The sequence below is a fragment of the Nocardia aurea genome (assembly GCF_003123685.1).
Lineage (GTDB): Bacteria > Actinomycetota > Actinomycetes > Mycobacteriales > Mycobacteriaceae > Nocardia > Nocardia aurea.
The window spans coordinates 1-57,366 of sequence record NZ_QCYJ01000033.1 but is presented as its reverse complement, the minus strand read 5'-3'; the positions used below and the strand labels follow the sequence as shown (position 1 = coordinate 57,366).

Genomic DNA, 57,366 nt, shown 5'->3' with positions numbered 1-57,366 from the left:
GCACACGACTGTCGCCGTTCACCTCGGCGCTGTTGGCCAGCGCCGCCGCGCGCCCGGGTTCCGCGCTGCTTGCGGCGCGGGCTGCGGCATCGGCGGGACGCGCAAGTCCGACCTGCACGAGGTATGCCTCGACAGCCGTTCGTAATTCGGCTGCGTCTTGTGGGCCTTCGGTACTCCCTAGCGAGAGTCGCTGCAGCGTCTGATAGGTCACCTGCTGATCCGGCACACCGGCGGCGGCAGCGGTCTTTCCGGGAAGGCTCACGCTGTGCAGGGCAGCGGTGATGGCCTCGGCGCCGGCGGCGGCCAAACGGTCACCTCGCGCCGCTGAGCGCTGCAGGTCGGTGGCTCGCATCGCCAGCTCGCCGACGAACAGTCCGTCGACTCGGGTGTGACCGTGGTCGAGTCCGTCCAACACGTGCAGTAGTCGAGTGTTCTCGATCTCGAGCAACGTATTGGTCTCGGTCAGGTCACCCACGACCGCATCGATCTCACGGCGACGATCCAGCAGATCCTCGAAGACCTCGGTGGCCAGCCGGAGGTCATCGACCGCGACGCTCGTCGAGGACGACAAGCGTCCGCCGATTGCGATCGCGAAATCGAGCTGATCGCGGTAGCCGCTCACCTGGCGGGTCAACTCCGCACGGTCGGTGTCGATGTACCACGGCACCGACTCGTTCGCGCCCGGAGCCAGAGCTGCGGCGCGTGCGGCCGCGGCAACGATCCGATCCTGCGGTCCCAGCATCGCCGTCATCGCGTCCCAGTTGCCACGGGCGGGAAGCGCGCGCATTTGTAGGTCGATCAGGTGTCTCGCGATGGCGGGTTTGATCTCTTCGCCGGGATCGACCGGCGCCGGCGCTTCGGTGAGGTAGTCGAGGTCGGCGGTATTGCCGCTGAGGTAGGCCAGCACGAATGTCGCTGTCCGCGCCTCGTTTTCGCCCACCCCCGACCGGCGCAGATCGTATTCGACCGCGCGGCGCTCGGACCACGATGTCGGCACCACCAGCGCGGCCTCGGCACCACCGGACAGCGGTGTCGCCGAGCGTGCCAGCAACTCCCGCGCGAGATCGCGAGCGTGCAGGTGATGGGTATGCTGCACCCACCGGTACGCGATCGCGTGCTGGTCGAGGGCGTCGAAACTCGGGTCGATATCGACGATGCCCGCCTCGACATCGACGATCAATCCTTCTTCGAAGCGGTAGTACCGCACCAGTTCGTCGGTGACTCGCGCTGCCACCGCAGAGACCTCACGCCACAGAATGGCCCGACCGAGCCGATCGGCTGTGCCTTCGCGCCCCGGATCGACATTCCCGCCCGCTGGCGCGAGACGCGCTTCCTCGCGGCGCTGGGTCACGTCCCAGGCATCGCGCCGACCCTGCGCCATCGCGGCTCGATACGTGGCGCGTGCCATAGCCGCTTTGCGTAGCGCAATCGCCACGAACAAGAACGCCAACTGCTGGCGGGCGCCACGAGCTGGCACCGCCGGTCGCCGCCATGACCGATCTGGCGTGCCCGGTCGCGTCATCCTCGCTCCCCCCGCCTCCGGAGCGAGCCTGCCCCAGGACACCGAACACGACAGGTGCCGTGCTCATCGATGGACACCACCGACAGTGTTCGCATCGCCATGTCACCCAACCCCCGGTCCCGCGTCGATATCGAGTCTCGGATCCGGTGCCGAAACATCCATTCCGGCGGAAACGTCGACCTCGGCGGCAGCGCCTGGTGTCGCGAAGGCCGCGTCGACGGTTTCGCCGATCTGCGAGCCGTCCTCAGGTCCAACAGCAGCGGTGCGGTCTTCGGCGTCGAGGTCGGCCACGGTGTTGAGCAGCGTCACTTCCTCGGCGTCGTCGGCTATCCGCGCATCCCTGTCGGGAGCGGGGGGTGCGGCCGCGGGACCTGGTTCGGTAGTGGTCGTGTGGGCCGAGTCGGTGTCGGCGGCGAATCGGTCCTCGAAATGCTGGGCCCGTTGCCGTTGCCGGGGGCCTTGGCCGGCGGAGGCCTTCGAGGCAGCAAAGGCACTCGCGGCAGCCGAATCGCCGTGGTGGGCGCTGTTGTCGCGCGCGATCGTTTCGCTCAGATCCGCTCCCCGAGCGGCGAAGTCCATCCGCTGGCGGGCCTCTGCGACCCGGAGGTCGTGGATTTCGCCTTCGCGGGTGTTGCGATCGCGCACCAGCGTCAGGTTCGCGTCGTTCATGTTCGCGGTGTGGGCTCGCTGTGTGTCTCGGTCTTGTTCGCGGGCCTCGAAGTCAGCGAGCCGGATCCCGGTCTGGGTCTGCACGTCCTGTGTGCGCGCTCGGGTGGTGTCGACTCTGGCCCGGTGCTCGGTCTCTTGGCGCTGGCTCTGTCGGACGGCCAGTAGGGCTTCGAGTTGGATCTTCAGGTCCAGTCGATTGACCTGGTGCACGCGCGCCGCGTTGAGACGTTCTTCGCGTTGGTTGGCTTGTCTGCCGGAGGCGACGTCGAAGTCATGTTTCGCGTCCTTACGTCGCGTGTCAGCCTGTTTAGCTGCCATGTCGGCGTTGTGGCGGGCTGTCCTCTCGCCGATGTTGAGCAGTTCCGATCCGATCCGGACCTGGGTCAGCGCGGCCTGTAGTGCGGCCTGATCGGCCACGTTCTTGCCTTGGAGCAGGCTTTGGACCACACCGGATATCGCCTTGGACCGGTTGATTCCGTCGAGGAACCCAGGCCCCATCGCGTGGGTGATCTGATCGATCGATTCGGTCACCGACACCTCCGACACGTCATCTGCTCGCGCACGAACACAGCACCGGGGACGGTCGTGCGACCGCATACCGGAGGCTTCTGGGCGGGATTGGCAGGAACGGAACCGACGCGACCACGAAACCTGGCGTCGGGCCCCGGAACTCCCACGAATGCCGGACGCAACACCGACTCCGGTGGGGGACTGAACGTTGATTCGAAATCGGTTGTCAGAAGCCGGTGTTGGTCCTGATTTCCATCAGACCTGATCGGTGAGGGCGCGACCAGTCCCGCAGCAGATGCAGTTTGCATCGATGCGCGCCAGCATCACCTACCAGCTGCCTTCAGGCGCCGATCCGTGTCACTCAAGTTCGTAGACGCCCAGCGGCGCCCTTGAACTCCTGGATCGGACCGAAGATCTAGTCATCAGGTCAGAGCACGTTATTGATGGTTTCGGCTCGTTTGAACGTGCCGGTCGGTTGATGCCGCTTACAGCGTGTGGTCGCGTCCCGGTAGTCAGTTCCGTAGCCCGCCCAGCTGACGCTACCGCTCGACTCGGTCGGGGTAGCAATGTCAAGGTGTATTCGAGGCTATGTCGGGTGGATATCAGTATCCGAGCACTGACAGGATTTGTAGGTCGAGTGGATGCGCGAGGTGACGATGTTCAGGTACCTGATCAGGAAATTACTCAAATCTGCCGACCCTGTGACCACCCCTGTCGTGCAGGTGAGGACCCCGCTCGACGAGCCGAGCATGCCCGAGGGCCCGAGCACACACGAGTACCCGACGGGCAATTGTCGCTGCGACACACCACCCTTCGTCATCCCCTACGTGGAGGAGAAGGATATCGGTTGCGCCTATGACACGCGCTACGGCGACGTGAGCGTCAAGCCGTGTAGCGAGTGCGGCACATTGTGGCTCGAGTACTGGTTCGATACCAACTACAGGAGATTCTCCGTCGGTTAGTACCGCGCGATCATCGCACCCGAACTGGTCGACACGATGACGCCGGACACCGCACTGGAGTTCATCGGATCCCGGCCCTGGTGGATTCACGGCGGCAGCTACTGGCTCGACAACAACCGTTTCGGACACGGGCCGATAACCCAGGGCTGGTACTGATCCCGCTCCACAGCTCACCCGTTCGGCGCGAATCCAACAGTTTCGCAGTTCGATCGCCGGAATCTTCGCAGTACACGGGGTCCTTAGCTTGCTTCCTCGTTCTGGCCACCCCTGAACTGAAGAGGCCCGTGTCAAGGGTGCGACAAGCCGAGTGAGGTCAGACAATCGGGCCATGAGGACGCAGGGGCCTCGCAACCAGCACGGTTCTCCACGCGCGGTCTTCCCGCGCAGGTCCGGTTTGTTCAGCAATTCATCCATGCAGGTCAGCCCAGCCTCAACCGCACCAATGCCCGACACGGACGATGCCAGCAGTCGGCGATGAGGGCAGGGGTACATTCCATAGCTGCGGTCTCCCACTGGGGTGCTGTACGGCAACGGTTTTCGAAAGGTGTCGCTGTGAGTCGGTTCGCCGAGGTCGTCGTGCTCGCCCGTGAGGCGATGGAAGTGATGGAGCACCTGACGGTCCCCGCCCCGGAGCGGGAGTGGCATCAATGCTTCACCCCGGTCGATGATTCGGTTTTCGAGGGAACCTGTAACGGGTCGAGTGACTGCTACCTGTGGGTCGCTCAGTTCTATCGACGCAACTGGACCGGGCTTCTCGCCCATCTGGAAGGTCTCGAGTGGCCCGACCCGCACTCTGTGCAGGTCATGATCCGTGACGAGGAAGACGACCTCTTCGGCCTCTGGATGATGATTGATGGGCACTTGACCGAAATTCATCTCGCTAGGACCGAACGCCTGCCAGACCCCGAGTCGATAACCGGAGGCGTTTTAAAGCGGGTGGATCGTTACGAGGCTGACGGCGGGTAGTGCTGCGTCCCGGCAGGTCGATGCCTCTACCTGTTCTCTTCGCGTGTTCCGGCATCCGCTTCGGCGACCTGGCAGCACCCGAACGCTTCAAAACTGGCCGCTTTCGTGCACCGAGCAGTGCTCGGTGCCTCGTGCGCCGTCCCCGACTTGCTCTCCCGCAACTCGCCGACCGAACCCACCAACCACACTCGCTTGGGCCTGGGTGGTTTCACGTTCACCGATCCAGCGGTGTCTGGGGTAGTTGTGTCACCGATGTGTCGTCGGACCTGGGTCGCGGATCTAGAGTCTGAGCCGTGGGAGATGTCGTTTCGTGGGTCGCGGTGCGTGGACGGTCGAGGACAACGGTTCTCGATGTGCTGGGTCTGGCCGAGATCGAGAGTGGGGCGTCTGGTGCAGAGTCTGTGTCGTTCGCCGATTGGCACATCGTGTTCGACCCCGATGTGAATCCGCCGGGGTTTCTGCGCTGTCCCGAGGTGTTGCGACCACTGTCGAAGGGGGCCGAGGTAGTGGCGTACTACGAGTCCTCTTTCGGACCGAGTAGTTCGGCGGCGGGGTTCAGCGACGGGCGGCAGATCTGGGGCGTGCGTCATGATCGGGATGTTGCGGTCGATCATCTCGAACACGAAGGTGATCCGCCGGGCGAGTTCGCCGATGTCTTGGCCCGCGCGCGTACGAATCAGGCGTCCGGTAGTGCGGAGGTGGACTACTTCTACGAAGTACCTACCGAGATGGCGCGGTTGGCGACGGGTTTCCGGGCGGACAATGCGCTGCGTGGGGCGCGGCCCGCAGAGTACTTCTCCTCGGTGTGGGCCTGCACTGCTACGAGAGTTCACTACGGGTATCAAGTGAGTGGTTTGAGGGATTGGGGGCACGCGCATGAGGTGTTCGGTGCTCTCGGAGATGTCCATGATCGTGAGTATCTGGGTGAGGACGTGCTCAACAGTTGGCGTGAGGAGCCTGACGGTCGGTGGAGCAGTTTCGGCTATACCGAGGACACGCCGGTCCTGATCGCGGGTTTCGATCGGTGGCGTCCCGGCTTCGAGGACGCGGTTACCCGCGCCGCCCTACATGTTGCACCGCAGGCGCGGGTCGAGATCGACTGGAACTTCCCGGACGATCCCACACGGAAGGTCGCATAATCGGCTCTGCTCACCCCGTCCAACCCGGATGGCTCGTCCGTGTGACTTCCCCTCCCCTGCTTCCTCGTCTTGGCCGTTCCTGAGCTGAGGGAGGTCGTGTCAAGGGCGTTCTTTCCCTGACTCGGCCGAGCGAGCCAGACAATCCGGCCATGAGGAGGCAGGGGTGCAGTCGCGGGCTGGTGATTCGCCCGGACCGAGATCCGGGAACGTGGCGCCGCTACACTCCGGCAGGTGGGCAGGGCTGGATTGGCGCAAGTGGTTCAGTCCCTGACCGATCCACGGTTCGGTGCCTGTTTCGACAATGCGGACTGGATGGATCTCGCCAAGCCTGTCGTGGCGCTCGGGGGCGATTGGCCTGCCGCCCTCGAACTGGCCTCGATGGCATCGATCTGGTGTCCGGACATCGATGACGCTGTCGGGCAGTTGCATGTGCAGTCAGGCCGCGACCTCGGGGAACTGCCGACGTTGGGGTTCTGGAGTGCAGTCTGCGGGTTGGTCGCACGTTCGTGGCGGTTCGGGATTCTCGACGAATACACCGCGCCAGCGCGTCTGGACGTTGTCTGGTGGCATATCCGTGACCATGAACCTCGAGACAGGGCTGAGGAACTCATCTGGGAAGGCATGGCATGTTTCGAGCTCGACCGCTTCGTGGACATGGACGTGACAGACCGGTCATCGGCTCTGCTGAGCGAGGCTGATCGGTTCATCGCTGACGAGGCAGTCGATATCGCCTTCTGTGAAACCGTTCTGGATGCCTTCCTATGAGAGCCCTGTCAATCGTCGTGTAATTGGCAGATGCGGACGTTCTGAGCCGCATTGCCTCTGGTCGGCCAGCCGCGCCGGGTTTGGCCCCTTCGCCAGCGGGGTCCGCAGGGCGCTCGGGATCGGCGTGTCGATCAGGGTGGCTTCGGTCGAGCCACCGACACAGCGGCATGATCGGGCTCATGCCAACCTTCGACCGGGCAGAAGAAATCGAGGGAGCCGTGAACGAGCAGGCCAAGTGGCGTGAGAATGGCGACGAGACCTATACGCAGTGGCGCCGGAGGTTCAACGCAAGTTGGAATAGCGCCGAGGTTCCGGGCTCGTGTCCGGTCTGCGGCTCGGCGACGCTGCACCGCTGGTATGTGCAGGAAGACTCCGATGCGACGGTGCTGCACGGGGTTTTGTACAAGGGCCGCGGGCGGCTGTGGGAATGGTGCTCGACGTGTCGTACGTTCGAGCACTTAATGGACGGGTTCGTGCCGGCTTGGTGGGTGGATCCCTACCCCGTGGCACCCGAAAGCCTGCGTTACGATCCAGGGCCCATCGAGGCGGCCCGCGGCGTAGCGTGAGGCAGCGGGGCAGCTCGGCGACGCCCGATTGCAGGTCGGCATGCGCAGTTCGAGCGTAGCGGGTGCGGTGCGCGGCGGTTTCGTGGATGTGTTCAGGTGGTGGTGAGGGCGACTGTGACGGCCTGGAAGAGTCTGGTGTGGCTGTGGACGTCGGAGATGACGCTGGTCTCGATGTCGAGTTCTCGGACCTGTCCGGCGACGTGGATCCTCAGCGGTGTGGCGCGGTCGCGGTGGTAGGCGATGTCGGTGGTGTGGGTCCACAAACGCCGGAAGTCGCTGTCGTGCTGTAGCTGTGCGAGCACGGCCCGCGCGCCGACGGCGCGGCGATGCACACCCAGGGTCGCCTTGAGAGCGCTGACCACCGCGGCGGCCTCGAGGTCCCATTCGGGGAGCCGTTCACGGGCCTCTCGGCTGAAGTACCAGAGCGCGAGGTTGCCGGTCTGTTCGAGTCCGGGGAAGGTTTGGTGCATTTCAGGATTGGCGGCCAGCAGGTTCCAGAACGGGTCGAAGTAGGCGGCGAGCACTCCCGCCCTTCCCAGCCCGCGCAGCCGTCTCCGGATCGCGGGGTTGTTTTCGACGCGGGCCCGCATGGTGTCGATGGGCGGGGCCGGGACCGGTGGTGCGCGTAGTTCGGTGATATGGCGTGTCTGGGCGGCGGTGAGCCCGTAGCCGGTGGTGAGTAGTTGCAGCGCTTGGGGTGTCGGTGTCCGCAGGTCTCGCTCGATCTGGGTGAGGTAGGCGGCGCTGAGTCCGACGCGGTAGGCCGCGGTCTCCCGGGAGATGGGTCGACCGGTGCGAGAGTCGGTACCGGATTCGCGGACCTGGCGCAGGAATCGCCCCAGACTCGGCAATTCCAGATCCCCGAGCCCTGGACCCCGGGTGGTCGACGGCGAGAACGGCACCCCGTCGGTTGTCGGCTGCCGATCGTGCTCGGTGTCGTGCATGGAGTTCCTCCCCGGGGCGATGGTCGAGTTGACCTGCGGTCTGCGCTGGCCTGGTCGTCAGGTGGTGAGTCTGTAGGAGGCCAGTCGCCATCCCTGAGGAGTGCGGGTGAGGGCGGCGGTGATCGTCGAGGCGCTGTAGGGGGTGTCGGTTCCGTCGCGGTGCAGCACGGTTTGGGTGAGGTGAGCGGTCACGACACAGTCGTCGGTTCCGCACGGGACGCTTCGGTCGGCGCGCACTGTGGCGGTGACGACGTCGCCGGATCGTTGCCAACTCGCCCACGGCGCGGGAGCCCGGACCTGCTGTGCGGGTATACTGTTCGCAGCGGCCGCGAGGTTTCCCGTCAGCCATGCTCGTGCCCGCGTCAACGCCGCACCCGGGGCGGGATCAATGACCGGTACCCAACTGAACATCAACGTCAGCCCTTGCTCAACCACGGTCGCCGGGGACGCGTCATGTGGTTGCGGACCGAGATGCGCGTGGTCAGCGTCCTCGCCAGTGGGCTGTGACGGGGGAACATCTGGTGATCGGCCGTCGTGCCAGGTCGCGACGGTTGCCGCGATCAGGACCGCGGCCACGGCGGCGAGCAGAATGCCGTTGCGTTTCATGATCGGAGTCCCGTGACCTGAGGGCCGACGACCGGGTGAGGGCAGCATGGAAATCTCCTGTCGTTGCGGTTCAGTCGAGTTGGTTGCTGTATCGGGGGGCGGTGGCGAGGATCTTGTCGACGTACGGGCGTGTCTGGACCTGGTAATCGGCTGCGCCGGTGGGGAATCCACCCGAGGACAGCACCGCGCCCTCTCCGGCGTTGTAGGCAGCCAGATACAGTTCCGTGGCCCCGTTGGGTGCCGAGACACTGCCGTCGGCGATCCAGGTGTCGACCTTGTTGGCGATGGCGCACATGTAGCGGCCTTGGCCGATGATGGCGTCACCGGGATCCCACACGCTGGCGGTGCCATTGCCGTCGGAATCGAGCACATACGGGCGTCCGTCGTCGGGGTTGGTCGCCGCGGCGGTGCCGGGCAGGAATTGCGCGATCCCCAACGCTCCGGCACCGGATCCGGCCTGCGGGTTGAACCCGGACTCGGCGTGGCCCTGCGCGGCGAGCAGTGACGGTTTGATCTGCGGACACAACGTCCCGGCTCGGCGGTACCACTGCTCGTATTCGGCGGGCACCGACCCGGGCGCCAGGTCGTCATCGACCGACCTGCCACCCTGTTCAGGCCCGCACCCCGGCACGCCACCGGTCGATGTGGGCGCTGTCGCGGCGACCAGTCCGTCGGCGGGATCGCCGGTGGCGACGGTGATGTGGACGTGGTCGAAATGGTTGGCGGTGTCACCGGCGTCGGGGTCGAAGTTCGGGGAAGGTTCACCGGTGGCGGGCCGGTAGACGCCGCGCCAGATGATGTATTCCACGCGCAGGTACGGGGCTTGGGTAATGGCGTAGTCAGCGACCGCGTCGCCCAGTGCCTTGCCCTCGCCGCTGGCGTAGTCCGGGATCATGACATCGATCGCGCGACCGTCGGGATGGTCGGGAAACGGGTCGGACGCGCGCCAGCCTCCGATCCGGGTGATCTGCGGGAATCGGGCCAGGATCGTGCGCGCCAAGCGGACCGCGTTCGGTTGCAGGTGCTGTTCGGAGCCGACCTGCGGTGGCAGCGGTGCCAGCCCGCCCTCGGCAACGGCCGTGTCGGGGACCGACTGCGGGTCAGGACTGTTGGTGGGCGGGGCGGTGGTCGCTCCGGGTTCTCCGGCGGTGGCCAGCCAGGTAGCGGGGTCCTCGGCGGTCCCGCCGCGTCTGGTCTCGAAATGCAGATGCGCGCCCTGCAGGCCGGGAGGATCGACTTGGCCGTTGTAGCCGACCAGCGCGATCTGCTGCCCGGCCCGCACGCGCTCACCGACGGTGACGGAAATGTCGTCGGGGAACATGTGCCCGTAGACGGTGACGATCTCGGCGCCGTCGATGTTGTGCGCGATCCTCACCCAGGATCCGAACCCCGACGCCGGTCCCGCGTCGATGACCTTCCCGTCGGCGGCGGCATAGATCGGGGTGCCCGCCGCGGCGGCCATGTCGACGCCTTGGTGGAACTCCCCACCCCCACGCACTCCGAACCCGGAGGTCAGGGTGTAGGTGCCCGATTTCATCGGCGATACCCGCGAACCACCCGGTAGCGGTGTCGCCGTATTGGATTCGACTACCTTGCAGGGTGTTTCGGGTTCGTCGAGCACCAACAGCAGTACCAGGGTGAGCGCGGCGAGCCAGACGGCGAGCACTGCGGCCAGCAGTTTCATCGCCGCTGTCCTCGTCTTCGCGGCACCGGTGTGTGTCCCTGGTTGTGAGTGGTCATCGTGCGAGGTAGTGGTCAGCGCCAACGGCGGGTGCGCGGGCATGCAGCGCGGCGACGAGGTCACGGTTGAGTTGGCGGGCCACTGCCAATTGGGCGTGGGTGTCGGCGAGTTCGCGGCGCAGCTGTGAGGCTGCGACGATGTTGCGTTGGGTTCCTTCGGCCGCGCGCACCCATTCACGGACCGCGCTGGCCGATACCCCCAGTTGTTCGGCGACCGCGCGCCGAGCTGCGGATTCGGACTGGCCATGAGCCTCGAGCGCGATCACCGCCGCGACCGCGGCCTCGCGTACAGCGGCATCGATGTCTCGGTAGCGGTTCGAAGTCTCGGCGCTCTGCCGATAGCGTGGGCCGTTCACCGTCCCGCGCCTTCGTCTGGTGCGTGTTCGTCCGCGCCGGGGATACCTCGATCCGTGGGCGGGTAGGTGAGATCCGAACGCGCGACAGCTCCGGTCGGCAACGCGGCCTCGATGATCGAGGCCGCTGCGCCGGGTGTGGAGCGTGTCTCGAAGCCGGTCTCGCGTGGGAGCCAGATTCCGTGCCCGGCAAGTTCCCGGGTGTGGAGCAGGTTTCGGAGTTCGATCCCCAATACCGGTGCCCGGTCTGGGTCGACGATGTCGGCTTCGAGAGATTCGAGCAGGCGATGCATGACGGCTGGGGCGCGTCGCCAATCCTCGCGTGCATCGATTGCGTGGTTCCACGCTCTCCCGAGGCCGTCGTCGCGGTCACGCCAGCGCGCGGCGATGCGTTCGGCGCGGTCGGAGAGACTGTCGATCTCGGCATCGCTGCCCGCGCGTACTGTGGCCTGGATGAGCTGGTCTGCGCGGGCGAAGTCGGCACGCATGACCTGCTCGGCCCACCAGACAGCTTTGCCGACATAGTAATTCGGGCTGCCCGCATCGGTGGGGTCGGCAGGGTCGAAGGGTTCGGCGGTCCACAACCCGACCGTGCTGGGCGGCCACGGCCGGTCCGGCCGGGCGCTGTCGGGTTCATTCACGGCTTTCTCCTTCCCTCTGTTCGACGCCGGTCTGCGTTCCCGGTGGCGCGTGCAGCACGCTCGCGTTGTTCCTCACCGGGGGTTCGCATCGGCCATCCAGACCGCTGTGATCGCTTTCGGGGTGTTGGGGGGTCGGCGTGGTCAGGGTCGTTGGCCGGCCAGCGCGCGGGCACGCGGTCGTGTCGGCGAAGCGGACCCGACTCGGAGGAATTCCTGTCTGTGCCTTCGGAACTCGCCACGGTCGGCGAAGAAGTCTTCGGCCATTTCCGTCAGCTCGGCAACTTCATAGGCGTCGATCGGCTTGGTGAGCGCCGCGAACCGAGCAGCTTTGCGACGCAGGACATCTCCACGCGATTGCGGGTCGGTGTATCGGCGCGCCAACCCGTCGAGCCAACTGTCGAATTCGCGACTGTCGGGGCCGACGTGGTCGATCAGGCCGATATCGCGGGCGGTGGCGGTGTCGAGAGCGTCACCGCTTTCCAGCAGCGCTCGAGCCGTCTGCGGACCCACACGGTGCGGGAGGGTGACGGTGTGCAATTCCGAACCGGTCAACCCCATCGGCTTGTACGCCGGTGTCAGCGTGACCCGGCGACGGGCCGCGACGATGTCGGCGGCCAACGGTAGCGCGACCCCGCCCGCGCCCGCGTTGCCGGTGATCGCGGCGATGGTGATCTGCGGGCAAGCCAGCAACGCCTTGCAGACCCGGTTGATCGCTTTGATGTTGGCCCAGCCCTCGGCGGCGGGATCGGATGCGAGTTCGATCCCTCCCAGGTGGATGCCGGTCAAGAAGAAATGCGAGGCACCGCCCCGCAACACCAGCACATCGGTGTCCTGCGCGGCCGCGGTATGCAGCGCGACCGCGAGGCGGTCGCACTGCTCGGTCGTCAGCGCGCCGTTGTAGGCGTCCACGGTGACGGTGCCGACAGCACCGTCACGGCGGTAGTCGATATCGCGGCATCCGGACTCCGCCCGCACCGGCATCGCCCCCAGATCGACGCCGATATGGGCGAGCACACTGGCCGCGGGGCCTTTGCAGGTCGGTCCGTCCTCGAGCCGCGCCCGCAGGTGCCCGATCCAGATCGTTTCGCCCGTGCCGCAAGCGATTTCGATGAGGTGGTGTCGGCGGCCGATGATCGTTGCGGGTTCGGCGTCCACTCCGGTGCGGCCGGGGTGGGCATCGTAGAGATGCACGATGTGCCCGGCGAGGGTGGTCCGGAGTCCGGGGGCGCCGTCGGCGGTGTGGACGCGGGCCAGGATCGTCGCGGCGGGGGCGGTCCAGGCCACCTGTCGATCGTATTGGCGCATCGGCGGCCGGGTGCGGGCATCGGATACCGGACGCGGTGCGCGGGCTTGGTCGATCGGCACGAAATCGGGGTCTTCGGCGTGGGCGGCGGTCTCCAGGATGCATTCGATCGCGGCGTCGGCGACGACGGTGTTGTAGAAGGTGGATTTGCGTTGCGGGTACTCGAACGTCACCGCGCGCCACGCCCACACCGGGCCCGCGTCCATCTCGGCGACCGCGCCGATCGCGGTCACACCCCACCGGGTCCGGCCCTCGGCCAGCGCCCAGTCCAGGCTGGCAGGTCCACGGTCACCGACCGGTCCGGGATGGATGATCACCACACGGTGCTGCTCGTAGATCCGGGGCGGGATCGCGGCGGTCAGGAACGGGCAGATGATCACGTCGAACTCGTGCGCGGCGACAGCGGCGTCCATCGCGGCCGCGTCGGCGACCACAGCGGTATGCACCTGGTGGCCGTGACCACGTAGCGCGAGTTCGGCGCGTTGGGTCAGCCCGTTGCGGGCACTGGACATCAACAGAACACGGTGGGACATAATGGCTTTCCTCCTGGACGGGCGGGTGGATGTGGTCGGCTCGGATGACTGCGGCTCCGAGACAGAGCTCGGTAGGTTGGCGGGTTGGCGCGGGTCGAGACCTGTATCGCGCGGCACACGTGGTCGTGTCAGGGGCGTGGAGGTCGGTAGCTGCCGAAGTGATGAGCGATCTCGCCCGTCACTCGGGCGTGTGACTCGGTGGTGTCGGCGTGCGTCTGGTCGCCGGGTTCGGCGTTGGCAGGTGCGGGTGTGTTTCCCGGCTGGTGACGGGAGGTGAATTGTTCGAATCTAGAGGTCCAGAACCGATGGGAGCGCGCCAGCATGTCGGCTTGGCCGATCGCTTCTTCGACGTAGCCCGCGATCGACGCCCTGGCCTGCTGACGCACGAGGGCGGAATGGCCCTGCCCCGCCATCCATTCGTCCCACCGGGCGAGCGCGGCACGGTGACGCTGGTGGGCGTAACCGGTGATGTCGGGGCGGTCGGCGAGCTGGTAGAACGCCTCCAACAGCGGTTCGTGCACGCTGTCGGGTGCGGAGTGCTCTCGGTACTCGTCGTCACCTTCGGCGAAGGCTTCATAGACCGCGGAGGCCAGTTCGGTGCTGTAGTCGGTCATCAACTCCGTCGCGGCCTCCTGGTGCTCACGCATTTCCTGAGCGAACAGGAACAGTTCCCCGACGAACCGCAGACGTGGTGTGCGCACGCTGATCTCGGCCCCGGCCATCGTCTGAATCAGTAGTTCGCGTTCGATGCCGATCAGGCCACGCCCGTGGCGGGCGGCGTCGAGCAGAACGTCGGCGATCTCGGCGAGTTCGCTGACATAGCCGGTGATCCGCGCGTGGTGTTCGGCGTCATCGACCACCGCGGGCAGTCGGGCGGCGTAGGACTGCACGCTCTGACTCCGGTCCCTGTATCGCACCAGCAGCTCGTCCGCGCGATTGCGGTCCAGGTGGTGAGGCCACAGCGCCGGCGGTGCGCCGTCGTCGGAGAACGCCTCGAGTGCCGCGTCGACGCGGGCACGGTCCGGCGGCGATAGGACCGAGTACGCGAGCCGGAATCCCGGTTCCAGCCTCAGTTCTTCGGGAATGGGTGCCGACACGGTTTCCTCGGAGGGCTTCTGGAGGCGGTCCAGGCTGGACTGCACCACGCTCTTGGCTTCTTCGGCGAGGTCGACCAGTGGCAGCGGCGACACCTCCAGATCGATACCGGCGGTGTAGTCGAACAGATAGGCGTCGACGTATAGCAGGACCTCGCAGACGGTTTCGCTCACCCCCGCCGCTGCCAACGCCTCGGTGAGTTGCTGGTCATGCACCCCGGATTGCGTCGCGTGCAACGCCGCCGCGCTGGTCTCGCCCGCGCCGTCCAGCAGCTGTGCGGCCGCTTGCCACATGCGGGTGGCACGTTGGTCGGCACGCCAGGTTTGGCGGGTGTGTTGCTTGGCGTCGTCGTCGAAATCGGGATCCAGGGCTATGGAGGGGGTTTCGGTGTCGATGAGCACGCCGTACTCGACCCGGTAGTGCTCGACCAGCGGCGGCAGCGCCGCGCGGGCGACGGCGGATTCGGTGTGCCAGACCAGCGCGTCGGTCAACGCCGCGCACACGGTGAACGCCGTCGCGGTCGCGTTCGGGGAAGTCAGCCGCTGCTCCGCCGCCGCGCGGGCTTGCGAGTCGATCGGGCCGGGTGTGCGGGTGGCGCGGGCATGGTGGGCGTTTTCCAGCGCGATTCCGGCGAGCAGATAACCCAGGCGGACCAAGCCACCGACCGGTGCGTGGGTCCAGGTGAACGGTTGCCAGCGCGGCACTGGGCGGTCGGCTGCTTCGTGCGCCAGCGGCAGGTGGTCGGTCATCGGTTCTACCTCGGATCTGTGTCGGTGCTCGGTCAGTGATTCATCGGGATGCTGCGGGTCACAGGTCTGGTCCGGTGTCAGATGCGTGTATCGATGGCGGTAGCGTGAATTCGGCGGTGTCACTGCCGATTTCAGCTTCTGATGGGGATCGGAGGCTTCCGGTCGCGTTCAGGGCTGGTGACGTAGCGGCTGCGATCACCTCGCCCGTGCCTTGGCCGGTTTCGACCTCGCGGTCCCTCGTAGCGATCACCGCATTGCTGGCGTGTTCGATGAGCAGGTGCGGTGTCGGCGGCGTGACGCCCGGTTCACGACCGGGACGGCTGCCTGCGGCGAGACTGTCGACGTCGCGTCGTGCTTCATGCTCGATGCCGGGCCATGCGTAGGCACGCCAGCGCTCTTGCAGTCCGGCGTCGTCATAGATGCCCACGGTCAACGCCACCAGCCGCTGCCAGCCCTCACTGTCGCGTTCCCACAGCTGCGCACGTTCTTCGCGGGACAGGCCGATCGCGTGAGCCGCCTCGTTGACCCGGGTCCACAGCGCGGCCATATTGCGCCCGAACTGATCGACCTCGCCCGGGTCAGGGTGCTGGACAATGCGGCTCGGAGGTCTGCCGAATCGCCGTTCGGCGTTGATCGCGGCCATGTGCTCGAGCTGCCACACATCAGCGGCCACCCCGTCGACCATGTAGCCACGAACCCGATCGAGGCCGCCGCTCACGCCCCGCGCGATGTGTGCACCGTCGGCCCACCCGTCGCCGGATTGGCCCGCCGCGCGGGCTCGCTCGATCGCCGTTGCGGGCAGACCGGCTGCGGCGGCGCGGGTCTCGAGTTCGGCGCGATCACTCTCGAGGGCACGCAAGTTCGTGCGCCAGGTGTGTAGCGCGAGGTCACCGCTGCGGTCGCCCGATCCGAAGCTGGGGTAGTTCTCCGTCAGGATCCGCTGGTGCTCGGCGGAGGTGTCGTGGATCCGTTCCAGCAGCCGCAACTTCCAACCGGGCAGAGCCTCCAGCTCTGGTGAGGGCTCATCCATGGCTAGTGCCCCGTTTCCGGGGTCGTTCGATGCATGAGCTCCGCAGCATCAGGTGCTTCGCCGTTGTGTCGGGCACGCTTGTATTCATGCCGAGGTCCGATCCGTGCTCACGCCGAGCTGGAGGGGGCGTTAGAGGCGGTGGCGGTTTAGGCGGGCTGGTCATCGTAGTCCTCGGATCTTGTTGAATGCTCGAAGGTTTCGGCTGTTCACCGTCCCGGTCCTTCCTCGAGGAGTCGCTCGGCGTCGACACCCTCGGGTGGGTCAGTGGTGACGATCTGGAGGTGGGAGGTTGCGCGGAGTTCGGGGACCAGTGCGGCCTCGATGATCTGTGCGGCTTGGGCGTCGACCGGTCGATCCGACTCGGTAGGGCTCTGGGTCTGGTCCCAGATGCCGTTGCCGGTCAGTTCGCGTAGTTGGTAGAGAGTGCGCAGTTCGAGATCGGTGACGGTGTGCCATCCGCGGATGCGTTCTTCCTCGAGCGCTCCCAGCTGGTGAGACATCGTGTCCGGCGCGTCGATCCAGTCGGCGCGAACCTCGACAGCGTGTTCCCAGGTCTGTGTCCAACTGTTGGCGCGGTCGAGCCACGGGGTTTCGATCGCGGCTGCGCGGGTGGTCAGCGCTTCGGTCTCGGCGGGGCTGTTCGAGCGGTCTGCGGCGTCGCGGAGTTGGTGGTAGCGCGCGAAATCCGCGCGCAGGACTTGTTCGACCCATGAGTCGGACTTTCCTTGATAGTGGTTCGGGTTGCACACATCGGCGAGATCGGCGGTGTCGAAAGGCTCGGCCGTCCACAACCCCGCGGTCCGCGACCGACCGGCTTGGGTATGCCCGGGAGAAAGGTCGGGCCGGTCGAAACTCATCGCCGCTCCTGGGCCGGGCCACCGTGCGCTGCATGCGACCGGGGCGGATCGGCTGCTCCCGCCGACCACGTACCTGCGCGGTGCGTGGCCGCGCGGTCACAGCGAGCGTGGCGCCGTCGTCGAATTCCGGACATCACCGCGGACCTAGTCATGTAGGTTCTCGTCGGAGTTGTCGTTCGGAAGTGACACGAACTGGGGATTTGCTGCGCTTTCCCACCGATTTGTCGGTCGCTTTTCTCATCTATTTGTCGCTTTCTTCGGAGCTGGCACCGTTCCGGGCTCCGACGTAGGGCCGTATGCGCTCCCCGCAAGCCGTTGAACTGGGGTTTCTCCGCTGGCAGGATCCGTCGGCGACAGATCGGCGACAAAACGATGAGAAAGGCGAAAAGAAGCATGAGAACCTACAAGTCGCTCGACTCGGCAGCGGCAGTGTCGAATCCGGCGAAACGTGTATTCGTGTCGTGAATACCTGTCAGTCGTTCGGTTTCGCTGAGTTCGACGAAGAAGGGGATGCCGGGTTGTCGGCCTTCGCCGATCTTGAGGAGGAATTTGCCGGTGCCGGGTGGGGTTGGTCGGGGTTGGTCGCGGCGGATCGCTTCGCCGGTGAGTGCTTGGGGCGCGGACCAGGTGGTGACCATGGCGCGTTCGACGTTCGTGAACGGGATGATCGATTCCAGGCGGCTGATCTCCTCCCCCGGTAGCGCGCCGAGAATTTTCGCTCGGGCGCGTTCGAGGAAGCCGAGGGCGCGGCTGATCGCGGCCGGGGAATCGAGTGCTTGGAGGTCTTTGATGGTGTGGCTGATCATGATCAACGCGACCGCGATGCCGCGTTGCAGGCGGGTGAGTTCGTCGACGCGTTCGACCATGGACTCTCCCAGGCCGAGGACCTGCCAGAGTTCGTCCATGACAACCTGGAAGTAGCGTTGCGGGGCCAGGCCGGCGTCGGTGAGCATGTTCAACGCCTCCACGGCGGAGAACCCGGCTCCCCAGCAGGCGAGCATGACCGCGGCTTTGAGTTTCTTGTCGCCTTTGGGGATGTGGGAGACGTCGATGCAGACCGCGGTGGAGTCCAGGTCGATCGCGACGCTGGTCTGTCCGTCGAAGACCTGCCCGAACGGGCCTTTCGTCAACGCCCGCAACGACTGGCGCAACGGCACGATCGCCGCTTGATAGCGTTCGTCACTGTCGGCGGCCGCGTCCAGACGCAATTCGTCACCGCCGGTAACGATCACCGCGAGCAGATCGCTCAATATCGGTGCCCGACCGGGCCCGAAACCCGGACCACCCGCATGGGTAGGGGTGTAGAGCAGTGACAGGGCGGTCGCGATGACGGTTTCCTCGTAGTCGGCCACGCGTTGGCCGCGTACGAGTTCGACCAGCGCGCAGACGAGTGCGATCTGGCGGGCGCGGAGTTCTTGGGCGAGGGTGTGGGCTTGTTCGAATTTCTCGGCGGCTTCCAGGCGGGTGAGGACTTCGCCCATGACGCCGGTGTCGAGCGGGTTGAGGTGCCCGTACCCGTAACCGAGGTCGATGACCTGGCCTCCGACCAGTTCGACCAGGCGCCGATAGTCGGGTTTGACGTCGGCCAGGATCAACGGTGTGATGCCCTGAGCGATGCCGCCGAGCACGATCCGGCGCACGAGCGAGGACTTCCCGAACCCGTTGAGCCCCAACACGAACAGGCTCGGCGCGGTGATGAACCCACCGCGCTGGAACCAGTTCATCGGGTCGAAACACACCGGAGCCCCCGTACGCAGATGCGGCCCCAACGGTGTGCCGACCAGGGGCGCTCCGGCGCCGACGGCCCATGGCCACAGTCCGACGACCTGGGCGGTGGTGCCGCGCCATTCGGCCGGACGTCCGACCGCGCTGACCCGTCCCCCGCCCGGTCCCGCGTAACCGCTGTCGGTCAAACGCAGTGCGGGCCGGTCGAAGTCGTCGTGCACTGCGGCTTCGGCGAGCATGGCACGGTTGCGGTGGCGGCGGTCGTCGCGCGACAGCATCATTCCCGCCCAGATCGCACGCAACCCCCCGGCACGGTGACGTAGTTCGAGTTTCGCGCGAGCGGTCTCGTCCAGAGTCCGCGGACCTCGCATCGGCACGGGCGAGACGGGACGTTGTCGGGTCGGTGTTGGGGTGGGCATGGTTCAGCCCTCCAGAGCTTCGGGGATCGTGGCGTGTTCGGGCAGGATGACCCCGACACCGAGGGACGCGGCGAACGCCGCGGAGTGGTAGGTGTTGCACCGGCGAATCGTCAACCGGGCCTGAGTCGACAAGTCCCGCACCAGCGCTTCGATACGGGGAATGTCGGCACCGCGTGGAGCGGTGAGGGTGATGAGGATCCCGTAGCGGGTCAATCCGTGTCCGCGGGCTTGTTCCTGGCGGGCTTGTTCGGCGTTGGCGACCCGGATGCTCGCCGACGCCGAGACGAGACCGCCTTTGGTGTTCTGCTGGGCGACGCGGGCGTTGCGCCAGTCGTCGTCGACGATGCCGGTGGCCTCGGCCGCCGAATGTGGCCGATATACCAGCGCGACGCGTTTGCGGGGCAGTTCGGGGTTGGGTTCGAGTAACCGTTGCAGTACCCGGTCGGTCACGACACCGGGCGGGGCGGCGGTCATCTCCCACGTGATCGATACCGCCCCGGCGTGCAGGAGGCGGTCGTAGCGCTGCTGCTCATCAGCCGGGCCAGCCATCGCCCACGTCAGACGGTGTCCGTCGGGGTCGGTCGCGGCGGCTTCCAGGTCGGCTTGCGACGCCGGGTCGTAGGAGCGGCGCACGAAGGCGATGATCTGTTCGGGAGTCATCGGTTCGGCCCGCACACCGGCCTCGGCGAGCGCGGCGAGGATGCCGGGCAGGCGACGGCCGATCTCGAGGGCCTGTTCGGCGGGAATCTTGCGCCGTTCGGGCGTGGTCGCTTCGAAAGTGATCGCCAGACGCGGCTCCAACTGCACTCGCTGGGACGCGAGTTGGTCTGCCAGCTCCCACATCACCCGCTCGGCGACCTCGGGCACACCCGGGCGCATCATCGCCGCCACCTCGGCGGTGAGCCGGTTCCCGGTCTCGGGGACCGTGTCGATCACCGGCACGATCGCTTTCACATCCGGCGCGCTCCCGAGGGAGGCCAGGAACGCGCCCCAGGCGGCGACCCACTGATCGACCAGGTCCTGATCGACGGCTTCGCCACCCTGAGGCCAGGCCCGCAGCACGATCGTGTACTCCCCGAACTTCGGGAGGTGGATCATCCCGAAGTTGTGCCCATCCACGGCTTGGCCCCGATACAGCCGCGACGGCGCCAGCAACCCGGGCAGAACGGTGGCGCCGCCAGGGATCGCGGAGAACGAGCCGGAGCGGTAGGAATGCTCCTTGCGCCGGACCCCGCCCCACCACTGCCACAGCAGCAGCGCACGCACATATCCGGTGCGGCCACCGATCTGGATCACCAGCGGCGCGGTCACGGTCACCCCGACACCGGCCAGGATCCCGGCGACTTTGAATCCGAACATCGCCTGGCCGAGGATGACCACGACGATGACGACACCGGCGGTGAGCATCGCTACCGCCGAGAGCCCGAACAGGCCCTCCGCGCGCGGACGGGTACCGGCACTGTAGGTGCGTTCTACGTACTCACTCACCACTCACCTCCAAGGCTTCTTTCGATATCCGTTGCGGGGCTGGCTGTTTCATCGATCGATTTGATGTGGGCCGCCGTCCGTGCCACTGGGTCCCCGCGGAAGTTGCCGTTGCCCGGGGGGTAGTGCTGGGGGGCCACCGGCCGCGTCGTCGACGGTGCGGACGGATTCGGTGCTCACGCGCTGCACCCCGCCGGCGACCGTGGCGCTGCCGACGCCACCGGCGCGGGACGCGGGCTGTCGCCCCTGAACAGGCACGACCCCGCCCGAGCCGGGACCGCCCGAACCGGGCGGAAGGCCACCGCCGCCGCCACGGCTCGGGCTACCGCCGCCCAGCGCAGGGAGTTGGCGTGCGCCCGTGGCGGGAGCGGCTCGCGCACCGGTAGCGGGGACCTGGCCCGCGGCGACCGCACCTGTCGGCGCGCCACGGGCTCCCACCAGCCCGATGCCTGCGGCGGCCGCGGTGACGCCGATCCCGGCCATGGCGGCCGCGGCACCCGCGCCGCTGCCGCCCGACCCCAAAACCGACAGGGCCGGGGCGACAAGGCGGATCAGTGCGGGCAGCACGAACGCAGCGCTGCACAGCAGTACCAGGGCGACGAAGGAGCGGTGGGCAGCATCGAGGCTGTAGACGCCTTCGGTGCCGGGATCGTTGGCGGTGGTGTCGGCGGTGACGAACGCGATCATGTACACCAGCGCCGCGACCGGTTTGAACAGCAGGAACGCGATGATCCAGGCCCCGAGACGCTCGTAGGCCTGTTTACCGCTCGAGGTGCCCGACGCGGCAGCGGTCAGCGGGTAGAACCCGACCGCGACGACCAGCAAGGCTTGGCGCAGGATCGTGAGGACGAACATCGCGAGCGCTCCGAGCATGCCGACGATCGCGACGAGGAACATGAATCCGGGCCCGTAGACGCCGAATCGGCCGGTGTCGAACAGCAGTTTCGCTGCGCCTTCGGCGTCGCCGCCGGTGGCGTCGGTGATGATCCACGCCGAGAGGTCGTCGGTCATGCGCGCCGCGGCCAGGATCGCCGCGCCCGCGACCCAGGTGGTCATGGTCGAACGCGCCATCATCTTGAACGTTTCCTCGGCGTGCTCGGCGGCGGCCTGGGCGCGGGCGATCCCGATCCGCAGCGCCGAGATCGCGATCGAGAACGCCAACACCCACGTCTGCAGCTGGCGGGTATAGTAATCGACCCGCCCCCACAAGGTCGATTCCGAGGCATCGGGCCCCGCTCCCTCGAGCAGCACGTCGTTGGGGGACTTGATCCAGAGCATGCTCAACGACAAGGCTTCGGACAGGCCGTCCATGAGCGTCTCGGTCACCTTGCCGAACGTCGAATCCCACAGCTTGGTTGTGGTGGCATCGACGGCACTGCCCGGATGGGTGGCGGCGTTGCCCAATTTGCACCCGAGCGCGTTCGTGTTCCCCGCCCAGGTCCCGATCACCGGGATTTCCGACAGAGCGTCGTGGATCTGGTTGCAGGTTTCGTCGAACCCGTAGGTCGTCGAATCCTCCTGAGCCGGAGCCGGAGCCGGAGCCGGAGCCGGAGCCGGAGCCGGTGTCGGGGTGGTGGTCGGTTGGGCCGAGGCCAGGCCCGCGCTGCCGAGAATCAGGGTGAGCGCGACGGCGGCCAGGGCGAGGGTGCGTGTCAGCAAGGTCATGACCAACTCGTCCAGCCGCTGAGGTCCGAGATCTGGCTGGTGGTCAAAGAGTTGCCGTTGCCGCGCAGCATCCAGTCGGTGCCGTTCCACACCATCGGCACCGACGCGCTGATCCAGGACCGGGCCGCAGCGGTACCGGTGGTGGTGGGTTCGTTCGAGCGTGATGCCAGCCGCACGACGGCGAGGTCGGGGGCGTAGGTCTCGACGCGGAACGCGTCGTAGGCCAGCAGTCCGCGTGTGCGGGCGGCGGGTTGTTGTCGGGGCAGTCTCCCGGCCGCGATCCCGGCGTCGAAACGTGCCTGATCGGCGGGAGTCAAGGCAAGGCGTTGGGCCAGGACCGCGCGGTCGCCGGGACGGGCGGCGACCTGATACACGCTCATCGCCGCTGCCAGCGCCGCCCCCTGCGGGGTGTGGGCGTAGCCGCCCGCGACACCGTCACGGATCCAGGTCGGGCCGTCTGAGGTGGAGAACGGCACCACCACCCCGTGCACCCACTGCCAACCACCCGGTTCGCGCAACCCCGCCGGTGGCGCGGTGAGCCAGTCCCGGTCGGTCGAGGTCTTCGAAGGGATCTGCTGCTCGCGCAGTTGCCCGTCGGGATGCAGAGGGATATCGACGCGGCGACCGAAGATATCGACCTCGGGTACCGCGAATCCTGCCACCCCGCCGGGCAGCGGGGTCGCTGTCGCCGACGGCGTGGCGGCGGTGTGTGGGTCGGCGATCGGGTCGGGGCTGGTTTGGCGTACTGCGAAAGCGATCGCGGCGGCGATCAGGATCGCGGCTACCAACACCGCGGACACGATGGTTCCTATCCGTGGCTGTCGACGTTCCGGCACCGGGTCTTTCGGTTCCGATGTCATTGGGGTGCCTCGATTTTCACGGCGGCGTCCATCGTCGATGTGGCGCGCACGACCGGGGCGGTGGAGGCCGGGTCGGGCAGTTGCAGTAGCCAGTCCCCGTGCTGCCAGACCACCACCGCAGTGTTGACCCCGATCGAGTTGTCGGGATAGCTGGTGTAGATCTCGACCTGGGCGAGGTCGGGGCGGTAGTCGGTGAGTGTGTAGCCGCGGACACGTGGTGCTTGGACGGGGTCGGCGCGGGTGGTGATCGACAACAGGGCCCGCGAGGTGACCCATTCGTCTTTGCCTGGCCCGAACGCGATTTCGCGTTCGGCGACCCGTACCCAGTACTGGTCTGGCGCCAGGGACATGCGCACGGTGTGGGTGATCGCCGCGAGCGCGGCTCCTGCCGGGGTGGCCGCGAATCCGGTCGCGCTGCCCGCCTCGAGGACGGTGGGACCGTCCCGACCGACAGGAACGGCGACACCTTGGTAGTCGCGCCAGCCCAACCCGGCAGGGACCGTGGTCAGGTCCACGACGGTCTCAGGTGAGGTGTCGTGCTGGTGCTGGTCGTCTCCGCATCCGGCGACGACGAGCGCGAACACCGCAGCCACGAGATACGTGCGGCACCGAATTCGTCTCATTGCCAACCTTTTTCTTGATCGCTGGTGGATGTAGGGGTGTCAGAAGGCGAGGTTCATCAGCAGTGATCCGGCCAGGGGCCAGGCGGCGCTGGCCAGGATCCAGGTCACCAACACCCGTGCGAGTGCGCCCGGGGCGGGCGGCGGTCCCGGCGGTGGCCGGTACAGCTCCCAGCCCGCGCGGCCCCCGATCCACAACAGGCGTGCGATCAGGCCGATCTCGACCGTCCACAGCAGCCACCGGAACAGCTGTGTCATCTGCTCGACGACTGACGCGGGTAGTTGCTTGTAGGCCAGCATCGCCTCGACCATCACTGCCGCTAGTTGATCTGGACGATCTGGTTCATGAGCGTGCCCGCGCTGGTGGCGATGATGCCGCCGATCAGCGCGCCGAGCACCATCTTGGGGCTCTCGAGCATCCCGCCCTGCCACTTCTCCCAGGCGAACTTTCCCCCGGCGAAGACGATCGCCGCGACTCCCGAGAGCATCACCAGCCACGCCAGATAGCGTGTGAGCTTGCGTAGTCCCTCCGCTCCCGGTGGGGCTTCGGGAGTCGGCGTCTCGGCTTGGGCGAGCACACTGCCGTGGTCGAGGGCGGCCTGTAACCAGCTCATAAGGGGTATTCCTCTCCTTCGTCGTCGCGTACCCGGCGTGCGTGCAGGGCGGTGATCGCCTCGACGAGGTCCACGCCGAGAGTGCGGATATCTGTTGGGGCCGTGGCGAGTTCGTCGTCTCGCCGGGATTTGGCAGGTTCGGGATCGCCGGGACGCCAGATGGGTAGGTCGCTGTGGCGGGCCAGCATCCAGGTTTCGTGCCACTCCACGCGCCACAGGTGTTCGACCAGGCCGCTGTAGAGGTCGCGGTCACGGCGGATCCCGGCGGGCATTCGGCCCGGGCGCGCGGCCACGGTCACCAATCCGACCACTTCGCTGTCTCCGGCGAGTCCGGCGTGGTGCTGGCGCAGCAGCGCGTCGGCCGCGGCCAACCCGATCGCGGTCTCGCGGGCCACGACCAGCACATACGGGGACTCCCCCGCCGCCGGTGCGGGCCAGCGGCGAGCGCAGTCCGCCGCCGGAGCCAGCAACCGTGCCAGCGTCGTGACACCCGCTCCCCCGTGTGCACCGAGCAGCCACAGCAGCGGCGGTCGCGGGTCACCAGTAGCGTTGTGCACCAGCGGGACCGGGCGATCCCAAACCGGTGCACGCTGGTCCGCCGATGGGGCGAGAACCGCGCGCGTCGCGTCGCGTTTCCGGACGCGTGGTCGTCCGGTGGCGGTGGCAGGGTCGCTCGGGTGCGCGGTGCTGGTCATGGTGCTCATCGCCCCGGCCATCTCAGGCGATCTCGACCGCGGCGATCAACGCGCGGCCCTCACGAGAAGTGGTGGTGGTGATGGTTTGGGTGTGGATCACGGTCTTGGCGTCGGGGTGTTTCTCGGTGATCACCGCGGCCCACCTGTCCGGACCGGCGGGGGTGATTTCCACGCAGTGCTCGGTGCCGACCGGGACGGCGTCGATCCCGGCTTGGATCTCGGCGTCGCTGCCGAAACGCCCTTCCGGGGACAGCAGTGCGCGCACCGCGTTCGCGCTGCGCGTGACGTAGTAGGCGTATTCCAAGGCCAGGATCACCTGCGGCGCGAATCCCGGCGACCCGGCGCCGTTGCCCCGCAACCGTTGTGGACTGTCCAGGTCGGCGCACCACGCGGGCGCTGGTGGCGCGCTCGAGGGCGTCACCGCCGTGGGAGCCAGCGCTGTCGGCACGCGCCCCGAATCCGGACCCGCCCGCTCGGGAACCAACCAGAACACGCCACCGACGAGCACGGCCACCAGCACGACAGCGGAGATACCGAGAATCCACGGCGACAGTGATGAACGTTGTGGAGGCGTTTCGCTCGGCGGCGACGGCTCTGACCGGGTCGAGGGGGCAGCGACAGACAGGGCGTCCAGCCACTGGAGGTAGCCCGCACCCCAACCATCGCCGTCGAGAGATTCGGTGGACGCCGCGCGCGTCGGCGGTGTCGCATTGATCCAGTCCTGCCACTGCTGCTCGTGGTAGTAGCCCCCGGGTGCCGAGTTGTCTCGGTCCGGTGTGGGCGCGGGGCCGCGTTCGTCGCTGGCACGCAACGGATCTGCCGCCGTGTCGGCTCGTCGTGGTCCCGGTGTCGTGGTCATCGGCTCGTCGGCGCCGGGGTGGTGGTCGCGCTCGGCGCGGTCGGCGACGGTGAGACCGACCGTTTGACGGTCGATGTCGCGGTCGTGGTGATGCCTGTGGTCAGGTCGTCGGTGAGGGCTTGGAGCCAAGCGGTGGCGTAGTGGACCGGTGACTGGCCGGTCGCGGTGACGGGGTCGGATTTGTAGGTGCCGCGCGAGGCGAGGGCGTCGCTGTAGCGGACCCAGTTCGCTGTATCGATCAGTCCGGTGTTGTCGGTGACCGTGGAGGTCACCGCCGTGAACGCTTGTCCGACAAGTCGCGACGCAGTCGAGGGCGGCACCAGTTGTGGGAGTGCGCCGAGGAGTTTGGTGCCCAGCACCGCCAAACCAGCTGCGGGATTGGATAAACCGGCTGCGGCGATTTCGGTGATGTTGGCGGGGGTGAGAACGGTTTTCGCGACTGTGACTACGGCGTTGACGGCGATGGTGCCGATCTTGAGGACCGCTTTCATCACGTTGTCGATGTCGAGTGGGGTGCGGGGGTCGCTGGCTTCGGCGACCCGCTGCGCCAGGGAGGCCTGCGACGACAGCGACACCGACGACAGCGAAGTCCCGGAGACGTCGTTGTTGACCACCGAGGTCACGGTCTTGATCGCGGTGAACGCGAGTGCTTGGGTGATCGAGGCCAACGCCCGCAACGGGTCACCGCCGGAGTCCTCGGCCGTGGACAGGATGTTATCGACGACCCGCAGGACCGGCGCGTCGGTCGGGGTATCGCATGCCAGGTCCCCCGCCGCGCAGAAACTCGCGACCCGACCACTCAACGACCCGTAACCACTACTGGTTGTTGCGCGGGCGGTGTTGATGCCCGCGCCGGTGGCTGGTTGTTGGACCAGTCCCGCCAGCGCGGTGACCGCAGCACCGGTGGTGCCAGGTGCCGGGTTCGGGACGCTGCGGCCCGACGCTCCCGGCAGCAGTGGCGTGTTCGCGTCCCGGTCGGGGTCGCCGAACAGCACCACCGCCGCGACCTTGTCGGCGGGCACGCCCGCGCCACTGCGCCCGGCTTGATGGGCGAACTGGGAGGCGACCTGCGCGCCGTGCGCGTTGCCCAGGACCGCGATCCGTCCCTGCGGGCACCGGGACACGAATTCTGCGGCGACCCTGTTCAATTCGGTCACGCCTACCGAGATGCTGCGCTGATACGGGCTCTGCCCGGCTCCGTCGGTGCCGACACCGTTCAAAGTGGCGGCGAACCGGACATACACACGCTCGACAGTGCCGTCGGGCGCGGTCGACAAGGGACGCAACACCTCACCGAGCAGCCCTGAGTCGGTGGTGCTCGAGGTGTCGGCCGACGCCTGGCCGGGGCCCTGCACCCCGATCGCCAACAGGACAGGGCACGGCGGTGCCGGGTCGCCGCGTGCCACCGACACCGACCCGCCGGTGGTGGCTGCGACGCTCACCATGAACGCCGCAGCCATCACACCGATCCCACGCACACCGAGGTTCACGTGCAGTCCTCGCTGACCGCTTCGGTGCCGTCACCGACCTGGTCGACGACGGGAGAATCCTGCTGGGCGGGCTCGACTGCGTCGCCTTCCACGCTGGATTCGGGGTCGGTCGGTTCGGGAGCGTCGAGGTTCTCTCCGGGCCCCAGTGCCGCACCGGCCGCCGCGCCCAGACCGGCTCCGACCGCGCCTCCGGCGACGATGGCGGGGACGCCGATCACGACCGCGCCCGCGATGCAGCCGCCCAGTCCGCCGACGAATGCCCCCAAGGGTGCGGCGACGCCACCGGAGACCGCGCCACCGACCACTGCACCCGCGACACCACCGAGCGCCATGCCGGCGAAGCAGCCACCGAGGCCACCGACCGCCCCGGCGGCGTCGGCGCCGGTGACGGCGCCCGCCGCCGCGCCGACCATCGTCGCGGCCGCGCGCCGGTCGGAGTCGTCGGTGGAGAACCCGGCTGCGTCGAAACCGGCAGCGGCCCACCACTCGGCCTTGTCCGCCAAGTCCTGACCCACCGCCTGGACCTCCGGCGGCACCCAGTCCGGCACCGGCACCGACTCGGTACCCACCCGCAGCACACGCGGAACCGGACCGGCCGGGGCCGTTTCGGGAGCGGGTTCGGTCATCTGCGGCTCGGGTGCCTGTTCGGTGTCCTCGGGTTCGGCCGGTGCGGGGGTCTGCGCGACCGGCGGCGGGGTGGCCTGTCGCTGCGGTTGCGGCACGGTCTGCTGTTTCGGCTGCGGGCGCGGCGGGTTCGGGATCAGGTCGACCACGGTCGGCACATCGACCGCCGCTGGAGCCTGCCCCGCTTCCGGTGCGGGAGCGGGAGCGGGTGTGGTCAGTCCTTGTTGTGGTTGGCTGCCCGGGGAATCCAGACCGGGCTGTTCGGCGTGCACCGGGGCGGCCAGCAACACTGTCAGCATCGGCAGACTCGCCAGTGCGAGCAGAGAACTACGTCGTTTCCTCATCGGTCCCTCGTCCTGTTTTCGGTTGAGCGGGAATATGTTTCGAGATATCGCCGTCATCGGGTCCGGAGATCGCGGGTAGCGCGGTCGCGGCAGTCGGCCTCGCGGATGCTCGAGAGCCCTCCGGTCCCGTGGCGCAGGCGTCGGTGTGGAGCTGTTCGCAGACGGTGTTCAACCCCGCCGCGGCGTGCTCGAGGGCTGCGGCGCGCGGGAGTTCGCCGCGACGGCGGTGGGCTTTGCCGATCTCGAACAGCGCGCCACACAGTTGGATCACCAGCAGCAACGTCCGGGTCGGGTCGTCGGCGCTGTGGTCAAGATTCGTCAGCCCGAACGCGACACGGGAAAGGTTGGGGGCCGCGCGGCGGCGCTGGCCCACGACCAGGTCCTGGGCAGGTTGCAGTGCCGACGCCGACCAGCGCAGCTGTAACGCCGCGGTCGCGAAAGGACCGTTCAGGTCGGGTTCGGCACGTATCGACCACGCCGCGAAAGCACCCGACAGGCGCGCGGACGCCCACGCCCACTGCGACGCTGCCCGCGCCGGCGGCAGCCGACGGAGCTCGTGGGTGAATTGTGCTGCGTCGCTGAACATCCGAGACCACATCACCGGGTGCGACAACGCGATCCGGTCACGGTCGAAGTCTCCCGGCATACGGGTGCCGTGCCACTGCCAGCGGGCAGCAACAGCGGCCTGAGGTCCTTGGTCCCACTGCTCGCGCAGCATCCCCAACCCGAGATCCAATCCGATCGCGACGTCGTGGCGGATATCTGCGGAACCGACCGGTGCCTGCACCACATAGCCTCCGGCCGACACACGGTGATCGAACCCGCTGGCCCATACCGCCACCCCGGCACTGCGTAGTCGCCGGACGAATTCCGCCTCGGTCAGACTCGCGACAGCCGCTGCACGTATGAGCAATTCGATGCGTTCCCACGTGCGCGTGTCGTCGGCGTCGGTGTTCTCTGTCAACCACCGCCACTGAAGGTCGGGATCGTTCGCCATCGGATTCCTCGCCTCGATGTAGACCGTTGACACTGAATCGGTTTCACAATTCCGAACAACAGCGACAGAACCAGTCCACGACAAGAGAATGTCGTTGCTGGCTACCGTCGATTCGGAATACCGCGAGTCAGTAGTTCTGCTGACTGTGCGGCGCTACATCCAGGCCCGCTACCGGCGTGACACTGGGAAACCCATCGCAATGGGCGCACCATGCACGATATTCCGCAAACAGCGCTCGCGCAATAGCATTCGGCGAGGTCACCGGCGTTCGGTGAACAGCGACACAGCACAGAAGCCCGGACAGCGCGAAACACACCCGCAGCGGGTGTGTTTCGATCGGAATTCGATCGAAATACACCCAAATTGGGGGAGTTCAGTTTATTGACAGCATCACCGGGTCGTGGAAATCTTGGTCTCAGCAGAATCCCCCCTTCTGCTACGGAGTGCGGGTCCCCTTCCCATCCCTCGTGTATGGGGTATACCCCAGGCGATTCGCACGCGGTGCTGCCTCTCACCCCCTGGAGGCAGCACCGCCCATGGGGAATCCACATAAACGATCGGCGGATGCCGAATTTGGATTGTGCATCGACATCGCCAGCATCGGCCGACCCGTTCCCGCGCGAACGGCGATATGGAGCCGACCATCTTTCCTGGAGGACCCGTGACCGCGACCACCCCTGCCCTCACGCAGCACCAGATTCGGCGCGAGTCGCCGATACGCCGCAAGTCCTCACGGTGGATCAGCGCCGCTGTTCTCGTGCTGATGCTGGGTGGCTGCACCACCCACACAGGCCAAGAGCAGGCCACACCCGCCGCGGCTTCCGCATCGTCCACGATCACCCCCACGACGGCAGTGTCATCCCCCACCGTCGTGGCCCCGACGACCACTGCGCCGACCAGCCCGAGCAGAACCGTTGTCTACGAAATCGATTCCGACGCGCCAGCGTTGAACTCGGTCACCTACTCCGACGAGGTGTCTCGCCTGATCCAGGACGTTCCCGCCGTGGCCCCGTGGCGCAAGACAATCCTCAACACCACCACCCTCACCAACGTGGGGTTGGGCGCGTCGACGACCGGAACCTGGGTCACCTGCCGCATTTTCGTCGATGGGGTCCCCCGGGACGAAAAGTCGGCGACCGGCCAGTACGCGACGACGACCTGCGCCAGCATCGGCTGACAGGGGCCTGGTGCCACGCGCCGCGTCGGCCGTGCGATCGCGATAGTTCCGTCGTGCGGCACGTAGCCTCGCGGGTGCGGATGTCGGCGGAAACCTCGACCCGTGTGTAGCGGGATGCCGTGACCTGCGGTCGTTCACATCTACGGCCGAGGTGTCGACCGCACGGCCCGTGTGCCCGGCGCGGCCATTGCGCCCCAGCCGCATGGCAGCGCGCAGGTGACGTAGACCTTGGAGTCGACCCTGTCGTTGTCGTAGCGGCACACCGACTCGGTCGCGGTCGCGGAATATCCGCACTGCGGGCATTTGCCGAAGAAGTCCAGAAGCTCCGAGACCGTGCCGGAGACCAGACGCGGTGCGGGCTTCGACTTTTCCCGGATGCCACGCTGCTCGTGGCCGGACTCATCTCGCATGGCGGACCTCCGCTCGGCTCCCGCGCGGCGCGGGCCGAAAGCCGGTATTCAGTGGGAATCTCGCGGTAGCCACGGCGTGCGGTCGAGCGATTGTCACGGTGTCCTCGGATCATGGGGTTCGCCCCGGCAGGGCTGCAAGCAGCTATTTCGTAGGGCAGGTTCAGGCATGTACTGATTCCGGCCGCCGGAGACAGAGGGCAGTCGAATCGGTCGCTACAGCGCCGGGTTCGACGTGACCGAACCCGTTGATGCGAGCGCGGCCCACTGCCCAGTAGTGGGCCGCGGGGTTCACCGGAGGTCGGCGGGTACGTGGCGCGGTGACTCGGAGGTGGCTGGGGTTTGGGTTGCGGTCGTCGGGGTGCGTCGGAGGATCGCGATGACGAGCAGTCCGAGTCCGATGAGGGCCGCGGCGAAGGGAATCCATTGCTCGATCAGGGCGAGTTTGGTGGCGCTGCTGTCGAGGGCGGCGGCGGTGTCGGCGATGCTCGTCTCGCTGGTGTGAGCGTCGAGCCTCTGCAGCGTCGTGACCAACACCGGGTCGGCGACGTCTCCGATGACGGCGTCGATCCGCACCGTTTGGGTCAGGGCCAGCACGACCCCGAAGGCGCGGTCGGCGCTGATCTGCCAGGTGGTGTGCACCCTGTAGGTGACCGGAGCGGCCGTGTCGAACCCGGCGAGGCGGTCCGTGGGGATTCCCATGGCCACAGCGACAGCGGTCGGCACCGATGTTCCGTCGGTACCGACCTTGGAGCCGAACCCGGCCCGCAACTGCGCCAGCAGGGCGGGATCGGCGACCGCGCCGCTGCTCTCGGCGCCGAAGGTATCGGCCGAACGTCCACTGATCCTGGCCGAGGACAGGTAGTTCAGCGCGACGGCTTGGCGGGTATTGGCGTCGAAGAGACGGTGGTCGCGTCGATCGAAGCTCCGGGGCAGGGCGAACACCGCGCCGCCGAGCTGATCGGTGACCTCGACACCGGAGGGCGGGTCAGCCTGCCCGAAGTCGTCGCGGTTCACCGCGTACCGGTGAACCTCACGTGAGAGCGGACCGGCGTTGGTGTCTCTCGGCACGGCGTAGGCGTCCGTACTGAGGGTGATCACCGCCGTATTGCCTTCGACGGAGTCCGCTCGTACGCGACGTTCCAGCACAATCGGCTGGTCGACGGTCTTGCCCGGCGAGGCCGGGTCCGGCATCGACATGGTCCCGTCGTACGAGGTGGTGTCGTCGAGGCTGCCCGGGATCTTCGTCAGGGACGGTGCCACCGCGAAGTGTGTGACAGTGGCGGCGCCGAGCAGCACGATGCCGGTCGCCGCGAGGAGTATGGAGGATCGTTTCACGGGCATGTTCTGGTCCTTCTCGAGTTCGACGTGTCTGGATGGGCTCGGTAGCCGCCGTTGGTCGGCGCGGCGGTGCGGCGTCCTTGTGTCGTGGCCATGCGGCACGTGAGTGCGGATCGCGCGTGGCGCCCCAGCGTCTCCGCGCATCGGGTAGCGCCGGGCAGGACGCGACGCGGGTATTCCAGCGCGGCGGTGGCTATCGCGGCGGCGATGACGAAGGCCTGCACGCTTTTTCGGTCGGGGAGCCGGAGGAAGTCGGCGTGGTCACTGCCCAGGACCAGGCGTGCGTAGGCGGACATGACCTCGGTCACGGCGATTCGTCCTGCCCGTGACAGCGGGTCTCGGCTGTTGCCCACCAGTACCGGGCCGATAGCGTGGATCAGGGCGTGGGCGAGTCGCTGTGAATCCTGATCAGGGTTTGCGAACTCGAGCTGTGCCTGGATCCACCAGAGTCTCCAGGCGTCGGCTTCGTCGACAGGTAAGATGGCTGTGTCTATGCCGAGCAGAAACCCGGTATAGCGCCACTGATGGTAGACAGCCGCCCGTTCCCGAGCCGTGAATTTCAGGCCGAGCGCACGACTGCCGTTGATCAACGACCACGCGAAAAGCATTGTCGTACCGGCCAGCTGAGACTGGTTGAGCGGGTGATGCCACGCGTTCAAGTCCCAGCCGGGTGTGGCGGCCAAACCGGCGCGGACCTTCGCGTGCACCAGCCGCACCCGCAGCGTGGCTTTATATCCGGGGGCGTCGGGTTGTAGTCCGCCGAGGTCTGTGACCTGGGCGAACCAGGCGGCGGTCTCGGCGAGTCGTCGTGGTGCCATGTGCTCGAGTTCGCCGGAAGCCACGAGGGTCTTCGCGACGCGGGAGGCGAGGTACCCGCCGAGCAATGCCATGGTCAACGCGGTGAATCCCGCGGCACCGGTCCGCGCGGTCACCCGGGAGGCGAGCTCGAGTTGGGCGGTGTCAACCCAGTAGGGCATGGCGAGCGAGTCGAAGAACGCGACCAGTTCGGGCGGCGGATCGGGCACGGCGTCGATGCCCTGCTCGATCGCGGTGTCGATCATTCGACTCCCGTGCCCGCCCGGCAGGCGGCGTGTCATCGCGATCACCGCGTCGGCGGGCGGGTCACCGCGGCGGGTGTAGCGCAGATAGGCCGCGCATTGTTCGGCGCTGGCCCGAATGTCGCCCGGTGCCAGGCGTCGTGCCGCGACACCCAGCAGTCCGGCTGTCACCATCGGTGGATGCGCGAACGCCTGCTCGGGACCGTTCATGTGGTTTCACCTGATCCCGAGCAGGACCGGAGCGAGCACCCTGGGGCGCAGCAGCGTGGTGGGTGGGTCGAGCAGCGACATCACGCGGGTAAACGCGGCCGCGACGGCGGGGTCGTGGGTGGCGTGGGACAGGACTCGGTCGAGGTAGCGGTGCTGCCAGCGGGCCATCGCGCCGGAAGGGCCACCGATGGTCTGCGGGAACCGGGCGTCCTCACCGGCCGACATCAGCCACGGGTCCCGCGACACCGCCGCCACTTGCGCGCGGGCCACACGCGCGGCGTCGTGACCGATCCCGCCGACCCCGGCGACGGCGGCATGGAGTGCGTGCGCGCCGAACGCCGCCGCGGTCATTCCTTGCCCGTAGACGGGGTTGAAGTTGGTCTCGGCATCACCGAGCACGACCAGACCGTCGGGGGCAGTGCGTTGATAGTGTCGACGAACGCTGACACCGGGACGGAACCCTCGGATATCGCCCGCCGGAGTCAGACCGGCGATCGTCTCCCGCAGGATCGGGTCCCGCATCCGCGACAGCAGCGTGTCGAAACCACGTTCTCCGGAAAGCTTTTCGGTTTCGGCCATGCTGCCGAGGCTGCACAGCCATCGCCCGTTTTCTACAGGTAACAGCGACCCGGTTCCGCGCTGCAGGGGAGCTCGGGTTTGCAGGTACAGGGCACCGAATCCCGGGTCGGTGTCGGGATCGCGGTGGAACAGGCGGCTCAGGTAGATCACGTTGGGGTCGACGCGTTCTTCCGCGACCGGCGGGCACCGTAGTTCCTTGAGCCATCGGGGCAGGGCCGAGGAACGTCCGGAGGCGTCGATGACCATTTCCGCGTCGATCACACTGCGCACTCCGGTGCCGCGCGCCACGGTCCGCACGCCGTCGATCACGTACGGGCCGCCTGTCAGGCCGACGACGTTGGTGCCCTGCTCGAAATGGATTGATGGTGCGGCGCGGACCCGCTGCACGATCACGTGGTCGAGCAGTGCGCGGGTGCAGGACAGGAACGCGATATCGGCGTCGTGGCTGGCCATCCACCCCGCCGGACCGAGCCAGCGCAGCCCGGTCGCCATCGGCACCATGGTCGCGCCCGCCGCCACGAGTTCGTCGCGGATCCCGGGGAACATCTGCTCGAGCAGGCGATGTCCGGCTTCCAGGAGCAGGTGTGCGTGGCGGGCTTGCGGGGTGCCCGCCCGGAACTGGGGTCCTTCGGGGTAGTGGTCACGTTCGATGACGATGATCCGGCTCGCGTGCCCGCGTAATGCCCACGCCGCCAACGTCCCTGCCATACCGCCACCGATGACCACCGCGGTGCCCCGACCCGCAGGTTTGCTCGTGCTCATGCCGACACCACTTCCGTGTCGCGGCGAACATCGGCCGCCGAGCAGGCAACCACCTGCCGCGCCGGAACCGGCTCGAACACGGTCGCCGGGTCTCGTCGTGCCGCGTGATCGAATTCGGTGGCGGTGCCGGGCCACGGCGCGACCACGCGCCCCTGCTCGGTGCGGTACCAGCTGGGTCCCCCGTCGGGCCAGACGGTGCGGTCCATGGCTTGCCGTAACCACTGCTGGTGCTCGGCCATCGCGGCGGCCGACGGTTCGATCGCCTTCGCACCGGATTCAGCGGACCATCGCATCGCTGCGAGGATCATGCGGATCTGTGATTCCTTGATCGCGATGTTGGAGCCCGCGGAGTTGAAGGTGTCGGGTCCGGCGATCATGAACAGGTTCGGGAACCCCGGCACCGCTGTCCCCAGATACGCCTTCGCGCCGTCTGCCCACTGTTCTTGCAGCAGCCGCCCGCCCCGACCGCAGATCCGGATCGGGGCCAGGAACTCGGTGGCACGGAAACCCGTGGCACACACCACGACATCGGCCGGTCGGGTGAGGCCGTCGACGGTCCGGATCGCGCTCTCGGAGATCGACCCGATCCCCGTGGTGACGAGTTCGACGTTGTCGCGGGTCAGCGCCGGGAAGTAGTCGTTGGACAGCAGGATCCGTTTCGCGCCGAGCGGATGCGACGGCGTCAGCGCCTGCCGTAGTGTCCGGTCGCGGACCTGACGGCGCAGGTGCGCGCGGGCCAGCAGCTCGATCGGTCGTCTCGACCAGCCGCGCACCATGACCGGCCACAACACCGTCTGCGCGGCCGCAGCGACCGCCCACCTATAGGCACGGTGCGCGCCTGGCAGATATTTCAACGCCCATCGGGTCACCGCGCCGAAGTCATAGCCCGGTTTGGGCAGCACCCAATTTGGGGTCCGCTGATACACCGTCACCCGCCGCGCCGACGCGGCTAGACGCGGGATCGCTTGCACGGCACTGGCTCCGGTGCCGATCACGGCGACATCGCGTCCGGTCACGTCGGTGGTGTGGTCCCAGCGGGCGGTGTGGAAGATCGGGCCGGTGAAGTCATCCAGGCCGTCGATGACGGGGAGTTTCGGTCGGTGCAACATGCCGACGGCGAAGACGACGTGGTCGGCGGTGTACCGCTGGCCGGTCGAGGTGGTCAACCGCCAGATGCTGCCGGGTTCGTCGTAGCGGGCGTCGATGATCGCGGTGTTCAGTTGCAGGTAGGGCGTGAGCCCGAACGTCTCGACCACGTCGCGGAGGTAGGCGAGGATCTCGGGTCGGCCCGGATACCGCACCGCCGGATCGCGGTAGGGCGCGAAGGAGAAGCTGTAGAGGTGGGCGGGGACATCGCAGTTACAGCCGGGGTAGGTGTTGTCACGCCACACCCCGCCCAGTTCGGTAGCTTTGTCGAAGAGCGCGATGTTGCGGATTCCGTGGCGTAGCAGTGCCACGCCCATGCCGATTCCGCCGAATCCCGCGCCGACGACAGCGACTCTGAGATGGGCATCCATGAGAGGTGTTTCCTTTATCTTGGGTGCTGTCGATACCCACGCCAGCGACAAATGTGATTCCCCCGGTCGATCGAATCCCGCACTGCGACAGCACCCCTCGCCACCTCTACGGTTCTGCCTGCACCGCGCCCCGAAGAGGTCGGCTGTTCGGGCGCCTGTCACTGCTCGAACGCCTTCGCCGCGCGGGGACGCCGCGACACCTCGGCGAGCTGCAGGTCGACCATGGCTTGCGGTGCACCGTCACGGGTCAGGACCACCCAGGTGGCGTTCACGGTGATCCACTGCCCGCCGACGCCGACGCCGAACCGGATCCGGATGGTCGTGCGGGCGTGGTCGGTCCCAGTGAGCAGGTCGGTGCGTGCCGCGCACAACTGTGCCCGGTCGTCGGGATGCACGACGGCCATCTCGGTCACCAGCCGATGCAATGGGGCAGGGCCGGCATGGACCCATTCATGGACGAGACCCGATTTCAGGTCGAGGACACCGATACCGTGCCCGCCGCGCACCGGCAACCGACGGAGCAGCCGGATCGAGACCCGCGGCGGCGAGGGCGGATGCGCCACGCTGACATCGGTAGCCACTGCACGCACCACCCGGGCCGCACCGACGCCGACGCTGTGCGCGGCGACGAACAATGTGCGCCGTGCACGCGTCACCAAACCTGTGGTGACGACGGTGCCCGACCACTGACGCGGTTCGGCAGTGTCATCGAACAGCCCGAGGAGGCCGTTGCGGTCCTCGATGTGGTCGAAGTGGCGCGTCAGGTCCGGCAAGGTCCGCCACCCGTCGGCGGCCCGGTCGCTGTCGATCATCCGCTCGAACACACTCGAGGTCAGACCGACCCCGTGACTATCGACGGGCCAGAGCACCGTCCCTACCGCCGGTTTGGGCGGGACCGGCGTCGTGCTGGCCCCGGCCCACACCTGGACGGCCAAGACCTCGGTGCCGACCGTGACCGGGACGGCGGTGATCCGCATCGGATACCCCGAGGCGCGCGGCGCGGTGACGGACTTTTGGTGGCCGGTGGCGATGGCAGCGGCGATTACTGCCGGCAGCCGACGAGCGACCACACTGCTCCCGGCGATCCGTGTGCGTTCGATGCGGGTACGGCGGCGCGGGTGCGGACCTTCGGCGATCACCCGGTAGGTGTCGGGACCGCCGGAGGTCTCGAGCAACACCCACGGCACCACGGGGCGGTCGTCGTCGCGGGTCTTCGGTCGTGCGAGTTCGGATTCCGTCGTCACCGTCATCGCTCCCCTGCCAGCCCCGCGTGAGCAGGACGGCGGTCGCGTAGGCGCCTGCGAGGACAAGCATCAGTGACGGGCCGAGGGCGGTGTCCGGCGACAACCAGCGCGAGGTTCGCGGCCACCACCCCCCACCCGCTACCTGCGGCGACCACCGATGCGACGGTGTGCGAGATCATCGCTGCCGCTCCTGGGTCGTCGACGCGGCGAACCGTCGCACGGACGGGTCCGTCGGTGGTCAGTCCGATCGCGGAATTGATCACGACCACTGCCAGTCCCAGCAGCCCGACGATCTGCGCGGTCATCGCCACCACCGATCCCGCGGCGGCATCCGGGAGCCGGATGATTCCGGTCCCCTGGCCGCGGGTTCGAAAGGGTCGGTGGTCGAGGGTGTGGGGTACCGGCGGCGGGTTCTCGTTCCTCGCAGAGAGCAGCCAACCGTGCGTGATCGGTCCCGACATCCGCAGCAAGGCACGGATACTGCGGTGAATTCCGCTGTGTGGCTACTACTTCGCCGCGTCGAGTCGACAGGGTTGTCTGTTGTGACCGGTACACGTTTCCCCGGTCGCCGGTGCCCTTCCCACCCTCGGGTGGTCGATTCGGATCCGATCCGGACAGGACCGCAGTCTCGAGAACGTTCGACGCTCGAGCACTGCCGATGTTCCGGCGTGGTGGTCACGGGGTCCCCTCCCCTGCTGCTGCGGTGATGCGCGCCGGGCCGGGGACCGGGATCAAGGCGATCACGACACCGGCGGTGGCGAGGGTGGCGGCCAGGATCGCCCAGAACGGAAACGTCAGATCGAGCAGATCAGCGCAGGTCAACGCGGCACCAAGGCCCGCGGCACCGGCCGCGCCACAGATCTGCCCGACGACACCTGTCCGTACGCCGGATTCCGGGTCGTCGGTGGCCGGGACGAGGTCGGCGAGCATAGCCAGGGTCGTGGCGCTGGCGCCGATGCCGACACCGATCAGGACCACCGACACCGTCCACGCCCACCACTGCGGTGCGGTGCCGACAATTTCGGGGTAGACGAGCGTGAGCCCAGCGGCTGCGGCGGCGAGGCCGGTGAAACCGGCCACGATCAGGCTGGAGGATCGCGGGTGTCGGCTCGCCGGGAACGAGGCGAGGATCGCGGTCGCGCTTACCGCTCCGCCACATCCGGCCGCGTCGAGCCAGTTGACGTGACCAGGGCCGGTCATCAGCAGTGACGCCGCCAGCAGATACCCGAACCCAGCCAGACCGGCAACGAACGTCACCGGGCTGGCCACGGCGACCGCCTGGAACAACCATCGCGGTCCGGGCCCCGACTGCGTTGTCGCGGGGATGGTTCGGAGCACGGCCACGCCGAGTGCGGACAGTCCGATCAGCAGGATCAGCCACGACAACGGGCCCGGCCACTGTCGTGCCCCCGACGCTGCCGCGACGACCGCGGTGATCGCGCCCGACAGGAGTAGCCCGCCTCGGTAGTCCGGTCTCGGCGCGGACCAGTTCTGCCGCGGATCGGGCAGTACCGCCACGGCCACGACACTCAGCACGATGCACACCGGCACGTTGACCGCGAACAGCGCCCGCCACCCGAGAGAATCGACCACCACCGCCCCTGCGGCGGGTCCGATCACCGCCGCCACCACAGCCGCACCGGCCAGGATCGTTGCTGTGTGTTTCGGCGACGGCGCGGGCCTCGTCGAGGACACCGCGGCCGTCGCGGCGGCGACCAGTAGCGCAGCGGTCATCCCTTGGGCGGCACGTGCGCCGATCAAGACCGGGTTGGTGGAAGCGAGCGCGCACACCCCGGACGCGATCGCGAACCCCATCAACCCTGTCACCAGACTCGGTTGTATGCCCTGGCGAGCCACGACCGCCACGGCCACGGCCAGCCACGCCAGGAACGCCACCGCGTACGCGGTCACCGCCCAACTCACCTGATGCACGGGCGCGGACAGATCGTGTGCCAACGCTGCGCCGGGCAGGCTCAACACGACCGCGTCGGCAGCGGCGACGAAGACCGCGACACTGGAGATCCCCACCACCACGACGCGCGTACTGAACCCGACGAAATCATCGGTGACAGCGTCATTTTCGGATGTCGACCTCATGGCGCGCCACCGGAGAGGTCCTGAGACAGGGCCGCGAACCAGTCTGCGGCGGTGCCGGTGTCGCCGGTGGCGCCGTAGCCGGTGTGGTTGGTGATCACCGTGGCGTAGTGGGTGAGGGTGGCCGGGTTGAGGATGTCGGCGTTGGCGGCCAGTTCCGCGCCGATCGCGGCACCGATCTGACCGGCCAGGCGCGGGATCTGCCCGAGCGGGTCCGCGGCGATCGCGGCCATCACCTGGGCCGACTTGTCCGCGGCCGCCGCGCTGGCGGCGAGATCGGCGACCGTGCCGGGGTCGGCGGCCTGCGCCAGTCGCTGTGACACCGTCTGTCCTGGAACATAATTGACCTGACCGGCTTCGACGGTGACGTCGTTGAGCATCACCTGGGCGCTCGCTTCGGCTGCGGTTTCCTGCACCGATGCGGTGATCGAAGTGGCGGCCCCGATCGGGTCACGCAGGTCGGACTGGGCCGCGATCCCCGCAGCAGCCTGTAGGGCTGCGGCGTTGGGCGGGGCGTCGCAGGCAAGGTCACCGGCCGCGCAGAACTCACCGACGCGGCCTTCCAGGGCATCGAAATCGGTTCCGGTATTGGCGATTCCGCCGCTGCCCGGCACCGGATTCAGGTGGATTCCCGCTGTGGCGTCTCCGTCGGTGCCCGGGGCCGGGTCCGGGCTGTGCTGACCGGGTCGACCCGGGATCGGGTCCGGGCCGGTGGGTCGGGTCGGGTCGCTCAGCAGTGCGACACCGGCGACACGCTCCGGCGGGACCGGCCCGTTACCGGATCCGACGTCCTGGGCGAAGTCCGAAACCACCCCGGCGCCTTGGGAGAAGCCCGCGACCGCCAATCGCGTGTTCGGGCACTGCGCGGCCGCGGCGGCGGCGGTGTCGTCGAGTCGGGCACGGGCGAAGGCGATGGAGTCGGCGTAGCTGGCGGTGCCGGGTCCGGTGCCGATCGCGCCGCCGAAACTGGCGGGGTAGCCGATGTAGACGCGGTCGATATCGACTCCGGCGGTCAGCATCGGACCGAACATGGTGCCCAACATGCCCGTATCCAGACTCGGGCTCGCCGATGGCGAACTCTCTCCCGTGCCCTGCACCCCGATCACCAACAGTCCGGGGCATCCCGGCAACGGCACCGCATCCGCGGCTGCTGTCCCCGTCCCGGCGGCGACGAGCGCCACCGCGGTCACTGCTGCGGCGGTCGCGCTCCACGCACCGACCTGCACACACCTGCGGGATCGATCACGACGGCTCATCGCGGGCCCACCGTCGTCGCCGAGCAGGCACCGGCGGCGAAAAACATTTCGGCGGGGCCGGACTCGTGGGCTGTTCGGGGGTTTCGTACTCGCATGAACGAACTCCTCATCGAAGGTGTCGACGCGCAGAACCAAGCCGTGCGCGCGGACGAAGAAAGGGGACAGCGTCGACGCCGCCGGTTGGCGTGATGTCGCGGGCGGCGCCGACGCTGTGAGAACGGCGCCAGGAGCGCCGAGGGGGGGGATCGATCGATCAGATGGGAACGCCGAAGCTCCGCAGGATGGTCAGGCCCCACCCGATCGAAGAGACCACGTTGGCGACGAACGTGGAACCGGCGTACAGAATGCCGAGAACATCCATTGACAGTGTTCCTTTCGAGAAACCGAGCGTGAAAACCACGCATCGGCAAATTTCGGACCCAGCCCACGAGAGGCCCCGTCGAGATGTCGTCGGGAACCGTCCACAATCCAGATAGGTGCCACAGAGTCGCGCCTACATCGGCGATGTGAATTGACCAGAAGCGCCGTCGAACCCCTCCGAAGCGCACCCTTGTCGACTGTCCCGAATTACGAGCTCCACGTCCATGATCTGCCCCGAATATCGGACTCGCGGCGAACGATTGAAGCTAGATAGCAGTCTTGGACAGGACCTCCGCGCTGTCAACGCCCACAATCCCCCCAAATTGGGTGCATTCAATACACGCGCACCCGAAAACAATTGATCCGCGCATAAACACACCCGCCGCGGGTGTGTTTCCCCCCTCCGAGTCCCCCACTATGGGGGTGTTTCCACTGAATCGCTACACACGAGGAATCGAACCATACCTACCGTGCTGTCAATCCCGCTTTGCGCAGCAACGAAATCCCATGGCCTCAACCAGCCTCCGGCTGAGATGCCCTCCAACACTGTGTCCGGCCTGGTCACTCCCGCGATACCCGGTCGGAAGTGTCCCGCTGCGGGGGCCTCGGGCCGAAAGTCCCCCAAATTGGGGGAACTCGTTTTCTCGAATCCCCACTACTGTGGGTCGGTTGTCGCCGGGCTGGGCAGATCAGCGCCATACACGCCGAAAGGAGCATCGACCGCCGGCCCGGGCCCGACATCGCGTACCGACTTGTCGCCCGCCCTGGGCGTGTTCGTCTCGGCATCTGCCGGAGGGGAGATCATGGCTAATTCCAGATTCGCGGTTCCGCCGCTCAATACCGGCAGCGAACCCTCGCACATCGGTGACTATGTGCGTTGGATCCGTACCAGCGCCAGAATGACCCGCCCGGATTTCGCGGCTGCCATCGGAGCTCATGCCGGCGCGGTCCAGAAATGGGAGCGACACGAACGAGAACTCTCACCGGAATCGGTCGAGCGGATCCTGGTGAATATCCCCGACAGCAGGATCGTCGCCGAGGCACTCATCGCGTTGGCCAGACCCGAAATCGTTCCAGCCGCTCCACGACATCGACTGGTCGCCGTCACCGATGACGACCGAGACCACCTCGAAAATCAGCGCGGTCCCGCCGCACTGCTCGAATTCCCCTACTCCGACATCGTGGCCGTCAACCGGCAGTGGGCCGCGCGACTGCCGGGTTTGGTCCCCGACCCTGGCGTCCACGACCAGCCCGGGTCGGTCAATCTGATCGAATACCTACTCGACGACACCAGCGAACGCATCGAGAACCGTCTCGACCTCGTCCATGCGCTGTTGTTCGAACTGAGGATCATGCGACCGTTCACCGATCCCGAGCGGTTCGCCGCCCTGGTCGAAACATACCGGCATGCAACCGATTTCGATCGGCTCTGGAATACCGATCCACCGCGGCACGTGATCGACGACGTCAGCATCGCTGTCTGGGATGCCGAGGACGGTCGCGCAATCAGGTACCGGGTTCGCAGCAGTCGCCGTAACCAGCATCTGCGCGGGCCCGCGCACACCGTGTACGCGCTCTACCGGCCACTCCCACGGTCCGGGCCGGGCAACGAGGTGCTGCGGCGGTTACACAACTGCGCGGTCGCGACATATCAACGCGATCTCGTACCGCTGAACACCCCCATATTGGGAGCCTCGCGACGTTGACCACCCCGTCGAAAACCTTGAACGCTTACCCGCAAGCATCGATCACCGAACGCAACGCGCACTCGGCGATTACGCGACCATGAACGAACACGGGGAATTCACACACAGCACCGAATCGCCGTGCGTCGAAGCCGCATTCCGCGCGTGACTTCCACTGTCGCCGTGTGCATCTGCGGCCTTCTAGCCACGTCGCTTCGGTTCCATCGACTTACCTTCCGCACATCATCGAGGAGTATCCCGACGATCCAACCGCCCGGGATGTAGGCCTGGGAGCGGATTCGATCCGCGCACCGCACAACTCGATACGACAGTTCGGCACTCCGGAAATGTCGGAAGCCCCTGGCAGGCAACGCCAAGGGCTTCACAGTCCAACACCGGCAAGGCCGCACGCCTTACCGCCGAACTGACACTCCCCCAACACGAGAGGACCAGTCGTGAACGACAGGTCTGACGATACCGCACGCCCCCATGCCGTGTCAGCCACCCGCAGAGCCTGTTCCGCGACGCTACTCGGCGCGCTCGACCACGTACTGTTCACCGCACCGTACGTGCTGATCAAGCCCGACAACGACAGCGTGGGAATCGCTCGCGACCCGCACGAGGCCAGCGCCGCGGTCCGAGACGGACCAGCCGTCACCATCGCGGCGATGCTGAGGCCGGGAATATTGGCCGCCGACATCGATCCCGATCCCGCCGACGAGATCCTCGCCGACGTTTGCGCGGAGATCCTCGTCCGCTGGTGCGTCGAGAACCAACTGCCCTACCTGGTACGCGAGTCCGGCCGCCCGGGAGGCCGCCACGTCCTCACCGTCGCGCCCGATCCACAACACGACCAGTCCTGGAACCGACTGTGCCGGAGCCTGGCCCGTCGATTCCGTGTCCCGATCGACAACCGCACCGGCAAAGCGCTGCGGCTGCTCACGGCGCCCCACCGAGCCGGACGAACCGCCGCCGTCATCACGACGACGATGACACCACGCCACGTGCTCGAAGCCCGAACACCGCACACCAGAGTCAGCCATCCGCAGCCGACCGTGCGCCGCTCACCCGGGCGTGCGGTGATCGGGCCGCGCGATCAGTCCCGGTCCGGACGTGAATACGGACTCGCCTGCGCCATGGCCAGACTTGGCTACACCGCGACCCAGGCATGGAACCACCGGGGATTCGCTGCCGGGAAGTCCGCTCAACGCGGACAACTGTGGTGGCGACGCTATCTCTGGATGCCCGCGGTCACCACCGTCGCCGCCGAACAAGGCGCCACCGCCGAGGAAGCCTGGCAGCGAGCACAAACCGCGGCACCGTCGGGCTGCCGCAGACTCACACGCGACGGATGGCAAGGACTGTGGGAACGCGCCGTCGCCGAAGCCCGCACCACCAGGCCCCGCCGCTACCGCGTCGACACACCCACAGGCACGCCACCTGACTCCGCGATCAACACCATGCGAGCAGGTTTGCTCGGAGCCGCAGAAGCATCCGCAGCCGTGCGAGCCCGTCGACCTCAACAACGCCACAGTGTCGCCGCCGTTCTCTACGCCCTCGCGCCAGCGATCGTTCGACACCAAGGCGCCGTCAGCATCCGAACGCTGGCACTGCGTGCCCGACTCGACCCCAAGACGGTACAGTCCGCCCTCACCATCGCGATCAACGCCGGCCTGCTCGAAGTAGCCCACACCTTCGAACGCGGTGCCACACCGAGTCGCAGCTACCGCACCGGACCGGCCGCAGCTGCCTATCTCGAGCAGACGGGTCAGGAAACTTCCACCAGTAGCTGTAGCACCCCTCCCCCGCTCGGGCACTGCAACCCCGAACGCCTCCAACGCCGCCTGAACACCGACCGCCTGCACTGGACCACCCAACCCCTGCCGCCAGCTCTACCCGAGCACTCTCCCGAAGCGAAAGTTCTACGCAGCTACCGGTTCCAACGCAGTTGGTGGAACACCTGCACCCCCGCCGAACAGACCACGCATCGCAGACGCCGTCGACGAATGCTGCGCAGCCTCGACAGCGCCGAGCTTCTCGGCTGGCGTAGGTGGCTGGCTCGACGTGAACACATCACGCGGGCCGCCGAACACGCACTCGCGCACACGGCGACACCGCGAGACTGGACGGTCCTGGCCACCGCACCAGCAACCTTGCATCGAGGTATGCAGCACTTACAGTGCGGAACACACCGATCACCACAACCGCCGACGCCGACCGGCGCGGCCACCGCCGGCGAATGCGACATCGCGCCTCAGACGATTGATGGCTCCGAGATCCCCGAAAATGCCCTCAAATTGGGGGACTTCGAGCGGTTGTCACAGCGAGGCCGGTCCAGTTATCTGGAAAGACCAGAGAAGGTCACCGCCCGGCAACCCCGATCGACACCCACCGGGTCCTTCTCCACCCCGACCAACCAAATCCGGTCGCCTCACGGCCGGTCCTGCAACGACGGGAACGCTGACACGTTCCCAGACGGAGACCCCCACATGACTGTCCTCGGCGACCGACGTCTGCTCACCCCCGCGCCTCTGCGCAGCACTCGAGTCGGTGATCTGACAGTCACCTACATCCCCGACGGGCACACGCCATTGGATGCCCGAAAGTGGTTCCCCGACAGCACCGAAGATTTCTGGACCGACAACAGCGACTACCTCACCGACGGGTCTCTCACCGCCAGCGTCGGCGGACTACTCGTCCAACACCGAGACCGGGCGACGCTGATCGACGCAGGATTCGGTCAACCGTTCGGGTTGACCGAAGTCGAAACCGAGTTCGGCACCCTTCAAGGCGGCGCGATGCTCGCCAACCTGAACGCCCTCGGTGTCGACCCGAACAACATCGACACCGTCGCGATCACCCACCTACACGCCGACCACCTCGGCCTACTCTGGCAAACCCCACCCGGATCGAGCACACCACCACTGATCGACGCGCAAGTCGCCGTCTCCACACCCGACTGGGACCGACACGACCTCGCCCACGACCAAGGCACACTGGCCGCCATGCTCGAACCCTTCACCGACCAGGTCGTCACCGTCGACCCAGGCGACGAGATCTTCCCCGGAGTACGGGCGTTATCGCTGCCCGGACACACCCTGGGCCACCTCGGCTACGACATCGTCTCCCGCGGTGAACGCCTGATCGTGCTCGGCGACGCCATGCACTCCGACCTACAGATCACCCACCCCGACCTGGTCTGCGCCGTCGACCACGACCGCGCACAAGCCGTCCAGACCAGACACCGGCTCATCCGGGAACTCCAGCAGCCCGCGACACTGGGCTTCGGCGGCCACTTCGCCGACCGCCAGTTCGGCACCGTCACCGACCAGGACGGCATCGCACGATGGATCCCGGTCACACACTGACCGCACCACCGAACAGGTCTGCGGTAGTCTTCGGGCTCGACACGGCGGGAGACCGCCCTGATGGGGAAAGCATTTCGAATGCGTTGGGGTAGAAGCGCCTTAAGGTCCGGCGTTGCTGTGTTCTTCCTGCTGCCCGGCTGCACGAACACCGTGGCCGGGCAGGCGGTAGTGGCCGCCCGGGACATCGACCAGATCGTTGTGTTCAACCCGTGTCGGGGAGAAGAGTTCGACGAGGCCCTGCGTCGGCCGGTTTGGACCCGGCCACCAGACATGTCGTCACCGACGCACCCGAAGGTCCCGCGTCGTGGCGGGTCTGCAACTGGCGACCTCTCGATGTTCGCCAGCACGGATCCGCCAAACTGGTCGTGACTCTCTTCTCCACCAGCCACACCCTCTACGAACTACGCACGAAGGAGAACGCGGTCATCCTCGGCGACACCCCAGTCAACAAACGCCAAGGCCTGGTGTCCCGTGAACGACTCGACCCAGGTACCTGCTACGTGTCCTTCGACGCTCAACAAGGTATGTTCGAAGTCAACGCCGGATGGCTCAGCGACGAAGGCACACGAGTCGGCGAACCATGCCAGATCGCACAACAATTCGCACAGGCACTCGAACCACACCTCCCGAAATGAGTCCTCTAGATATGACGATCCGCCGTTTGGCCGACCTGCGGGTCGACGTTGTCTGGCTGTAGTTCAGGTCTCCGGATTCGCGGATAGCGGGTACATACCTGCTCGGTGTGACGAATACTGAGATCATGCTTGGAAGAGTGAGTGCTGCGGGAAGATTCGTGAATCGAAGGGCTCGCGATTCACGCGCACCGTCCATGCAGGCCTTCGCTGCCGTGATAGGCTTAGTCGCCAGCATCCTCCAGGTGGTGGCATTTGGGGTATGGGGAGTGCGGCTGGCGCTGATTTTCACCCCCGTATTCTTCCTGATATTCACGTCTGCAGTTTGGCCCTATTTCCGCCCTACTGCGAGAAACTCGTCATTGGCCGCTTCAAGGCGCCGAACAGCGCTGATCGACGTAGAGCATCGCACCAATACCGCGTATCGCGTTGCGCCAGATCAGGTGATCACGAACGCGCACGGCCCGATTCTGATCTCGGGCATCCTCGATCAGCTGTTCCAGCACCATCGTGACGCGATCCTCCGATTCGTCGATGAAGGCCACACACTTCGTGTCATGCTGATTCACCCGACGAAGGTTGCCAGCTCGCTGAATAATTCATGGGCAAGTCATAATGCGGAATGGATGAGCTATTGGCGAACCAATTGTAATGAGGCTCTCGTTGCTCTCGACGCAATTATCGGGGCGGACCTGCATACGCATCCTCTTGTGCGAGTTCGCTTCATGACTGAGCTGCCGCCCTACTTCGGCATTCTCGTCGGTGATCCGAACGCACCCAACCTGGTGCGCCGGAACCCGCATGTTCGCGTCCAGCCGCTGGCAGTCAGCCAGTTCATCGGAAAGGGCACCGTGATGTCCTTCGAGCGCACCCGCAACCCAAATGAAACGCCCTATGGCTACTTCAGTAAAGACTTGGAAGCTCAATGGAGCGTCGCAATCGACGACGTGGACCTCGTACAAGAGCGCGTGGCAGCACTCCTTGGCAGGTGATGGCAGCAGGTTTCAGGAGTGTCCGGTAGCCTTCGGATCCCGATACTGTGCCTCCGGATTGACCGCGATCAGCGAGCCCCTGTCAGATCGTGCACCAGCGAACGCGATCGTTCGGGCCGTCGGCGATGAGAACACCGCCGGTCGGATGAACAGCGTCCCAGCTCGGACGGTTCATTGTCGCGGCGGCACCGCTTGGCCCGTGTCGCCGAAGTCTCTGGTCCTCGCGACCGTGGTGCTGATCCTGCGCGACTGGAGCGAACTCGTCACCGTCGCCGCCCAACCCACCGGTTCCTACCACCTGCAACGCATCCTCACCGGCCACCCCGGCGACACCCCACCGTGCCCCGAACGCTACGACCGGCTGCCCTGCGTCACCGACTTCGACGCCTACGGCACCCCCAACGACGAACCCGACACCCTTGACCGGCTCACTCCCTATCCCCTCGCCGCACTGGCCGCGACACGGCTGGAAACCGCCCGATAGGCCGTCAGCGCGCGCCACGGTCGACCTCGACGACGGCTACCTCGCACGCGGTCTGGCCGCGCGCGCCCGTGACCGCGAAGCCAGCACCGACATCGACGCACTGTTCGCGCTGTTGGACGAAAAGATCGACGCCGCACTACTACTTAGCACCGACCTACTCTCCCAACCACCCGAAACGAGTTATCCCCGCAGTTCTACTAAAGTTTGCTACCGTGATCGACGATCAGAAATTTCGCCGCAATGTTTTCCGGCGTGCCGCTGGCCCACCCCCGATTGTGGATGTTCGCGCGCTGCCGCAACCGCACCGCGGTCTCCGCGCGGCGTGTTGCTCGATCGGTGGACCGACTGGATGATCCGCAGTCCCACCTTCGCCCTCAGCTTCAGTGGATCGTCACGTGACTTTATGTCAGGGATACCCTCAGCTGTGCGCGGATCGATGCTGAATGCCTCAGATAGGGGTTCGACGAGACTGCTGGCTCAGGTCGCCCCGGACGTGAACGCATCGAACCGTGTCGCATATCGGCAGTGGCTGTCTCGATCGCCTCGACTGCCTCAGGGGCGATCTTCATGCCCGGCGCGGTCGAATTGTCCTGTACTCGTGTGTATCACGGAACCGCCTCACTCCCGGCCGTGCAGGGCAGTCCTGACCGTTATCGGCTCCGAGGGCGTGCGGCGCGCTGCCCGGCTGGCGCCGGTTGCGCCGAGGTGGCCGAGTCCAATGTTTCCGATGGCATGCGAAAAGTACTTGCGTGCAGGCGGGTTGGCGTGGACAGGCGCGCCGACTGGTGCTGAACGCCGTATCATCCGGCCACGTCGACACGGCCGCTTACCGTGACGGCGGCGGCACGAATGTTGGGGGCCATCGGGTGTCGTCGTCGTGGACGGTGTCGGTGAGGTTTGCGGCGGTGAGGTCTACGCCGCGTAGGTCCGCCACGCGTAGGTCCGCGCCAGCCAGGTTCGTGCCGGTCAGGCTGGCGCTGCCGAGATTCGCGCCCATGAGGGACGCGCCGCGCAGGCTCGCGCCGGTGAGGTCCACGCTCATCTGTCCCGCGCTGGTGAGGTTCTCCCTGACCAGTCCACGCTGGTGAGCTTGGTGAAAGACAGGTCCGCACCGTTCAGATCGGCGTCGCGCAGGCTTGTGGCAGGCAGGGTCGCGCCACTCAGATTCGCTCTGGTGAGGTTCGCATTTCGCATACTCGCCACGGCGAGGTTCGTACTTCCCAGGTCCGCGCCTGTCAGGTCCGCGCCGGTCAGGCCCACACCGCTGAGGTTCGCCCCGACCAGGTGGGCGCCGTTGAGGTTCGCTTCGTCCAGGTGTGCCGTGGCGAGGTTCGCATTCGTCAGGTCCGCGTTGCCGAGGTTCGCCTCGTCCAGGTCCGCGCCGTTGAGGTTCGCGCCGGTGAGGTCCACGGCGAACAGGTTCGCGCCTTTCAGCCTCGCGCGTGCAAGGCATGTCGCGTGGAGGTCTATTTTGTCGGTGTCACGATCGCGGGTGGCGCTCCGACGCCCGATAGTGGTCAGCGCGGCTTCGATGTCCACCGGTCTCGCATCGTCCTGGTTCGGACATCCGGCCGCGGGGGCCTGGGTGCGAACGAATGCCGCGATGACCGCGAACACTGTCTCGTAATCGTTCGGGGAGTCATCGGCGAGGCGTTCGAGCAGGTAGACCCCGGAAAGTCGGACATTGATCTTGTCGGAGGCCAGTTGTTCGGCGGCCAGGCGGAATCGGTCGATGAACGCGTTCTGTTGCGAGAGCCCGTATTGGCCGTTGGTCGCACGCAGAGATTGGTTGGTGAGTAGAGAGCACCCACGGTTCCCACCGCCACCATGAGCGTGGCGATCGTGGTCAGCGCCGCACCGAGTTTGGGCCACCCCGACCAATGCAGCAAGCCCGCACGTGAGACCGGCCCCGCGGGTGGGTCTTCCGGAGCGGGTGGTGGCGATGGAGGCTCGGGAGGTATGGGTGGGTGTAGCGAGCGGCCGCGTCTCGCAGTCGGGCCACCTCGACGCCGTCCGGAAGACGTTCCCGCCGTGGTCATCCAGTCTCCCCCAACCCGGTCCGTCGTCGCCAACATAGCCCGGAGTCGCTTCCCCTGAAACGGGATCCGCAGAACCGGCCGAACGGTGCCCCATCGAATGGGCCACCGCGGACGCGCGACAACCTCTCAAGGGTTGTCGTGACGCTCGGAGTCGATGACGTCGTTCAAACCCTCGCGGCTGCCTTCGCCGTGGCGGGTTCGTCCTTTGACACTGCGGATCACCCGGCCGACCGCCGTCCTGACCGCGTCGGTGACCAGGCTCGTCGCGACTCCTGCCGGTATCGAGACGATGATCGTCACGATCTCGGAGACTCCGAATCCGTGGCCGTCCTCCTCACTGTCCAGCGATATGGAAATCGCTTCGAACCGGCCTTCGCCGACCCATCCTCGTTGTTCGAACAGCGCAGTCTCCGCACCCGGAGCCCCGTCGATCTCCAGCTCGAGAGTGAACGTCTCACGGCCACTGTCGGATTCATTTTCCGTATTTGTCATGAAATCTCAATCTCTTTTTGTAATATTCTTCCGTCTTGAAAACAGGTACGCCGTATCCGAATATTTCGAGCCATTCTTTCGAGTATTCCTCGATTCGGATTCGTTGCGAAGTTCTCAACTCGTTCTTGACGTCGCGGATAAGTAGAGAGCCAATGGCGGCGAGGTTGTTGTCCGTGCGCGAAATGTCGGCCTTTCCGAAGAAGGGTCGTAGTGCGTCTCGTCGATGCCTCAAGCTCGACTGGTCCCAGTCGACCTCGTACTCGTTGAGGGCCGCGCCGATGATGCGTTCGAGCTCCATGAATCCGAAGAGCCAGTCGATCGCCATCCACAGATCGCCCGGCGAGACCCCCTTTTCACCGCAGAATGGCTCCCCGAGCAGGAGTTCGACCGCGAAGGCGTCTGCTTCGTCTTCGTGCTGTGTTTTGCGGCCTACGGCTCCTCCGTGCAGGACGATGTGGGCATATTCGTGCGCGAGGATGAAATTGAGTTGGATTCCGGTGGTGACGAGAGTCCAGAAGAAAGCCTGCTCGGAGTATGCGCGCATCACTGCCATGGAGCTCGGCGAGGCACCTCGGTAGAGAGTGACGACGTGTTCGAGCCACACTTTCGTGAATTCGCTGATTTCGGTATGTAGGTCGATCTTGGGGCGTTCGGTGATGGTGAACTGGATATTCCAGATGAAGAGATTGAACGATCGCAGGTACTCGCGCATCAGCGCGGAAACCTGAATCGTCCTCGTCGAGTGAAAGGTTCTCGCGTGAAGTCGGGCATCAGTGGTGGCGACAATTCGCACCTGGTCGACCATCGGGTAGCTCGAACGCAACGCATCGGCGATGGCAGTCCGACTGAGTTCGGCCCATCGTGGCAGTGGTAGGCCCGAGCCCTGCGATTCTTGCAGGGTCGGGCCGGTCGCGAGCGCCAATTCGTAGCATTGCTGGCTGAAAGCCAGCCACTGTTTGACGTCCTTGTTCTTGGCCTGACGGTGCAAGACGACCGCCGACCTGAGGAGGTAGTGGACCAATCCGACATGGTGCAACGGCCTGTCGGCATCGAAGTGCGCGCTCACGTCGAGATCGGGCTTCCGGGACGCCTCCAGCAAGAACGGGGTATAGCCTTCACCATCGGTGAACCATCTGTCTTGTCGCTTCATACGCGCTCACCGCGACCGACGGCCGAAACTCTCCACCACGCAATGTGTTCGGAAGCACGATCGCTCGGCAGAAAGGGCCGTACCCGGCCGTGGCACAAGCATCGAAGCGACGCGCGAATTTCTGTCCGGTCGCAAATCACCTGGACCTCAGTACGATCGACCATCCCCCAGCCAGCCTCTCGATGTCGGGCTCGACCAGGAAAGCCTACCGCTGCGATCACCGCCCCGCCGGTAAGTCGGTGTCGCCGAGGGCTCAGCGATACCTCGCCGCCGCTCCTCAAATCGTCCGCGACGCCTCGTTTTCGAATTCATCTGGGCCAGACGGGTTCGTCATCGACGCGGTGTCCGGTGTGCCGCAACCCGGTGTGCCGCGATCCTCGCGCGGTTCGACGCCGCAGACGAGGTTCGCGGACGGGTTGTCGGCGGATCCGAGCGTCGATTTCCGGTCCACGCGGCGGTAATGTCGGTCGGCATGGCCACGCCCGAGATCGAGCAGGCAACGACCTTCACCGCCATCATCGGCACCACACCGGTCATCATCGTGCTGTCCCGATTCCGTAGCGTGCACATCGCCGAATCCGGCACGCTGTTCACCGCGGACGCCTGGACCACCGCACTGCTCGAGCACGGCGCGCAGCCGATGCTCGACACCGACTTCCTCGGCGACCCGGCGCAGGACTGGACGGACATCATCGGCCCAGGCCTGACCCCGGTGCGGGTCACCGGCCCGGCCGGACTCGGCGAGATCTATTCCGGCGGCGTGGAAGCCGATACAGCGTGGCGCGAGCGGGTCGCGGGTCTGCACCACATCGGCGCGGGCCTGGTCGTCATCAGCGGACCCGCCGATCAGCCGACCCCCGACGCCGCACAGCAGATGATGGAATCCGAACGCCGTATGGATCCGCGGCCGGACAGTGCTGACCAGCTAGTCGACGGCCTTCTTCGCCCCGGTGCACGCAGCTAAGCTGTCAGGAAATCCTGACAAACTGTCGATTGGGGACGATCATGGGGCGAGAGAGCGACGACGGGCGCCACGAGGGCGTGGTGGTTCATGTCTTCGCCGATGGTTGGTACGGCAGCAGCTGGGGAGGTGGACCGAAGGTCACCGAACGCGCCGACGACAGCCAACTGCCTATCGACGACTGGCAGACCCGGTCCTGGGGTGACGTGGTCGCCTTCAGAGCGATCTGCTCCGACCTGCGCCACCACAGCAGGCGGTGCTGGAACGGGCCGAGGTGGACGAGAGTCGCGACAGCGGAAGAGGCCGATCCTGCACGCCGTCGCGTGTACGCGCCCGACCCTTACGGTCTCGACGAGGCCGCCGAGGACCAGATCATGCTCGACTGGCTCGACCACATCGCACCGACGCGCGGCACCTACGAGATCGAGCTCGCCGCGCGCGAGGTCGCCGACGCGCAGGCCCGGCTCACCGATGCCGTACGCGAAGCCCGGGCAGCCGGCGCTTCCTGGGGAGCCATCGGGACAGCCGCGGGCATGAGTCGCCAGTCCGCACACGAGCGTTGGGCCAAGCCGGACCGGCTCATTGCACCTGTCAGGCGATGAGCGCACCTGGGCGAAGTCGCGGCTTGCCGCCCCGGTCGTCTACCGACTAGGTGTCCAGGACGGGTGTAGCTGCATCGTTCGCGCCTCGTTCTCGGTGTACGGACCGCCGATCAGCCGCCCTCCCAGCATGATCCGGTACGAGCCCTGACCGGCAGGGGCCTCGGTAAAACTGAACGGATACACACAACCCCACCTGCCCGGTCCGCCAACGGCCCGAGTCGAGTTTCGCGCTGGTGAGCGTGTTGCCATCAGGGCCGATGAGTGACACCAGGCTGCCCTGCTGGACGAGCGACGATCGATATCCCTGACAGCGGATGCCACGCCGCGCGGCGTCCTCGGGAGAGTCGAGGTCGTGGATATCGACCTCGAGGTTCACCACACCCCCGCTCGCCGAGAACGTCTCCGGCCCCGCTGTGGCCGGCGATTCCGACGAACACCCCGCCACCGCAACACCCACGATGAAAACCCCAACCGCCAAGCGGCTCACGACATCTCCTCCCTGAACCAGGAGATCTTGCCACTGCACACGGCGCCTCCCGCATCAACCCTTCGACGGCAGGGCCGATCGCTTCACCGATTCCGGCGTCGGCGCGCTGAAACGGACCGCGCCGATCCCCGACATGCCGGTCACGAACTGCTCGAGCGACCGCTACGGCATCCTGAGGAGGTTCTACCGAGGACCCCGACACCTATGGCGGCCCGACCCCGGGGCGGTCGCAGTGCTGGCATGCCCGTTGGGATGCCGGGGACGGCAACGCATCTGGACCGCGGGCTGCTCGTATCCACGAGGCAGGTATGTCGGCTCACCGGCCACGCCGGTGATTCGATACGCGGAAAGCGAGAAGGTCGCGATCGGGTCCTTGTGGTCGCGCGTCGAGGCCCCCGAATCGGTAGGGCTCATCGATCGACCGAGCTGACACCCGTGCCGTCCGCTGGCCGACGATGCGCGCGTGGTGTGTCGGTGGTGATCGATATGCTGGTGCGCGGTTGTCCGCCAGCCGGTCCGTACTCGGCCGCCCACGCCGGGCGCGAGTGCTCCACGGGCGAAGACGTCTCAGACTCCGCGGTCCAGAACTTGCTGCTGTGGCGTCGATATCGCTGTGGCGGGGTCGGCGTGGGCGCACCTCACCGGAGAGCGAGCACCCTTTATGCCCCGCGAAACCCGCGCGCTGACCCGCGCCCGCGCCGCCGACCGTGGCCTGCTGTATCAGCAGGCCCGCGCCGAGGTGATCGAAATCCATGCCCGCGCCGAAAGCGACGACATGAGTTTCGCCGAGGCCCAAGCCGTCTACGACGACCCGCTCAACCGATCACTGTGCGATCGGTGCCACTGGACAGTGGGTATGACCTGCCCGGAGTGCGATGGCTGCGGCTGTGACCGCAGGTGCATCGGGTGGCGCCACCACGAGTACATGCACGAAGACGACCGCGCCGACCGGAACGCCTGCCCGGAATGCGGCGGCGACACCACCACGGGCTACGACTGCCGGTGCGACGAATGACCATCGAACACCCGGTCCTCGACCCGATCTCGCTGCTGGCACGCGGTCTGACCGTGTTCCCGCTCCCACCCGGGCAGAAGACCGCCGCGGCGGGTGGCAGCACATCCTGCTCACCGGCGACACCGACGCCATCCGCGCGGCGTGGCCGACTAGAGCCAACATCGGTATCGGCTGCCGCGCGTCCGGGATCGTCGGCATCGACCCGGGCCGCCACACCGACCGCGGCATCAACGCCGGAGCCGACGGCGTCGCCGGGTTCGCTGCGCTGTGCCGACTGAGGAGCCAACCCCACCCGGTCACCTTCGCGGTCGCAACCCCGAATGCGTTCCGCCACTTGCACTTTCGTGTGCCACCAGTCTGACCATGGCGTCGGTGTCGGGCGGGACATCGCGGCTCGGGCCCGGGATCGACATCCGCGGGCCCGGCATCAGGCTGGGCGGCTACCTTGCCGGCCCCGGCTCGGTTGTCGACGGCCGCGCCTACACCATCGACACCGACATGCCCATCGCGATGCTGCCCGCCTGGCTGGCAGCGCTGATCGGAGAGAGAACACGGTGAAATTCCGGATCACCGGCACCCTGGACGAACTGCTGAACAGAAATCGAGACGACCGACAGTCGAGGAGCGAGCACCTTGTCGACGGGCATCGAGTCGTTGCGGAAACCCCTGCCACCTCATGGCCCGATTGTCTGACCTCACCCGGCAGAGTCAAGAACAAAAACGCCTTTGACACGACCTCCCTCCGCTCAGGAATGGCCAGGACGAGGAAGCAGGGGAAGGGAAGTCACCCGGGCGCGAGCCGTGAGAGGCTGGTGTCGTGGTTTCACAGAAGTTGCAGATTGCCCGCTGGGAGAGTCAGCGGCGAGAGGCTCTGGCAGGAGTTGCGGCCGCACTCGATGCCGAGGGTATCGATCTCGACATGGACCCACTGGCCTTCCTCGCCATTCTCGACAGCTTCGTGGCGGGTCAGGACTACGGCGATCTGGACGACGACGAATGGGTATGGCTGCACACCACTCTGGCGGCCTACGTTGCCCAGGTGCTCATCGTAGAATTCGGCGCGGAATGGGACATTGTCGAGGATGCTCGTAGATCGAACTACGTCCTGAGGGTCACCGGCCGCGACGGACTGCGACACGCGGTATCTCCCATGGATGTAGTCCACGAAGACTTCAACGAAGCACTGCCCCCCATCGTGCCGCGGATTCTCGCGAAAGCTGAACTGGCGGCAGGTGTCAGCGTCACACGTCGGTAGCGTCCGCATGCAGTCCGCAGTTGACCCAACCTCAGCCAACCGCGCAAACGGTCCAAACCGCCATTTTCCCAGGTCGGCTCACAGTGCCAACATCACCCAACGATGCCGTGACCTGCAACGATGCCGACGATCGAACTGCAAAGCCGTTTACGCGGGTTCAATTCCCGCCGCTCGCTCGATGACAGGCACCGCGTGCGCTGTCGCGGGTCCGGAGAGACGAAGCGCCGTCGTCGATCCGGGCCCGTCCTCGTCTGGGCCGGTGTTCGTCAGGAAAGACCGGAGAAATCACGTAGGACAAAATGATTGCGGTCGCCGGGAACGCCGAGTGTGTATTCGGGGAGCAAGCTGAAGTATTCGCCGCGTGTCACCGCGCTCCACGCTCGGGCGGCCGGGGTGCGGGTCTTGTAGAAATTCACCATGTAGCCGCCTTCGTACACGCGCAGAAGGGAATAACCGCCCGGGTATTCCCTGACCGCGGCGACTTCCAGGAATTCCACGGCGCAATCCGCGTCGGGACGGGCACGAGTTGCGCCGGGCCCGCGTTCCGAGGTGGTGGTGGATGGCCACAACCGGTGAACGCATCAGCCATGAGTCCCGGCTCGCTCTGCGAGCCAACCCCGGCGAGGTCACCGCCCAACTTTTTCCAGCGGTGCACCGCGGTCACTGATGGATACCGGGACGCATCCCCCGCAAGATGATCGCCACCGCTCGCTGTCGCAGGTCATCACTCCAACCGCCGGTAAGCGCCGACCGGCAGGCCACGCTCAGCAGGGCCGTCAGCTCATCACTTCGCACATCCGCGCGAACGGTTCCGGCGCGCCGAGCCCTGCCGAGCAGTTCCTCCACACTGCC

General features: G+C 66.7%; 56 protein-coding genes (1 of these 56 only partly in view). 18 read left to right on the top strand and 38 right to left on the bottom strand.

Annotated elements, in window-relative coordinates:
• Both DAT37_RS12155 and DAT37_RS12150 read right to left on the bottom strand, forming a co-directional pair.
• Positions 1–1,408, bottom strand: the 5' portion of a protein-coding gene (locus DAT37_RS12155) for a hypothetical protein (protein WP_157978444.1). It extends 347 nt beyond the left edge of the window; only the first 1,408 of its 1,755 coding nucleotides appear in the window; its start codon is at positions 1,406–1,408; its stop codon lies beyond the left edge, outside the window.
• Positions 1,409–1,624: 216 nt separating this feature from the next.
• Complete coding sequence (locus DAT37_RS12150; protein WP_157978443.1) at positions 1,625–2,722, bottom strand: hypothetical protein; 1,098 nt, start codon at positions 2,720–2,722, stop codon at positions 1,625–1,627.
• 620 nt (positions 2,723–3,342) lie between these two features.
• Here DAT37_RS12150 and DAT37_RS12145 point away from each other — a divergent pair.
• From DAT37_RS12145 to DAT37_RS12125, 5 genes are all read left to right on the top strand, one after another.
• The gene (locus DAT37_RS12145; protein ID WP_109524877.1) at positions 3,343–3,663 is read left to right on the top strand and encodes a hypothetical protein; all 321 of its coding nucleotides are present in this window, start codon (positions 3,343–3,345) and stop codon (positions 3,661–3,663) included.
• Between the two features lie 552 nt (positions 3,664–4,215).
• On the top strand, positions 4,216–4,629 hold the full coding sequence (locus DAT37_RS12140; RefSeq protein WP_198654207.1) for a hypothetical protein: 414 nt from the start codon (positions 4,216–4,218) through the stop codon (positions 4,627–4,629).
• A 353-nt stretch (positions 4,630–4,982) separates the two neighbouring features.
• Entirely contained in the window at positions 4,983–5,768 is a 786-nt protein-coding gene (locus DAT37_RS12135) for a hypothetical protein (protein WP_109524876.1), read from the top strand.
• 231 nt (positions 5,769–5,999) lie between these two features.
• A complete protein-coding gene (locus DAT37_RS12130; RefSeq protein WP_157978442.1) occupies positions 6,000–6,533 on the top strand; it encodes a hypothetical protein in 534 nt (177 codons plus the stop codon).
• A gap of 179 nt (positions 6,534–6,712) precedes the next feature.
• Positions 6,713–7,099, top strand: coding sequence for a hypothetical protein (locus DAT37_RS12125; protein ID WP_157978441.1), 387 nt, complete (start codon positions 6,713–6,715; stop codon positions 7,097–7,099).
• A gap of 92 nt (positions 7,100–7,191) precedes the next feature.
• Here DAT37_RS12125 and DAT37_RS12120 read toward each other — a convergent pair whose 3' ends face one another.
• The 21 genes from DAT37_RS12120 to DAT37_RS12020 form a co-directional block, all read right to left on the bottom strand.
• Positions 7,192–8,043, bottom strand: coding sequence for a helix-turn-helix domain-containing protein (locus DAT37_RS12120; protein ID WP_109524873.1), 852 nt, complete (start codon positions 8,041–8,043; stop codon positions 7,192–7,194).
• Positions 8,044–8,100: 57 nt separating this feature from the next.
• Positions 8,101–8,649 (bottom strand): hypothetical protein, encoded by a 549-nt coding sequence (locus DAT37_RS12115; protein ID WP_109524872.1) that lies wholly within the window; start codon positions 8,647–8,649, stop codon positions 8,101–8,103.
• A 70-nt stretch (positions 8,650–8,719) separates the two neighbouring features.
• Entirely contained in the window at positions 8,720–10,333 is a 1,614-nt protein-coding gene (locus DAT37_RS12110; protein ID WP_109524871.1) for a M23 family metallopeptidase, read from the bottom strand.
• A gap of 52 nt (positions 10,334–10,385) precedes the next feature.
• Complete coding sequence (locus tag DAT37_RS12105) at positions 10,386–10,745, bottom strand: transposase (RefSeq protein WP_232839699.1); 360 nt, start codon at positions 10,743–10,745, stop codon at positions 10,386–10,388.
• Complete coding sequence (locus tag DAT37_RS12100; protein WP_109524870.1) at positions 10,742–11,383, bottom strand: hypothetical protein; 642 nt, start codon at positions 11,381–11,383, stop codon at positions 10,742–10,744. Before DAT37_RS12100 ends, DAT37_RS12105 begins: the two co-directional genes overlap by 4 nt.
• Before the next feature lie 141 nt (positions 11,384–11,524).
• A complete protein-coding gene (locus DAT37_RS12095; protein ID WP_109524869.1) occupies positions 11,525–13,219 on the bottom strand; it encodes an enoyl-CoA hydratase-related protein in 1,695 nt (564 codons plus the stop codon).
• A gap of 128 nt (positions 13,220–13,347) precedes the next feature.
• Positions 13,348–15,063 (bottom strand): hypothetical protein, encoded by a 1,716-nt coding sequence (locus DAT37_RS12090; RefSeq protein WP_109524868.1) that lies wholly within the window; start codon positions 15,061–15,063, stop codon positions 13,348–13,350.
• Between the two features lie 58 nt (positions 15,064–15,121).
• Complete coding sequence (locus DAT37_RS12085; RefSeq protein WP_109524867.1) at positions 15,122–16,093, bottom strand: hypothetical protein; 972 nt, start codon at positions 16,091–16,093, stop codon at positions 15,122–15,124.
• Positions 16,094–16,299: 206 nt separating this feature from the next.
• Complete coding sequence (locus DAT37_RS12080) at positions 16,300–16,950, bottom strand: hypothetical protein (RefSeq protein ID WP_157978439.1); 651 nt, start codon at positions 16,948–16,950, stop codon at positions 16,300–16,302.
• Between the two features lie 401 nt (positions 16,951–17,351).
• Positions 17,352–19,046: a hypothetical protein gene (locus DAT37_RS12075; RefSeq protein WP_232839700.1), complete on the bottom strand. Its 1,695-nt coding sequence runs from the start codon at positions 19,044–19,046 to the stop codon at positions 17,352–17,354.
• A gap of 51 nt (positions 19,047–19,097) precedes the next feature.
• Complete coding sequence (locus tag DAT37_RS12070) at positions 19,098–20,582, bottom strand: SCO6880 family protein (RefSeq protein ID WP_232839698.1); 1,485 nt, start codon at positions 20,580–20,582, stop codon at positions 19,098–19,100.
• Positions 20,583–20,630: 48 nt separating this feature from the next.
• The gene (locus DAT37_RS12065; RefSeq protein WP_157978438.1) at positions 20,631–22,244 is read right to left on the bottom strand and encodes a hypothetical protein; all 1,614 of its coding nucleotides are present in this window, start codon (positions 22,242–22,244) and stop codon (positions 20,631–20,633) included.
• Positions 22,241–23,044, bottom strand: a complete 804-nt coding sequence (locus tag DAT37_RS12060) for a hypothetical protein (protein WP_157978437.1) — start codon at positions 23,042–23,044, stop codon at positions 22,241–22,243. The genes DAT37_RS12065 and DAT37_RS12060 overlap by 4 nt, the downstream gene beginning before the upstream one ends.
• Positions 23,045–23,100: 56 nt before the next feature.
• Complete coding sequence (locus tag DAT37_RS12055) at positions 23,101–23,727, bottom strand: hypothetical protein (protein WP_157978436.1); 627 nt, start codon at positions 23,725–23,727, stop codon at positions 23,101–23,103.
• Positions 23,728–23,766: 39 nt separating this feature from the next.
• Positions 23,767–24,024 (bottom strand): hypothetical protein, encoded by a 258-nt coding sequence (locus DAT37_RS12050; RefSeq protein ID WP_157978435.1) that lies wholly within the window; start codon positions 24,022–24,024, stop codon positions 23,767–23,769.
• A 20-nt stretch (positions 24,025–24,044) separates the two neighbouring features.
• Positions 24,045–24,338 carry a hypothetical protein gene (locus DAT37_RS12045; protein ID WP_109524860.1) on the bottom strand — a complete coding sequence of 98 codons (294 nt, stop codon included), beginning with the start codon at positions 24,336–24,338 and terminating at the stop codon, positions 24,045–24,047.
• Positions 24,335–25,042, bottom strand: coding sequence for a DUF6668 family protein (locus DAT37_RS12040; RefSeq protein WP_232839697.1), 708 nt, complete (start codon positions 25,040–25,042; stop codon positions 24,335–24,337). Before DAT37_RS12040 ends, DAT37_RS12045 begins: the two co-directional genes overlap by 4 nt.
• Before the next feature lie 13 nt (positions 25,043–25,055).
• Positions 25,056–25,892, bottom strand: coding sequence for a hypothetical protein (locus DAT37_RS12035; RefSeq protein ID WP_109524859.1), 837 nt, complete (start codon positions 25,890–25,892; stop codon positions 25,056–25,058).
• The gene (locus tag DAT37_RS12030; protein ID WP_157978434.1) at positions 25,889–27,352 is read right to left on the bottom strand and encodes a cutinase family protein; all 1,464 of its coding nucleotides are present in this window, start codon (positions 27,350–27,352) and stop codon (positions 25,889–25,891) included. Before DAT37_RS12030 ends, DAT37_RS12035 begins: the two co-directional genes overlap by 4 nt.
• A 26-nt stretch (positions 27,353–27,378) precedes the next feature.
• The gene (locus tag DAT37_RS12025) at positions 27,379–28,350 is read right to left on the bottom strand and encodes a hypothetical protein (protein ID WP_157978433.1); all 972 of its coding nucleotides are present in this window, start codon (positions 28,348–28,350) and stop codon (positions 27,379–27,381) included.
• Positions 28,334–29,347, bottom strand: a complete 1,014-nt coding sequence (locus DAT37_RS12020; RefSeq protein WP_109524856.1) for a hypothetical protein — start codon at positions 29,345–29,347, stop codon at positions 28,334–28,336. The genes DAT37_RS12025 and DAT37_RS12020 overlap by 17 nt, the downstream gene beginning before the upstream one ends.
• Before the next feature lie 661 nt (positions 29,348–30,008).
• On the opposite strand from DAT37_RS12020, the gene DAT37_RS12015 reads away from it, so the two are divergent.
• Complete coding sequence (locus DAT37_RS12015) at positions 30,009–30,524, top strand: MmpS family transport accessory protein (RefSeq protein ID WP_157978432.1); 516 nt, start codon at positions 30,009–30,011, stop codon at positions 30,522–30,524.
• Positions 30,525–30,664: 140 nt separating this feature from the next.
• On the opposite strand, the gene DAT37_RS12010 is transcribed toward DAT37_RS12015, so the two are convergent.
• From DAT37_RS12010 to DAT37_RS11970, 9 genes are all read right to left on the bottom strand, one after another.
• Positions 30,665–30,934 (bottom strand): hypothetical protein, encoded by a 270-nt coding sequence (locus DAT37_RS12010; protein ID WP_109524854.1) that lies wholly within the window; start codon positions 30,932–30,934, stop codon positions 30,665–30,667.
• Between the two features lie 288 nt (positions 30,935–31,222).
• Positions 31,223–32,275: a porin PorA family protein gene (locus DAT37_RS12005; protein WP_157978431.1), complete on the bottom strand. Its 1,053-nt coding sequence runs from the start codon at positions 32,273–32,275 to the stop codon at positions 31,223–31,225.
• Positions 32,266–33,540 (bottom strand): oxygenase MpaB family protein, encoded by a 1,275-nt coding sequence (locus DAT37_RS12000; RefSeq protein WP_109524852.1) that lies wholly within the window; start codon positions 33,538–33,540, stop codon positions 32,266–32,268. The genes DAT37_RS12005 and DAT37_RS12000 overlap by 10 nt, the downstream gene beginning before the upstream one ends.
• 6 nt (positions 33,541–33,546) lie before the next feature.
• Positions 33,547–34,881, bottom strand: coding sequence for an NAD(P)/FAD-dependent oxidoreductase (locus DAT37_RS11995; protein ID WP_198654205.1), 1,335 nt, complete (start codon positions 34,879–34,881; stop codon positions 33,547–33,549).
• Positions 34,878–36,398: a flavin-containing monooxygenase gene (locus tag DAT37_RS11990; RefSeq protein WP_109524851.1), complete on the bottom strand. Its 1,521-nt coding sequence runs from the start codon at positions 36,396–36,398 to the stop codon at positions 34,878–34,880. Before DAT37_RS11990 ends, DAT37_RS11995 begins: the two co-directional genes overlap by 4 nt.
• Positions 36,399–36,556: 158 nt before the next feature.
• Positions 36,557–37,648, bottom strand: coding sequence for a GAF domain-containing protein (locus DAT37_RS11985; RefSeq protein ID WP_109524850.1), 1,092 nt, complete (start codon positions 37,646–37,648; stop codon positions 36,557–36,559).
• Positions 37,645–37,947: a hypothetical protein gene (locus tag DAT37_RS44065; RefSeq protein WP_157978430.1), complete on the bottom strand. Its 303-nt coding sequence runs from the start codon at positions 37,945–37,947 to the stop codon at positions 37,645–37,647. Before DAT37_RS44065 ends, DAT37_RS11985 begins: the two co-directional genes overlap by 4 nt.
• A gap of 370 nt (positions 37,948–38,317) precedes the next feature.
• A complete protein-coding gene (locus tag DAT37_RS11975; protein ID WP_109524848.1) occupies positions 38,318–39,739 on the bottom strand; it encodes an MFS transporter in 1,422 nt (473 codons plus the stop codon).
• On the bottom strand, positions 39,736–40,992 hold the full coding sequence (locus tag DAT37_RS11970) for a cutinase family protein (RefSeq protein ID WP_109524847.1): 1,257 nt from the start codon (positions 40,990–40,992) through the stop codon (positions 39,736–39,738). The genes DAT37_RS11975 and DAT37_RS11970 overlap by 4 nt, the downstream gene beginning before the upstream one ends.
• A 1,163-nt stretch (positions 40,993–42,155) precedes the next feature.
• On the opposite strand from DAT37_RS11970, the gene DAT37_RS11965 reads away from it, so the two are divergent.
• The 6 genes from DAT37_RS11965 to DAT37_RS11945 all read left to right on the top strand — a co-directional run bounded on the left by DAT37_RS11965 (position 42,156) and on the right by DAT37_RS11945 (position 48,513).
• Positions 42,156–43,058: a hypothetical protein gene (locus DAT37_RS11965; RefSeq protein WP_109524846.1), complete on the top strand. Its 903-nt coding sequence runs from the start codon at positions 42,156–42,158 to the stop codon at positions 43,056–43,058.
• 434 nt (positions 43,059–43,492) lie between these two features.
• The gene (locus tag DAT37_RS44880; protein WP_198654204.1) at positions 43,493–46,405 is read left to right on the top strand and encodes an MBL fold metallo-hydrolase; all 2,913 of its coding nucleotides are present in this window, start codon (positions 43,493–43,495) and stop codon (positions 46,403–46,405) included.
• A 117-nt stretch (positions 46,406–46,522) separates the two neighbouring features.
• Entirely contained in the window at positions 46,523–46,774 is a 252-nt protein-coding gene (locus tag DAT37_RS44875) for a hypothetical protein (RefSeq protein WP_198654208.1), read from the top strand.
• A complete protein-coding gene (locus DAT37_RS11955) occupies positions 46,657–47,040 on the top strand; it encodes a DUF3558 domain-containing protein (RefSeq protein ID WP_157978429.1) in 384 nt (127 codons plus the stop codon). The genes DAT37_RS44875 and DAT37_RS11955 overlap by 118 nt, the downstream gene beginning before the upstream one ends.
• A 194-nt stretch (positions 47,041–47,234) precedes the next feature.
• Positions 47,235–48,029 (top strand): hypothetical protein, encoded by a 795-nt coding sequence (locus DAT37_RS44060; RefSeq protein WP_157978428.1) that lies wholly within the window; start codon positions 47,235–47,237, stop codon positions 48,027–48,029.
• 199 nt (positions 48,030–48,228) lie between these two features.
• Positions 48,229–48,513 carry a hypothetical protein gene (locus DAT37_RS11945; protein ID WP_109524843.1) on the top strand — a complete coding sequence of 95 codons (285 nt, stop codon included), beginning with the start codon at positions 48,229–48,231 and terminating at the stop codon, positions 48,511–48,513.
• A gap of 826 nt (positions 48,514–49,339) precedes the next feature.
• Here DAT37_RS11945 and DAT37_RS11940 read toward each other — a convergent pair.
• The 4 genes from DAT37_RS11940 to DAT37_RS11925 all read right to left on the bottom strand — a co-directional run bounded on the left by DAT37_RS11940 (position 49,340) and on the right by DAT37_RS11925 (position 52,194).
• A complete protein-coding gene (locus tag DAT37_RS11940) occupies positions 49,340–49,555 on the bottom strand; it encodes a pentapeptide repeat-containing protein (RefSeq protein ID WP_109524842.1) in 216 nt (71 codons plus the stop codon).
• A complete protein-coding gene (locus tag DAT37_RS44055; RefSeq protein ID WP_198654203.1) occupies positions 49,552–50,052 on the bottom strand; it encodes a pentapeptide repeat-containing protein in 501 nt (166 codons plus the stop codon). The genes DAT37_RS11940 and DAT37_RS44055 overlap by 4 nt, the downstream gene beginning before the upstream one ends.
• Before the next feature lie 626 nt (positions 50,053–50,678).
• Positions 50,679–51,044 (bottom strand): hypothetical protein, encoded by a 366-nt coding sequence (locus DAT37_RS11930; RefSeq protein WP_109524840.1) that lies wholly within the window; start codon positions 51,042–51,044, stop codon positions 50,679–50,681.
• Entirely contained in the window at positions 51,025–52,194 is a 1,170-nt protein-coding gene (locus DAT37_RS11925) for an ImmA/IrrE family metallo-endopeptidase (RefSeq protein ID WP_109524839.1), read from the bottom strand. Before DAT37_RS11925 ends, DAT37_RS11930 begins: the two co-directional genes overlap by 20 nt.
• A 472-nt stretch (positions 52,195–52,666) precedes the next feature.
• On the opposite strand from DAT37_RS11925, the gene DAT37_RS11920 reads away from it, so the two are divergent.
• From DAT37_RS11920 to DAT37_RS11890, 6 genes are all read left to right on the top strand, one after another.
• A complete protein-coding gene (locus DAT37_RS11920; protein WP_157978427.1) occupies positions 52,667–53,158 on the top strand; it encodes a hypothetical protein in 492 nt (163 codons plus the stop codon).
• Positions 53,159–53,199: 41 nt separating this feature from the next.
• A complete protein-coding gene (locus tag DAT37_RS11915) occupies positions 53,200–53,757 on the top strand; it encodes a hypothetical protein (protein ID WP_109524837.1) in 558 nt (185 codons plus the stop codon).
• A 1,148-nt stretch (positions 53,758–54,905) separates the two neighbouring features.
• Positions 54,906–55,259: a hypothetical protein gene (locus DAT37_RS45400; RefSeq protein ID WP_109524835.1), complete on the top strand. Its 354-nt coding sequence runs from the start codon at positions 54,906–54,908 to the stop codon at positions 55,257–55,259.
• Between the two features lie 103 nt (positions 55,260–55,362).
• A complete protein-coding gene (locus tag DAT37_RS46385; protein WP_408637396.1) occupies positions 55,363–55,620 on the top strand; it encodes a bifunctional DNA primase/polymerase in 258 nt (85 codons plus the stop codon).
• A 2-nt stretch (positions 55,621–55,622) separates the two neighbouring features.
• Positions 55,623–55,817 carry a bifunctional DNA primase/polymerase gene (locus DAT37_RS11895; protein ID WP_109524833.1) on the top strand — a complete coding sequence of 65 codons (195 nt, stop codon included), beginning with the start codon at positions 55,623–55,625 and terminating at the stop codon, positions 55,815–55,817.
• 259 nt (positions 55,818–56,076) lie between these two features.
• Entirely contained in the window at positions 56,077–56,514 is a 438-nt protein-coding gene (locus tag DAT37_RS11890; RefSeq protein WP_157978425.1) for a DUF3806 domain-containing protein, read from the top strand.
• Between the two features lie 266 nt (positions 56,515–56,780).
• Here the strand turns inward: DAT37_RS11890 and DAT37_RS11885 are convergent, their stop codons facing one another.
• On the bottom strand, positions 56,781–57,011 hold the full coding sequence (locus DAT37_RS11885) for a hypothetical protein (RefSeq protein WP_232839696.1): 231 nt from the start codon (positions 57,009–57,011) through the stop codon (positions 56,781–56,783).
• 163 nt (positions 57,012–57,174) lie between these two features.
• Positions 57,175–57,366: SbtR family transcriptional regulator (locus DAT37_RS45395; protein WP_408637395.1), on the bottom strand; the 192-nt coding region annotated here is incomplete at its 5' end.

What these genes read in the sequence shown, in the direction of transcription:
- DAT37_RS12005 (WP_157978431.1), bottom strand. Translation starts at nt 32,275, where the DNA reads ATGCCCGTGAAACGATCCTCCATACTCCTCGCGGCGACCGGCATCGTG.
- DAT37_RS12145 (WP_109524877.1), top strand. Translation starts at nt 3,343, where the DNA reads ATGCGCGAGGTGACGATGTTCAGGTACCTGATCAGGAAATTACTCAAA.
- DAT37_RS12025 (WP_157978433.1), bottom strand. Translation starts at nt 28,350, where the DNA reads ATGAGGAAACGACGTAGTTCTCTGCTCGCACTGGCGAGTCTGCCGATG.
- DAT37_RS44065 (WP_157978430.1), bottom strand. Translation starts at nt 37,947, where the DNA reads ATGACCGCGCAGATCGTCGGGCTGCTGGGACTGGCAGTGGTCGTGATC.
- DAT37_RS11965 (WP_109524846.1), top strand. Translation starts at nt 42,156, where the DNA reads ATGGCTAATTCCAGATTCGCGGTTCCGCCGCTCAATACCGGCAGCGAA.
- DAT37_RS12085 (WP_109524867.1), bottom strand. Translation starts at nt 16,093, where the DNA reads ATGGATGAGCCCTCACCAGAGCTGGAGGCTCTGCCCGGTTGGAAGTTG.
- DAT37_RS12000 (WP_109524852.1), bottom strand. Translation starts at nt 33,540, where the DNA reads ATGAACGGTCCCGAGCAGGCGTTCGCGCATCCACCGATGGTGACAGCC.
- DAT37_RS12050 (WP_157978435.1), bottom strand. Translation starts at nt 24,024, where the DNA reads ATGCTGGCCTACAAGCAACTACCCGCGTCAGTCGTCGAGCAGATGACA.
- DAT37_RS12120 (WP_109524873.1), bottom strand. Translation starts at nt 8,043, where the DNA reads ATGCACGACACCGAGCACGATCGGCAGCCGACAACCGACGGGGTGCCG.
- DAT37_RS12035 (WP_109524859.1), bottom strand. Translation starts at nt 25,892, where the DNA reads ATGACCACGACACCGGGACCACGACGAGCCGACACGGCGGCAGATCCG.
- DAT37_RS12115 (WP_109524872.1), bottom strand. Translation starts at nt 8,649, where the DNA reads ATGAAACGCAACGGCATTCTGCTCGCCGCCGTGGCCGCGGTCCTGATC.
- DAT37_RS11975 (WP_109524848.1), bottom strand. Translation starts at nt 39,739, where the DNA reads ATGAGGTCGACATCCGAAAATGACGCTGTCACCGATGATTTCGTCGGG.
- DAT37_RS12040 (WP_232839697.1), bottom strand. Translation starts at nt 25,042, where the DNA reads ATGAGCACCATGACCAGCACCGCGCACCCGAGCGACCCTGCCACCGCC.
- DAT37_RS12020 (WP_109524856.1), bottom strand. Translation starts at nt 29,347, where the DNA reads ATGGCGAACGATCCCGACCTTCAGTGGCGGTGGTTGACAGAGAACACC.
- DAT37_RS11995 (WP_198654205.1), bottom strand. Translation starts at nt 34,881, where the DNA reads ATGAGCACGAGCAAACCTGCGGGTCGGGGCACCGCGGTGGTCATCGGT.
- DAT37_RS12030 (WP_157978434.1), bottom strand. Translation starts at nt 27,352, where the DNA reads ATGGCTGCGGCGTTCATGGTGAGCGTCGCAGCCACCACCGGCGGGTCG.
- DAT37_RS11990 (WP_109524851.1), bottom strand. Translation starts at nt 36,398, where the DNA reads ATGGATGCCCATCTCAGAGTCGCTGTCGTCGGCGCGGGATTCGGCGGA.
- DAT37_RS12125 (WP_157978441.1), top strand. Translation starts at nt 6,713, where the DNA reads ATGCCAACCTTCGACCGGGCAGAAGAAATCGAGGGAGCCGTGAACGAG.
- DAT37_RS45400 (WP_109524835.1), top strand. Translation starts at nt 54,906, where the DNA reads ATGCCCCGCGAAACCCGCGCGCTGACCCGCGCCCGCGCCGCCGACCGT.
- DAT37_RS12090 (WP_109524868.1), bottom strand. Translation starts at nt 15,063, where the DNA reads ATGACCGACCACCTGCCGCTGGCGCACGAAGCAGCCGACCGCCCAGTG.
- DAT37_RS11920 (WP_157978427.1), top strand. Translation starts at nt 52,667, where the DNA reads ATGGCCACGCCCGAGATCGAGCAGGCAACGACCTTCACCGCCATCATC.
- DAT37_RS12075 (WP_232839700.1), bottom strand. Translation starts at nt 19,046, where the DNA reads ATGCGAGGTCCGCGGACTCTGGACGAGACCGCTCGCGCGAAACTCGAA.
- DAT37_RS44060 (WP_157978428.1), top strand. Translation starts at nt 47,235, where the DNA reads ATGCAGGCCTTCGCTGCCGTGATAGGCTTAGTCGCCAGCATCCTCCAG.
- DAT37_RS11915 (WP_109524837.1), top strand. Translation starts at nt 53,200, where the DNA reads ATGGGGCGAGAGAGCGACGACGGGCGCCACGAGGGCGTGGTGGTTCAT.
- DAT37_RS12095 (WP_109524869.1), bottom strand. Translation starts at nt 13,219, where the DNA reads ATGTCCCACCGTGTTCTGTTGATGTCCAGTGCCCGCAACGGGCTGACC.
- DAT37_RS12010 (WP_109524854.1), bottom strand. Translation starts at nt 30,934, where the DNA reads ATGCGAGATGAGTCCGGCCACGAGCAGCGTGGCATCCGGGAAAAGTCG.
- DAT37_RS11985 (WP_109524850.1), bottom strand. Translation starts at nt 37,648, where the DNA reads ATGACGGTGACGACGGAATCCGAACTCGCACGACCGAAGACCCGCGAC.
- DAT37_RS12045 (WP_109524860.1), bottom strand. Translation starts at nt 24,338, where the DNA reads ATGAGCTGGTTACAGGCCGCCCTCGACCACGGCAGTGTGCTCGCCCAA.
- DAT37_RS11895 (WP_109524833.1), top strand. Translation starts at nt 55,623, where the DNA reads ATGGCGTCGGTGTCGGGCGGGACATCGCGGCTCGGGCCCGGGATCGAC.
- DAT37_RS11925 (WP_109524839.1), bottom strand. Translation starts at nt 52,194, where the DNA reads ATGAAGCGACAAGACAGATGGTTCACCGATGGTGAAGGCTATACCCCG.
- DAT37_RS11970 (WP_109524847.1), bottom strand. Translation starts at nt 40,992, where the DNA reads ATGAGCCGTCGTGATCGATCCCGCAGGTGTGTGCAGGTCGGTGCGTGG.
- DAT37_RS11940 (WP_109524842.1), bottom strand. Translation starts at nt 49,555, where the DNA reads ATGAGCGTGGACCTCACCGGCGCGAGCCTGCGCGGCGCGTCCCTCATG.
- DAT37_RS12055 (WP_157978436.1), bottom strand. Translation starts at nt 23,727, where the DNA reads ATGAGACGAATTCGGTGCCGCACGTATCTCGTGGCTGCGGTGTTCGCG.
- DAT37_RS12065 (WP_157978438.1), bottom strand. Translation starts at nt 22,244, where the DNA reads ATGACCTTGCTGACACGCACCCTCGCCCTGGCCGCCGTCGCGCTCACC.
- DAT37_RS12080 (WP_157978439.1), bottom strand. Translation starts at nt 16,950, where the DNA reads ATGAGTTTCGACCGGCCCGACCTTTCTCCCGGGCATACCCAAGCCGGT.
- DAT37_RS11930 (WP_109524840.1), bottom strand. Translation starts at nt 51,044, where the DNA reads ATGACAAATACGGAAAATGAATCCGACAGTGGCCGTGAGACGTTCACT.
- DAT37_RS12110 (WP_109524871.1), bottom strand. Translation starts at nt 10,333, where the DNA reads ATGAAACTGCTGGCCGCAGTGCTCGCCGTCTGGCTCGCCGCGCTCACC.